Annotated in this window: 56 protein-coding genes, 1 tRNA gene and 1 pseudogene; 25 read left to right on the top strand and 33 right to left on the bottom strand. The window is 74.9% G+C overall.

The window, feature by feature from the left end; translation table 11 throughout:
- Positions 1 to 23 precede the first annotated feature (23 nt).
- From ACI795_RS10020 to ACI795_RS10010, 3 genes are all read left to right on the top strand, one after another.
- Entirely contained in the window at positions 24 to 1,775 is a 1,752-nt protein-coding gene (locus tag ACI795_RS10020) for a hypothetical protein (RefSeq protein ID WP_457075346.1), read from the top strand.
- Positions 1,776 to 1,865: 90 nt separating this feature from the next.
- Positions 1,866 to 2,729 (top strand): DUF4397 domain-containing protein, encoded by an 864-nt coding sequence (locus ACI795_RS10015; RefSeq protein WP_457075345.1) that lies wholly within the window; start codon positions 1,866 to 1,868, stop codon positions 2,727 to 2,729.
- A 55-nt stretch (positions 2,730 to 2,784) separates the two neighbouring features.
- Positions 2,785 to 3,369, top strand: coding sequence for a class F sortase (locus ACI795_RS10010; protein ID WP_457075344.1), 585 nt, complete (start codon positions 2,785 to 2,787; stop codon positions 3,367 to 3,369).
- Between the two features lie 28 nt (positions 3,370 to 3,397).
- Here ACI795_RS10010 and ACI795_RS10005 read toward each other — a convergent pair whose 3' ends face one another.
- The 5 genes from ACI795_RS10005 to nucS all read right to left on the bottom strand — a co-directional run bounded on the left by ACI795_RS10005 (position 3,398) and on the right by nucS (position 7,754).
- Positions 3,398 to 3,634: a hypothetical protein gene (locus ACI795_RS10005; RefSeq protein ID WP_457075343.1), complete on the bottom strand. Its 237-nt coding sequence runs from the start codon at positions 3,632 to 3,634 to the stop codon at positions 3,398 to 3,400.
- A 106-nt stretch (positions 3,635 to 3,740) separates the two neighbouring features.
- Positions 3,741 to 5,408, bottom strand: coding sequence for a 3-hydroxyacyl-CoA dehydrogenase family protein (locus tag ACI795_RS10000; RefSeq protein WP_457075342.1), 1,668 nt, complete (start codon positions 5,406 to 5,408; stop codon positions 3,741 to 3,743).
- Between the two features lie 134 nt (positions 5,409 to 5,542).
- The gene (locus ACI795_RS09995) at positions 5,543 to 6,106 is read right to left on the bottom strand and encodes an RNA polymerase sigma factor (protein WP_457075341.1); all 564 of its coding nucleotides are present in this window, start codon (positions 6,104 to 6,106) and stop codon (positions 5,543 to 5,545) included.
- Positions 6,103 to 6,951, bottom strand: coding sequence for a hypothetical protein (locus ACI795_RS09990; RefSeq protein WP_457075340.1), 849 nt, complete (start codon positions 6,949 to 6,951; stop codon positions 6,103 to 6,105). Before ACI795_RS09990 ends, ACI795_RS09995 begins: the two co-directional genes overlap by 4 nt.
- A gap of 131 nt (positions 6,952 to 7,082) precedes the next feature.
- Entirely contained in the window at positions 7,083 to 7,754 is a 672-nt protein-coding gene (gene nucS / locus ACI795_RS09985) for an endonuclease NucS (RefSeq protein ID WP_457075339.1), read from the bottom strand.
- A gap of 57 nt (positions 7,755 to 7,811) precedes the next feature.
- Here nucS and ACI795_RS09980 point away from each other — a divergent pair, with 57 nt between their 5' ends.
- The 3 genes from ACI795_RS09980 (at position 7,812) to ACI795_RS09970 (ending at position 10,263) form a co-directional block, all read left to right on the top strand.
- Entirely contained in the window at positions 7,812 to 8,711 is a 900-nt protein-coding gene (locus tag ACI795_RS09980) for a hypothetical protein (RefSeq protein ID WP_457075338.1), read from the top strand.
- 73 nt (positions 8,712 to 8,784) lie between these two features.
- On the top strand, positions 8,785 to 9,516 hold the full coding sequence (locus tag ACI795_RS09975) for a hypothetical protein (protein WP_457075337.1): 732 nt from the start codon (positions 8,785 to 8,787) through the stop codon (positions 9,514 to 9,516).
- Positions 9,517 to 9,531: 15 nt separating this feature from the next.
- A complete protein-coding gene (locus ACI795_RS09970) occupies positions 9,532 to 10,263 on the top strand; it encodes a YqjF family protein (protein WP_457075336.1) in 732 nt (243 codons plus the stop codon).
- A gap of 42 nt (positions 10,264 to 10,305) precedes the next feature.
- Here ACI795_RS09970 and ACI795_RS09965 read toward each other — a convergent pair whose 3' ends face one another.
- Positions 10,306 to 11,688: a dicarboxylate/amino acid:cation symporter gene (locus tag ACI795_RS09965; protein WP_457075335.1), complete on the bottom strand. Its 1,383-nt coding sequence runs from the start codon at positions 11,686 to 11,688 to the stop codon at positions 10,306 to 10,308.
- A 308-nt stretch (positions 11,689 to 11,996) separates the two neighbouring features.
- Between ACI795_RS09965 and ACI795_RS09960 the strand changes: the two genes are divergently transcribed.
- From ACI795_RS09960 to ACI795_RS09940, 5 genes are all read left to right on the top strand, one after another.
- Entirely contained in the window at positions 11,997 to 12,653 is a 657-nt protein-coding gene (locus ACI795_RS09960) for a DedA family protein (protein WP_457075334.1), read from the top strand.
- 81 nt (positions 12,654 to 12,734) lie between these two features.
- Positions 12,735 to 13,916 (top strand): sensor domain-containing phosphodiesterase, encoded by a 1,182-nt coding sequence (locus tag ACI795_RS09955; RefSeq protein WP_457075333.1) that lies wholly within the window; start codon positions 12,735 to 12,737, stop codon positions 13,914 to 13,916.
- 67 nt (positions 13,917 to 13,983) lie between these two features.
- Positions 13,984 to 15,015: a Gfo/Idh/MocA family protein gene (locus ACI795_RS09950; RefSeq protein WP_457075332.1), complete on the top strand. Its 1,032-nt coding sequence runs from the start codon at positions 13,984 to 13,986 to the stop codon at positions 15,013 to 15,015.
- 321 nt (positions 15,016 to 15,336) lie between these two features.
- Positions 15,337 to 15,690 carry a hypothetical protein gene (locus ACI795_RS09945; RefSeq protein ID WP_457075331.1) on the top strand — a complete coding sequence of 118 codons (354 nt, stop codon included), beginning with the start codon at positions 15,337 to 15,339 and terminating at the stop codon, positions 15,688 to 15,690.
- A 68-nt stretch (positions 15,691 to 15,758) separates the two neighbouring features.
- The gene (locus ACI795_RS09940) at positions 15,759 to 15,920 is read left to right on the top strand and encodes a hypothetical protein (protein WP_457075330.1); all 162 of its coding nucleotides are present in this window, start codon (positions 15,759 to 15,761) and stop codon (positions 15,918 to 15,920) included.
- 24 nt (positions 15,921 to 15,944) lie between these two features.
- Here the strand turns inward: ACI795_RS09940 and murA are convergent, their stop codons facing one another.
- Positions 15,945 to 17,240 (bottom strand): UDP-N-acetylglucosamine 1-carboxyvinyltransferase, encoded by a 1,296-nt coding sequence (gene murA / locus ACI795_RS09935; RefSeq protein WP_457075329.1) that lies wholly within the window; start codon positions 17,238 to 17,240, stop codon positions 15,945 to 15,947.
- A gap of 91 nt (positions 17,241 to 17,331) precedes the next feature.
- Here murA and ACI795_RS09930 point away from each other — a divergent pair, with 91 nt between their 5' ends.
- On the top strand, positions 17,332 to 17,940 hold the full coding sequence (locus tag ACI795_RS09930) for a cob(I)yrinic acid a,c-diamide adenosyltransferase (RefSeq protein ID WP_457075328.1): 609 nt from the start codon (positions 17,332 to 17,334) through the stop codon (positions 17,938 to 17,940).
- Positions 17,941 to 18,051: 111 nt separating this feature from the next.
- On the opposite strand, the gene ACI795_RS09925 is transcribed toward ACI795_RS09930, so the two are convergent.
- The 23 genes from ACI795_RS09925 to argS form a co-directional block, all read right to left on the bottom strand.
- Positions 18,052 to 18,456, bottom strand: a complete 405-nt coding sequence (locus ACI795_RS09925; protein WP_457075327.1) for a DUF2550 domain-containing protein — start codon at positions 18,454 to 18,456, stop codon at positions 18,052 to 18,054.
- A 40-nt stretch (positions 18,457 to 18,496) separates the two neighbouring features.
- Positions 18,497 to 18,886, bottom strand: coding sequence for a F0F1 ATP synthase subunit epsilon (locus ACI795_RS09920; RefSeq protein ID WP_457075326.1), 390 nt, complete (start codon positions 18,884 to 18,886; stop codon positions 18,497 to 18,499).
- A gap of 207 nt (positions 18,887 to 19,093) precedes the next feature.
- Complete coding sequence (locus ACI795_RS09915; RefSeq protein ID WP_457075325.1) at positions 19,094 to 19,327, bottom strand: hypothetical protein; 234 nt, start codon at positions 19,325 to 19,327, stop codon at positions 19,094 to 19,096.
- Positions 19,328 to 19,586: 259 nt separating this feature from the next.
- The gene (gene atpD, locus ACI795_RS09910) at positions 19,587 to 21,032 is read right to left on the bottom strand and encodes a F0F1 ATP synthase subunit beta (RefSeq protein WP_457075324.1); all 1,446 of its coding nucleotides are present in this window, start codon (positions 21,030 to 21,032) and stop codon (positions 19,587 to 19,589) included.
- Positions 21,033 to 21,151: 119 nt separating this feature from the next.
- Positions 21,152 to 22,114 carry a F0F1 ATP synthase subunit gamma gene (locus tag ACI795_RS09905; protein WP_457075323.1) on the bottom strand — a complete coding sequence of 321 codons (963 nt, stop codon included), beginning with the start codon at positions 22,112 to 22,114 and terminating at the stop codon, positions 21,152 to 21,154.
- Between the two features lies 1 nt (position 22,115).
- Positions 22,116 to 23,753 carry a F0F1 ATP synthase subunit alpha gene (gene atpA, locus ACI795_RS09900; protein ID WP_457075322.1) on the bottom strand — a complete coding sequence of 546 codons (1,638 nt, stop codon included), beginning with the start codon at positions 23,751 to 23,753 and terminating at the stop codon, positions 22,116 to 22,118.
- A 67-nt stretch (positions 23,754 to 23,820) separates the two neighbouring features.
- Positions 23,821 to 24,651 (bottom strand): F0F1 ATP synthase subunit delta, encoded by an 831-nt coding sequence (locus ACI795_RS09895; protein ID WP_457075321.1) that lies wholly within the window; start codon positions 24,649 to 24,651, stop codon positions 23,821 to 23,823.
- Complete coding sequence (locus tag ACI795_RS09890; protein WP_457075320.1) at positions 24,651 to 25,193, bottom strand: F0F1 ATP synthase subunit B; 543 nt, start codon at positions 25,191 to 25,193, stop codon at positions 24,651 to 24,653. The genes ACI795_RS09895 and ACI795_RS09890 overlap by 1 nt, the downstream gene beginning before the upstream one ends.
- Positions 25,194 to 25,242: 49 nt before the next feature.
- The gene (atpE, locus tag ACI795_RS09885; RefSeq protein WP_457075319.1) at positions 25,243 to 25,467 is read right to left on the bottom strand and encodes an ATP synthase F0 subunit C; all 225 of its coding nucleotides are present in this window, start codon (positions 25,465 to 25,467) and stop codon (positions 25,243 to 25,245) included.
- A 145-nt stretch (positions 25,468 to 25,612) separates the two neighbouring features.
- A complete protein-coding gene (atpB, locus tag ACI795_RS09880) occupies positions 25,613 to 26,440 on the bottom strand; it encodes a F0F1 ATP synthase subunit A (RefSeq protein ID WP_457075318.1) in 828 nt (275 codons plus the stop codon).
- The gene (locus ACI795_RS09875) at positions 26,437 to 26,760 is read right to left on the bottom strand and encodes an AtpZ/AtpI family protein (RefSeq protein ID WP_457075317.1); all 324 of its coding nucleotides are present in this window, start codon (positions 26,758 to 26,760) and stop codon (positions 26,437 to 26,439) included. Before ACI795_RS09875 ends, atpB begins: the two co-directional genes overlap by 4 nt.
- Positions 26,761 to 26,774: 14 nt before the next feature.
- Positions 26,775 to 27,260 carry a hypothetical protein gene (locus ACI795_RS09870; RefSeq protein WP_457075316.1) on the bottom strand — a complete coding sequence of 162 codons (486 nt, stop codon included), beginning with the start codon at positions 27,258 to 27,260 and terminating at the stop codon, positions 26,775 to 26,777.
- Positions 27,257 to 28,507: a glycosyltransferase family 4 protein gene (locus ACI795_RS09865; RefSeq protein WP_457075315.1), complete on the bottom strand. Its 1,251-nt coding sequence runs from the start codon at positions 28,505 to 28,507 to the stop codon at positions 27,257 to 27,259. Before ACI795_RS09865 ends, ACI795_RS09870 begins: the two co-directional genes overlap by 4 nt.
- Before the next feature lie 187 nt (positions 28,508 to 28,694).
- Positions 28,695 to 29,336 carry an L-threonylcarbamoyladenylate synthase gene (locus ACI795_RS09860; protein ID WP_457075314.1) on the bottom strand — a complete coding sequence of 214 codons (642 nt, stop codon included), beginning with the start codon at positions 29,334 to 29,336 and terminating at the stop codon, positions 28,695 to 28,697.
- A gap of 52 nt (positions 29,337 to 29,388) precedes the next feature.
- Complete coding sequence (prmC, locus tag ACI795_RS09855; RefSeq protein ID WP_457075416.1) at positions 29,389 to 30,237, bottom strand: peptide chain release factor N(5)-glutamine methyltransferase; 849 nt, start codon at positions 30,235 to 30,237, stop codon at positions 29,389 to 29,391.
- Positions 30,238 to 30,251: 14 nt separating this feature from the next.
- Positions 30,252 to 31,328 (bottom strand): peptide chain release factor 1, encoded by a 1,077-nt coding sequence (prfA, locus tag ACI795_RS09850; protein ID WP_457075313.1) that lies wholly within the window; start codon positions 31,326 to 31,328, stop codon positions 30,252 to 30,254.
- Positions 31,329 to 31,443: 115 nt separating this feature from the next.
- A complete protein-coding gene (gene rpmE, locus ACI795_RS09845; RefSeq protein WP_457075312.1) occupies positions 31,444 to 31,668 on the bottom strand; it encodes a 50S ribosomal protein L31 in 225 nt (74 codons plus the stop codon).
- A gap of 101 nt (positions 31,669 to 31,769) precedes the next feature.
- Positions 31,770 to 33,983, bottom strand: a complete 2,214-nt coding sequence (gene rho, locus ACI795_RS09840) for a transcription termination factor Rho (protein WP_457075311.1) — start codon at positions 33,981 to 33,983, stop codon at positions 31,770 to 31,772.
- Positions 33,984 to 34,251: 268 nt separating this feature from the next.
- Positions 34,252 to 35,160: a homoserine kinase gene (gene thrB / locus ACI795_RS09835; protein ID WP_457075310.1), complete on the bottom strand. Its 909-nt coding sequence runs from the start codon at positions 35,158 to 35,160 to the stop codon at positions 34,252 to 34,254.
- 3 nt (positions 35,161 to 35,163) lie between these two features.
- A complete protein-coding gene (gene thrC / locus ACI795_RS09830; protein WP_457075309.1) occupies positions 35,164 to 36,246 on the bottom strand; it encodes a threonine synthase in 1,083 nt (360 codons plus the stop codon).
- Positions 36,243 to 37,538: a homoserine dehydrogenase gene (locus tag ACI795_RS09825; protein WP_457075308.1), complete on the bottom strand. Its 1,296-nt coding sequence runs from the start codon at positions 37,536 to 37,538 to the stop codon at positions 36,243 to 36,245. Before ACI795_RS09825 ends, thrC begins: the two co-directional genes overlap by 4 nt.
- The gene (lysA, locus tag ACI795_RS09820) at positions 37,535 to 39,040 is read right to left on the bottom strand and encodes a diaminopimelate decarboxylase (RefSeq protein WP_457075307.1); all 1,506 of its coding nucleotides are present in this window, start codon (positions 39,038 to 39,040) and stop codon (positions 37,535 to 37,537) included. The genes ACI795_RS09825 and lysA overlap by 4 nt, the downstream gene beginning before the upstream one ends.
- Positions 39,037 to 40,698, bottom strand: coding sequence for an arginine--tRNA ligase (gene argS / locus ACI795_RS09815; protein ID WP_457075306.1), 1,662 nt, complete (start codon positions 40,696 to 40,698; stop codon positions 39,037 to 39,039). The genes lysA and argS overlap by 4 nt, the downstream gene beginning before the upstream one ends.
- 142 nt (positions 40,699 to 40,840) lie before the next feature.
- Here argS and ACI795_RS09810 point away from each other — a divergent pair, with 142 nt between their 5' ends.
- The 3 genes from ACI795_RS09810 to ACI795_RS09800 all read left to right on the top strand — a co-directional run bounded on the left by ACI795_RS09810 (position 40,841) and on the right by ACI795_RS09800 (position 42,485).
- Positions 40,841 to 41,653: a DUF3105 domain-containing protein gene (locus ACI795_RS09810; protein ID WP_457075305.1), complete on the top strand. Its 813-nt coding sequence runs from the start codon at positions 40,841 to 40,843 to the stop codon at positions 41,651 to 41,653.
- The gene (locus tag ACI795_RS09805) at positions 41,653 to 42,339 is read left to right on the top strand and encodes a DUF305 domain-containing protein (RefSeq protein WP_457075304.1); all 687 of its coding nucleotides are present in this window, start codon (positions 41,653 to 41,655) and stop codon (positions 42,337 to 42,339) included. The genes ACI795_RS09810 and ACI795_RS09805 overlap by 1 nt, the downstream gene beginning before the upstream one ends.
- 74 nt (positions 42,340 to 42,413) lie before the next feature.
- Positions 42,414 to 42,485, top strand: a tRNA-Arg gene (locus ACI795_RS09800).
- A gap of 83 nt (positions 42,486 to 42,568) precedes the next feature.
- Here the strand turns inward: ACI795_RS09800 and ACI795_RS09795 are convergent.
- Positions 42,569 to 44,206, bottom strand: a complete 1,638-nt coding sequence (locus ACI795_RS09795) for an ABC-F family ATP-binding cassette domain-containing protein (protein ID WP_457075303.1) — start codon at positions 44,204 to 44,206, stop codon at positions 42,569 to 42,571.
- A 50-nt stretch (positions 44,207 to 44,256) separates the two neighbouring features.
- A complete protein-coding gene (locus ACI795_RS09790) occupies positions 44,257 to 45,237 on the bottom strand; it encodes an adenylate/guanylate cyclase domain-containing protein (RefSeq protein WP_457075302.1) in 981 nt (326 codons plus the stop codon).
- A gap of 266 nt (positions 45,238 to 45,503) precedes the next feature.
- Here ACI795_RS09790 and ACI795_RS09785 point away from each other — a divergent pair, with 266 nt between their 5' ends.
- The 9 genes and pseudogenes from ACI795_RS09785 to ACI795_RS09745 all read left to right on the top strand — a co-directional run.
- The gene (locus ACI795_RS09785) at positions 45,504 to 46,514 is read left to right on the top strand and encodes an ABC transporter ATP-binding protein (RefSeq protein WP_457075301.1); all 1,011 of its coding nucleotides are present in this window, start codon (positions 45,504 to 45,506) and stop codon (positions 46,512 to 46,514) included.
- Positions 46,511 to 47,263: an ABC transporter permease gene (locus ACI795_RS09780; RefSeq protein WP_457075300.1), complete on the top strand. Its 753-nt coding sequence runs from the start codon at positions 46,511 to 46,513 to the stop codon at positions 47,261 to 47,263. Before ACI795_RS09785 ends, ACI795_RS09780 begins: the two co-directional genes overlap by 4 nt.
- Positions 47,264 to 47,560: 297 nt before the next feature.
- Positions 47,561 to 51,466, top strand: coding sequence for a multifunctional oxoglutarate decarboxylase/oxoglutarate dehydrogenase thiamine pyrophosphate-binding subunit/dihydrolipoyllysine-residue succinyltransferase subunit (locus ACI795_RS09775; protein WP_457075299.1), 3,906 nt, complete (start codon positions 47,561 to 47,563; stop codon positions 51,464 to 51,466).
- A 17-nt stretch (positions 51,467 to 51,483) separates the two neighbouring features.
- On the top strand, positions 51,484 to 51,669 hold the full coding sequence (locus ACI795_RS09770; RefSeq protein WP_457075298.1) for a DUF6104 family protein: 186 nt from the start codon (positions 51,484 to 51,486) through the stop codon (positions 51,667 to 51,669).
- Positions 51,670 to 51,918: 249 nt separating this feature from the next.
- Positions 51,919 to 52,623 carry a metal-dependent hydrolase gene (locus tag ACI795_RS09765; RefSeq protein WP_457075297.1) on the top strand — a complete coding sequence of 235 codons (705 nt, stop codon included), beginning with the start codon at positions 51,919 to 51,921 and terminating at the stop codon, positions 52,621 to 52,623.
- 72 nt (positions 52,624 to 52,695) lie between these two features.
- Positions 52,696 to 53,961: a sensor histidine kinase gene (locus tag ACI795_RS09760; protein WP_457075296.1), complete on the top strand. Its 1,266-nt coding sequence runs from the start codon at positions 52,696 to 52,698 to the stop codon at positions 53,959 to 53,961.
- Positions 53,958 to 54,653, top strand: coding sequence for a response regulator (locus ACI795_RS09755; protein ID WP_457075295.1), 696 nt, complete (start codon positions 53,958 to 53,960; stop codon positions 54,651 to 54,653). Before ACI795_RS09760 ends, ACI795_RS09755 begins: the two co-directional genes overlap by 4 nt.
- Before the next feature lie 62 nt (positions 54,654 to 54,715).
- Positions 54,716 to 55,564: an alpha/beta hydrolase gene (locus tag ACI795_RS09750; RefSeq protein WP_457075294.1), complete on the top strand. Its 849-nt coding sequence runs from the start codon at positions 54,716 to 54,718 to the stop codon at positions 55,562 to 55,564.
- Positions 55,561 to 56,556 (top strand): annotated as a pseudogene (locus ACI795_RS09745) (acyltransferase family protein); the annotation flags it as partial. The gene ACI795_RS09750 and the pseudogene ACI795_RS09745, both read left to right, overlap by 4 nt.
- Positions 56,557 to 56,580: 24 nt before the next feature.
- On the opposite strand, the gene ACI795_RS09740 reads toward ACI795_RS09745, so the two are convergent.
- Entirely contained in the window at positions 56,581 to 56,874 is a 294-nt protein-coding gene (locus tag ACI795_RS09740; protein WP_457075415.1) for a S26 family signal peptidase, read from the bottom strand.
- A gap of 143 nt (positions 56,875 to 57,017) precedes the next feature.
- Between ACI795_RS09740 and ACI795_RS09735 the strand changes: the two genes are divergently transcribed.
- Positions 57,018 to 57,198 (top strand): superoxide dismutase [Ni] (locus tag ACI795_RS09735; RefSeq protein ID WP_457075293.1); only part of this gene is annotated, 181 nt, incomplete at its 3' end.

The raw sequence follows: 57,198 nt of genomic DNA, 5'->3' as shown, positions 1-57,198 counted from the left end.
CCCCGGGGCGCCGGCGTGCCGGCGTGCTCTGGCCGCTGACCGCGCTGGCAGTCCTGGCCGCCGTCGCCGCCCGGCGCCTGTCCGGTCCCCGGCTCCCCGGCGACGACGCGCTGGCCGCACCGGCGGCGGTCCTGCTCCGCGGGGACGGCGACCTCGCCCTGCTGTCTCCCGACGGGGTGGGGGCGCTGCACACCGCGGTCTACGCCACCGTCACCCGCGCCTTCGCCCGGCACGACACCCTGCTGGCCGCCGAACGGGAGCTGCTCGCCGGCGCCCTGCTGGTCACCGGGGTGCTGCTGTGGCGCACCGGCCGGCGACTGGGGCTGGGCGACGCCGGGTCCGCCCTGGCCGTGCTGGCGCTCGCGGCGGTGCCGGCGCTCGCGCCGCTGTCGGCCGCTGCATCGCCGGCCTGGCTGGCCCTGCCCTGGCTGCTCCTCGCCGCGTGGCTGCTGCTGTCCGGGCGCCCGTCACCCGCGGCGAGCGTGACCGCCGCGGTGGCCACCCTGCTCGGCGTCCTGCTCGCCCCGGACGCGCTGCTGCTCCTCGTCGTCGGCGTCGTCGCAGGCACCGCTGCGCGGACGCCGTGGCACCGGCTGCCCGGGCCGGCCGGCAGCCGCTCGCGCACGGCCCTGGTGCTGGCCGTCGTCGGCTCCGCGCTCGCCGCCGTCGCCACCCGGCTGCTCGTCGGCGTCTGGTACCCGCGGCCCGGAGACCCGGCGCGGTGGGGCGCGGGCACCGCGGAACTCGTGGCGCTCGGCGTCGCGCTGGCCGCCATCGCGGTGGTCACCCTCGTCCGGCTGCCGCGACTGCGCGGGCCCGGTGCCGCGCTGCTGGCCGGGACGCTGCTCGGCGTCGTCCCGCCCGGGGACCGGCTCCCGGCCCTGCTGACCTGCCTGCCGGTGGCGGCGCTGCTGGCCGCCGTGCTGGCCACCGGCGCGACCGTGCCGCTGACCGACCGGCTCGCCGCCACCCGCCCCGCCCTGGCGAGGTGGGTCCGGCCGGCCGCTGCCGTCGCCCTGGCGCTGCTCCTCGCCGCGGCGCTCCCCGCCGCGCTCATCGCACCCCGGGACGACCTCGGGGCGCAGGCGCACGCGCAGCTGGTGTCCTGGGCGGGCGAGCAGCTCCCCGACGACGCGGTGCTCGCCGCCGGCCCCCGGCTGGCCGCCGAGCTGGTGCACGCCGGCCTCGCCGCGGACCGGCTGGTCCCGGCCGGCGACCCGGTTCCCGCCGCGGCCGGCGACCCACCGCTGCGACTGCAGGTGACCACCGGCGAGGACCCGGCCGGGGATGCCCTCGCCCGCTTCCCGGCCGGCACCGCGGGGGACGACGCCCTGACCGTGGCCGACCCCGATCCGGCCGAGCCGACGGCGGAGCAGCTGGCCGCCCGGCGCGAGCTCGGCACGGCGTTGCTGGCCAACCCGGCCACGACGGCGCCACCGGCCGCCGCCGAGCTGCTGCGCTCCGGAGCCGTCGACCCCCGGATGCTCACCCTGCTCGCCGGGCTGGCGGCCCGGTTCGGCGTCGGGCTGGCCGACCTGCCGCCGGTCCCCGGGGAGTTGCCCGGCGTCCCGGCCCGCCAGGCCCTGCTCGGTTCCGTGGGCGGCGAGCCGCTGCCCGGGGACCCCGCAGCGGTCGACCGCCTGCGCGCCTGGCTCTCGGCCCAGCGCGCCCCCTACCGGCCGGCCCGGGTGACCACGGTCGACGACGGGCTGCTGCTGAGCTGGCCGCTGGCCCGGGACCCCGACGCCCTGGTGGCCCCGGGCGGAGGAGGATGACCCAGCGCCACCTCGTGGGGACCCCGCGTGCAGAGAGCGGCGGGCGTGGGTAGGGGTGGCCGGACGTCCCGAACCGACAGGAGGAAGCCGATGTCCCGGCTGACCCGAGGCCCGCTGCTGCTCCTGCTGAGCGCGGGGCTGTGCGCGCTGGGGCTCGCCCCGGCTGCCGCGGCCCCCACCGAGGACACCGGGCTGGTGCGGATGATGCACCTGTCCCCGGACACCCCGTCGGTCGACGCCTACATCGACTCCGTCTCCGCGCCGGGCACCGGGGTGGTGCTCCCGGCGGTCACCTACGGCGACGTCTCGGACTACCGGTCGGTGCCCGCGGGCACGTACACCGTGAGCGCCCGTGCGGCCGGTGCCGACCCGGCCAGCCCGCCGGTGCTGGCCACCACCGTCACCGTCGAACCGGGCACCGCCACCACGATCGCCGGCGTCGGGTACTTCGCCGACCTCGGCTTCGCCGTCCTCCCGGACGACCTGACGCTGCCCCCGGCCGGCCAGGCCCGCGCCCGGGTGGTCAACGCGGCGGCCGGCGTCTCCCCCGTCGACCTCGCGCTGTCCGACGGGCCGCAGCTGGCCTCGGACCTGGAGTTCGCCCGCAACACCGAGTACCTCGACGTGCCCGGCGGCCCGGCCACGCTGACCGTGACGACGGCGGCCGGAGAGCCCACCGAGCTGCCGGTCGACCTCGCGGCCGGGTCGGTGTACACCGTGCTGCTCCTGGACCGCAGCGGTGGCGGGGTCACCGTGACCACCGTGCTGGACGCCGCCAGCCCCGGGGTCGTCCCGGTCGGCGGCGTGGAGGCCGGCGCGGGCGGCACCGCCGCCGGCGGGGGTGCGCCGGTCGGCCGCCTGGCGCTGGCCGCTCTCGCGGTCACCGCCCTGCTGCTCGCCGTCCGGGGCCGGGTCGCCCCCCGCGGCCGGGCGGCCCGGCACGCGGCGTCCTGATCCGGCGCGCGAGCACCAGGTGACCGAGGGCAGGCACCGGCGTCCGTCATCGCGGGTGACGCCACGGGTGCGGCTGGCGCTGGCCGCGGTCGGCGTCGTCGCCGGCGCGGCTGCGCTGCTCTCCCCCGCCCCGACCGCCCCGGCCCGCGCCGCGGCGCCCCCGGCGCCGGTCGTGGTCGCCGAGACGGCCACCACCACCGCTCCCGCGCCGGTGCGGGTGCGGATCCCGGCCATCGGCGTGGACAGCCCCCTGCCGGCCATCGGCGTCGACGACGCCGGCGCGCTGGTGCCCCCCGCCGACTTCACCCGAGCGGGCTGGTTCGCCGCCGGGCCGGCTCCCGGGCAGCCGGGCCCGGCCGTGCTCGCCGGCCACGTCGACGACCGCAGCGGGCCGGCGGTCTTCTTCCGCCTGGAGGAGCTGACCCCCGGCGACCAGGTGCTGGTCGACCGGGCCGACGGCAGCCAGGTCGCGTTCACCGTCACCCGGGTGGCCGCCTACCCCAAGACCGACTTCGCCACCGCGGAGGTCTACGGCCCGACCGGGGACCCGCAGCTGCGCCTGATCACCTGCGGTGGCGAGTTCGACCGCGACCGCCGGAGCTACACCGACAACGTGGTGGTCTACGCCACCGCAACATGAGGGAACGGCCCCGCCAGCGGGGCCTTCATCAGCGGCGGCGGAGCCGGCTGTCCCAGCAGACCCGGTGCCAGTGCCGGCGCAGGTCGGCGGCCGAGTCGGTGTCCCACGGGTCCAGGTCGGAGTCGCGGGCGTACGCCGGCCAGGTGACCACGTGCGGCGTCCCGGGGCGGATCTCCTGGTCGCAGCCCGGGCAGCGGTAGCTCTTCTCCCCCGCCGCGCCGGTGAGCGGTCGCACCGCCCAGTCGCCGTCGGGCGCCTCCTCCACCGGCGTGGACCGCGGGACGGGCCGCCGTGGGGTCGGCCGGGAACCGCGACCGGCCGGGGACGACCCGGCCCGGTCGCGGCGGGAGCCACCGCGGCGGGGCACCGCCCTACCGACTCGCGTGGTCGCGGAAGCCGCGACCGGTCGTGCGGCCCAGGTGGCCGGCGGTGACCAGGTGCCCCAGCAGCGGTGCCGGTGCCAGGCCGGGCTCGCGCGACTCCGCCCACAGCCGCTCCTGGGCCGCCAGAGCCACGTCCAGGCCGACGGCGTCCAGCAGGGCGATCGGGCCCACCGGGTAGCCGCAGCCCAGCGTCATCGCCGCGTCGACGTCGTCCGCGTCGGCGTAGCCGCTCTCCACCATGCGCACCGCGTCGTTGAAATGGGCGAACAGCAGCGCGTCGACCACGAACCCCGCCCGGTCCCGGCAGGAGACGGCGGGGACACCCGCCCGGTCGCAGACCGCGTGCCCGGTCGCGGCGGCGTCCGGGGCGGTGAGGACGGTGGCGACCACCTCGACCAGGCGCACCTCCGCCGGGGCCGGGCCAGGTACGTGCAGCCCGACGACGTCGGCGGGGCGGCCGCTGGCCTGCGCGCACTCGACGACCGGCAGGACCGACGTCGTGGTCGCCAGCACCGCGCCCGGCCGGGCGACCCGGCCGAGTTCGGCGAACAGGGCCCGGGTGGCCTCCCGGTCGCCACCGGCCGCCTCGACGACCAGGTCGGCGTCGGCCACCCCGGCCAGCTCCCCGGCGCCGGGGACGACCGTGACGGCGCAGCCGCCGGCGCCCAACCGCTCGGCGAGGGCCTCGGCCAGCGAACCGTCGCCGACCACGCCGACCGCGCGCACCGGCCGGGCGCCCTCGGCCGGACCGCCCGCGACGGGCGTCCGCGCATCGGCGACCACCTGCCCCGGGCCGAGGCCGGCGTAGGTGTGGAAGCCGCGGCCGGTCTTGCGGCCGAGCAGCCCGGCGGCCACCAGCTGCGTGAGCAGCGGGCTCGGCGCGTGCCGCCGGTCGCGCGTCTGCCGGAACACCGTCTCCAGCACCTCGAGCGCGACGTCGAGGCCGATCAGGTCCAGCAGCGCCAGCGGCCCCATCGGCAGGCCGCACGCCAGCCGCATCGCGGTGTCGAGGTCCTCCCGGCCGACGTGCCCGGCGTCGTACACGGCGACGGCCTGGTTGAGGTAGCCGAACAGCAGCGCGTTGGCGACGAAGCCGGCCCGGTCCCCGACCGTGACGGCGACCTTGCCCAGCCGGGCGCACAGCGCCTCGACGTCCGCGACGACCGACGGCTCGGTGACGACGGTGTGCACCACCTCGACCAGCCGCATCACCGGGGCCGGGTTGAAGAAGTGCATCCCGATCACGCGGCCGGGGCGCCCGGTGGCCACCGCCAGCTCGGTGACCGAGAGGCTGGAGGTGTTGGTCGCCAGCACCGTCTCCGGGCCGCACACCTCGTCCAGCGCGCGCAGCACCCGGGACTTGAGCTCCAGCCGCTCGGGCACCACCTCGACCACCAGCCCGGCGTCGGCGAGGCCGGCCATCGCGGTGGTGAACCGGATCCGGGAGAGGACGGCGTCCCGGTCGGCAGGGTCGAGCTTGCCCCGGGCGACGGCCTTGTCGGTGGAGGTCACGACGTGCTCGCGGCCCCGCTGCAGCGCCTCCTCGGTGACCTCGACGGCGGTCACCGACAGCCCGGCGCGGGCGAACACCTCGGCGATGCCGGCGCCCATCGTGCCCAGCCCCACGACGCCGACCTCGGTCAGTTCCCTGGCCACGCTGCCGTCCTCCCGTCCTCGGTTGACCGCCGGAGTCTCCCAGACCACGGGGCCGGCACGCCGCGAGGGCGGACCGGGTCGTCCCGCTCCCACCGGGGGTCTGACGTCCCGGGGCGGGACGTCAGACCCCCGGGTCACCGGGCCGGGGCGGAGCTGACGGCCGCCCCGACGACGGCACCGCGGACCGGGTCGCCGGAGTCGTCGTCGAGGAGCGCCCGGAGCGCCGGGTGGCGTCCGAGCCGGGCCCTCGCCCGGTGCAGCCGCACGCGGGCCGTGTTCGCGGTGATCCCGACGACCCGGGCCGCCTCGGACGGGCTCAGGCGTTCCCAGGTGGTGAGGGTGACCAGCTCCGGGTCCACGTCGCTGAGCGAGTCCAGCGCGCGGCGCACGGCCTCCTCGCGGCGGTCGCCCGCGGTGTCCGGCCCCGGCCCCGTGGCCTGCCCCGCTGCGTCCTCGACGTCCGACCGGGTCCACACCGACCGGTGGTGCTCGGCGAGCAGCCGGCGGGCGACGCCGAACAGCCAGAGCCGCCGCTCGTCCCCCGCCGGCAGGTCCGCCCGCCGGCGCCAGGCGACGAGGTAGACCTCGGCGAGCAGGTCCGGGGCGTCGTCGACCGGGGCCCGGCGGGACAGGTAGGCCAGCAGCGGGGCGCGGGTGTCCCGGAACAGCGCCTCGAACTGCGCCTGCTCGTCGCTCACCGGACACCGTGCAGCTCGTAGGCCGGGTCGGCGTCGATGACCGGGACGTACTCCCAGCCGCAGGTGCGGCTGTCGGCCACCGCGTCGAGGACCGCCTGTCGGTCGCCGGCCCGGGCCGCCTCGGCGAGCGGGCGCAGCCACCAGCGGTACGACCCGTTCTCCGGCGACTCCGCCGGAACCGGCTCCTGGTGGTCGGCGGCGAAGGTGAGGAAGGGCTCCCAGGTCAGCGCCGCGGTGAGCGTCTCCGCAGCGGCGGTCCGCGCCGCGACGTCCCCGGTGCCGTCGGCGGCCACCCAGGCGTCGGCCCAGGTGCACACGGCGTAGCCGGCGACCTCGGACCGCAGGCCGCTCTCGGTTCCGGTCGAGCCGGGATCGGGCCGGCTGAAGTACGCCAGGGCCCGGTCGCGCTGGGCCGCGTAGCCCGGCGCGAAGACGATGTCGGCCGTGGTCTCCTCGACCACTTGGGCCAGGTCGGTGCCCGCCCAGTCGAGGACCTCCCCCGACCCGCCGGCGCCGACCTCCCAGCCGGTCAGCTCCTCGCCGGTCCGGGTAGCGATGTACGCCGCGGCTGCCGCCGTGCCGCTGCCGGCCACGACGACGGCGAGCGTCACCGTCGCCAGCCGGGCCGTCCGCCGCCGGCGTCGCGCGGCCACCTCGCGGTCCCCGATCAGGCCCAGCCGGCGCCGCTGCAGGTCGTCACCGGGGCTCACCGGGTCGTCGTCCATGGCGGCCTGCACCCGCGACCACACGTCGGAGAGGACCTGCTCGTCCTCGGCCCCGGTCCGCTGGACCGTCCCCGCGCGCTGCAGCAGTGCGTCCAGCTCGTCGTCGTCCGGATCTCTCATGGGGGTCGCCCTTCGTGGAGGGGGCTGCGGTCCGCGGCCCGTCACCCACCACATGCGAGGCCATTACACGGCGGCAGCGAACCGTCACCGGCTGCCGTCCCGGCGGCCGGTCCGATCCGCCGCCGCAGTGCTCAGAAGAGCCGGGCGGAGGGGTCGTCGGTGCCCTTGAGGACGGCGTAGTCGACGGTGACGCAGTCGATGCCCCGGTCGGTGGCCAGCACCCGGGCCTGCGGCTTGATCTCCTGCGCGGCGAACACGCCCTTGACCGGGGCGAGCAGCGGGTCGCGGTTGAGCAGCTCCAGGTAGCGGGTGAGCTGCTCGACGCCGTCGATCTCCCCGCGCCGCTTGATCTCCACCGCCACCGTCGTGCCGTCGGCGTCCCGGCAGAGCAGGTCGACCGGGCCGATGGCGGTGGGGTACTCCCGGCGCACCAGCGACCAGCCCGCGCCGAAGGTCTCCACGTGCATCGCCAGCAGCCGCTGCAGGTCGGCCTCGACGCCGTCCTTCTGCAGGCCGGGGTCGACGCCGAGCTCGTGCCGGGAGTCGTGCTCCACCGACTCGATGGTGATGATGAGCTGCTCGCCGGCCTTGTTGGTGACCGTCCAGGTGCCGGTGCCGTCGGTCAGCTCCTCCTTGAGCGAGCACGGCGGGCTCATCCAGTTCAACGGCTTGTAGGCCCGGTCGTCGGCGTGGATGGACACCGACCCGTCGGCCTTCACCAGCAGCAGCCGCAGCGCGGGCGGCAGGTGGGCGGTGAGCCGCCCGAGGTAGTCGACGGAGCAGCGGGCAATGACCAGACGCACGGACGGCGACGCTACCGGGCCGCGGAACCGCACGCCCGCCCCCTTCGTCCTGGTGGTGTGCGCCTGATCACCACGCTCCGTGCGACCGCCCTCGCCGGCCTGCTGGCCGTGCTCGCCGCCTGCGCCGAGGGCGGGAGCACCGCGGCGCCGTCCAGCCCCGACCCCGCCCTGCCGTCCAGCCCCGGCCTCGAGCTGCCGGACGACGCCGACGCGCTGGTGCTCGCGGTGGAGCACACCGGCGGGTTCACCACGCCGGAGATGCTCGCCGCCCGGCTGCCGGTGGTGGCCGTGTACGCCGACGGCCGGGTGGTCACCGAGGGCCCGGTCGTGGCGATCTACCCGGGCCCCGCCTGGCCCAACGTGCAGGTGCAGCAGGTCGACCGGGACGCCGTGCGGGAACTGGCCCAGCGGGCGCTGGACGCCGGGCTCGCGGAGGACGGGGACCTCGGGTCACCGCCGCTGGCCGACGCCACCACCACCCGATTCACCCTGCAGACCGCCGAGGGCACCTACGTCCGGGAGGCGTACGCGCTGGACGAGGGGCGCGACTGGCCCGACAGCGGGCTGACCGAGGACCAGCAGGAGGCGCGGTCCCGGCTCGCCGACCTGCGCGACGCCCTCACCGACCTGACCGCCACCCTCGGCGAGGGCGTGGCGGGTGGCACCGAGCAGTACGAGCCCACCGCCGTCGCAGCGCTGGTCCGGCCCTGGACCGAGCCGGCCGACGGCCTGGCGTCCCCCGAGGTCGCCTGGCCCGGGCCGGCGCTGCCGGGTGAGCCGCTCGCGCCGGGGGTCACCTGCCTGGCCGTCGAGGGCGAGCAGGCCACCGCGGTGGCCGCCGCCGCCCGGGAGGCCACCACGCAGACGCCATGGGTGGGGTCCGACGGCACACGGTGGGCGGTCACGTTCCGCCCGCTGCTGCCGCACGAGCAGGGCTGCGCCGACCTGACCAGGTGACCTGCGCGGCACCGGCCGGGGGCGCCGGGCGTGTCGTGGGCCGGCCCCGCCCCGGGGCTGCCAGTGTCGCTCCGTGCGGCGACCGACGACCCTGCTGGCCGGGTCACCGCGCGAGCAGTGGGCGCTGGCCGGCCTCGTCGTCCTGCTGGTGGTCGCCGCCCCGCTGGCGGCGCTGCGCGGGGACGGGGTGCTGACCGCGCTGGTGACCGCCGCGCCGGCCGGCCTCGGCCTGCTGGTCGCCTACGCCGCGGTGCTCACCGCCGACCGCGCCCGGCACGACGACGGCGGGACCGCGCGCGCGGCGCTGGACGCGACGGCGCCGGTCGTCTCGGTCCGGGTGGCCGACGTGCTGGCCTCCCGCGGGGGCGGCGACGTCCGCTTCGAGGTGCTGCTGGAGGTGGAGAACCACGGCAGCACCCCGGTGGTCGTCGAGCCGGGGCGGGCCTCCCGCGGCCGGTTCCGCGAGGCCCGGCCGCTGGCCCTGGCGCCGCGCCGTGGCGGCGCGCACCCCGGCCCGCACGTGCGCTGCCTGACCCTGCAGCTGGTGGTGCCGGCCCCCGAGGTCGCCGCGGGGCTGGCCGCCTGCACCGGCCGGCGGTTCGGCTGGACCGGCGTCACGGTGGTGCTGCTGGTGCACAACCTGGGGCGGACGGTCACCGACGAGCTGCGGTTGGCCTTCGACCTGGAGCCCTTCACGCGCGGCTCCGACGGCGGGTGGGTGTGGACCGATGCCCCGCTCACCGACGACGGCGGCTGGGGCTGGCTGGCCGGCCGGTCCTACCGCGACCTCCCCCAGCCCGCCTGAGGGAAGCTGGCCGACGTGGCCGACCCCGAACCGTCGACGCCCACCAGCCCGCGCCCGGTGCTCCGTGGCATCTCCACCCAGGGCTGGCGGGACCTGGCGTTCCTGCACTGGGCGGTCGACCCGGCCGTGGTGGCGCCGCTGCTGCCGGCCGGGACGGTGCCCGACCTGCACGAAGGTGTCACCTACGTGGGCCTGGTGCCCTTCCGGATGGTCCGGATCGGCCTGTTCGGCAGCCCCGGCCTGCCCTACCTGGGCACGTTCGCCGAGACCAACGTGCGGCTGTACTCGGTGGACGCCGCCGGTCGCCGGGGCGTGGTCTTCCGGTCGCTGGACGCCGAGCGGCTGCTGCCGGTGCTCGCCGCCCGGTGGGTGGCCCGGCTGCCCTACCTGTGGTCACGGATGCGGGTGGAGCGCAGCGGCGACCGGGTGCGCTACACCTCCACCCGCCGCTGGCCGGGGCCCCAGCCGGCGGCGAGCCGGGTGGAGCTGCGGATCGGAGAGCCGCTGCCCGGTGAGGACCCGCTGGCCCGGTTCCTCACCGCCCGCTGGGGGCTGCACCGACCGGGGCGGCGCGGGCCGGTCTACTGGCCCAACGAGCACCCGGAGTGGCCGCTGTACGACGCGGAGCTGATCTCCCTGGAGGAGTCGCTGCTGGCCGCGGCGGGGCTGCCGGGGGTCACCGGCGCCCCGGACAGCGTGCTCTTCTCCCCCGGCGTCGACGTCCGGTTCGGCCCCCTGCTCCGCTGAGCCCGGTCCCGGCGGGCGTCCGCCGGGACCGGGCCCCACCGGTCAGACGGTCGTCGGCTGCGGCGTGCGCAGATCCCGGTCGACGCCGTCCTCGCCGGTCGCGGCGCGCAACGGGTCGGCGGTGCGGGTGGCGTTGAAGCGGGCGAGGTCCAGGATGCCCTCGCGCTTGGCGACGATGGTGGGCACCAGGGCCTGACCGGTGACGTTGGTGGCGGTGCGGCCCATGTCCAGGATCGGGTCGACCGCCAGCAGCAGCCCCACACCGGCCAGCGGCAGGCCCAGGGTGGACAGCGTCAGCGTGAGCATGACGACCGCGCCGGTGACGCCGGCGGTCGCGGCGGAGCCGACCACCGACACCAGCGCGATGAGCAGGTAGTCGGTCAGCGAGAGGTCGACGTCGAAGAACTGCGCCACGAAGATCGCCGCCAGCGCCGGGTAGATCGCGGCGCACCCGTCCATCTTGGTGGTCGCGCCCAGCGGCACGGCGAAGGACGCGTAGCTGCGCGGGACGCCGAGGTCGGCCTCGGTCACCCGCTGGGTCACCGGCAGCGTGCCGATCGAGCTGCGCGACACGAAGGCCAGCTGGATGGCCGGCCAGGCACCGGCGTAGAAGCGCAACGGTGAGAGGCCGTGCAGCTTGAGCAGCACCGGGTAGACGACCAGCAGCACGATCGCGAGCCCGGCGTAGACCGCGCCGACGAAGACGCCCAGCGAACCGAGCGAGGTCCAGCCGTAGCTGGCCACCGCCTTGCCGATCAGGCCGACGGTGCCGATCGGCGCCAGCAGGATGACCCACCAGAGCACCTTCTGCACGATCGCCAGCACCGAACGCGTCACCGACAGGAACGGCTCGGCCGCCTCGCCGACCTTGAGCGCGGCGATGCCGATCGCGACCGAGACGACGATCAGCTGCAGGATGTTGAAGCTGACGCCGCCGGAGCCGTTGCCCTCGAGGCCGAGGAAGTTCGCCGGCACCAGGCCGGTCAGGAAGTCCCACCACGACCCGGTGGTCGCCGGCTCGGCGGCCTGGCCGGCATCGACCGAGCTGTTGTCGCCGGGCCGGGTGAGCAGGCCGAGGGCGATGCCGATGGAGACGGCGATCAGCGAGGTGATCGCGAACCACAGCAGGGTCTGCCCGGCCAGCCGGGCGGCGTTGGACACCTGCTTGAGGTTGGCGATGCTCACCACGATCGCGGTGACGATCAGCGGGACGACGATCGCCCGCAGCAGCCCCACGAACGTGTTGCCGATCGTGGTGAGGGTGCTGGTCAGCCAGTTGGCGTCGGTACCGGGGACCAGCACCCCGTCGACGAAGGAGCCCTCGACCGGGCCCATCGCGCGGGCGACGAGCCCGAGGGCGATGCCGACGACGAGGCCGAGGAGGACCTGGACCGCGAAGGGGACGCGGCGCAGACGTGCGAGCACGGTGGTGTGCCTTTCGAAGGAGGGATGCGGGAACGGGCGCCGGACCGCGGTCAACGGTCGGCGGTCATCCGCCCGAAGTCGATGACGCGCCGCCGCGTCAGCCCCCAGAGATCACCCACGCGGGAGGGAAGGCAGCGCCGAGGAGCATCCATTCCCGGCGGTGAGCATGATCACCGCCGGACCGGCCCGTCGTCCGGGAGTCGCACCCCCGTGCTACTCCCGGTGGACACCGGTCGCTACCTCGGGTGGATGTGCGCGGCCCCCTCGGGCGAGCAGGCTCGGCGCATGCCGTCCCCGGGGAGCCGACCGTGACCGACGCCGTGCTGACCTGGGTGCACGACCTGATGGCCTCACCGTGGGTGCTCGTCGCCCTCTTCACGCTGGCCGCCGTCGACGGCTTCTTCCCGGTGGTGCCGGGTGAGAGCGTGGTCATCACCGCCGGGGTGTTCGCCGCCACCGGTCAGCCCGACCTGCCGGCGGTGATCGCCGCCGCGGCGGTCGGCGCGTTCGCCGGCGACCACGTCTCCTACCTGCTCGGCCACCTCGCCGGCCCGGGCCTGCGGTCCCGCGCGCGGCCCGGCAGCCGCCGCCGTGGTGCGCTCGACCGGGCCGAGCGGCTGCTCACCCGGCGCGGGGGCGTCCTGCTGGTGACCGCCCGCTACGTGCCCGGCCTGCGGACGGCGGTCACCCTGACCGCCGGTGCGGTCGGCTGGCCGCTGCGGAGGTTCACCCCGTTCGCCGCGCTCGCCGCGCTGACCTGGGCGGGCTGGTCCGCCGGGATCGGGTACGTCGGCGGCCTGGCCTTCGAGCGGGACCCGCTGCGGGGTCTGCTCCTGGGGCTGGGCCTGGCACTGGGCCTGGCCGCGCTCGGCGAGCTGGTCCGGGCCCTGCTGCACCGTCGGCGCCCCCGGGCCGACGAGCCCGCCGATCCTCCCCAGGCACCGGAGCCGGTGTCGGCCGGCTGAGCGGGCAGCGCCGCCACGACCCACCGGGACAACCGATACCAGGACGTTCCGCCACCGCCGGTCCTGCGGGACACTGCGAGGGTGATCGGGAGCACATCGTCGCCGTCTCCTCCGTCCGTCGCCCTGTCCCCTGCCTGGCTGCACCGGGTGCTCGACGCCGCGCGCACCCGGCTGGGCATGGAGGTGGCCTGGATGTCGACGTTCACCGAGAGCACCCAGCACATCCAGGCCGCCACCGGTGCGCTGGACGCCATGCACGTGCACGAGGGGATGGAGCCCCCGCTCGAGGGGTCGTTCTGCGTGCGGGTGCTCAGCGGGCAGCTCCCCCCGGTCGTCACCGGCGCCCGCCGCCACCCCGGGACGCGCGACCTGGCGGTCACCACCGACCTCGGCATCGGCTCCTACGTGGGTGCGCCGGTCCGGAACCCGGACGGCCGCCCGATCGGGATGCTGTGCTGCGTCAGCCAGGACGACGGCGCCCACCTGGACGGCGCGGCTGCGCGCACGCTGGAGCTGCTGGCCGACCTCATCGCCGACCGGCTGGCCGAGCCGCTGCCCGAGCCCCCGGCCGACCCCGCCGGGCGGGTGCGCGAGGTGCTCAGCGAGGGGGCGGTCGTCACCCACGTCCAGCCGATCGTCGACCTCGGGACCGGTACGACCGTGGCCTACGAGGCGCTGGCCCGGTTCCCCGAGGTCGAGGACGGTCCGGCACAGCTGTTCAGCGCCGCGGCCGCGGCGGGGCTGGGGGTCGAGCTGGAGGAGCTGGCCGCCCGCGCCGCGCTCGCCGTGGCCCCCCGCCTGCCGGCGGGCCGACCGCTGGGGGTGAACCTCTCCCCGCAGGCGCTGCAGTGCCGGTCGGTGACCGGTCTGCTGCTCGACCACCGGCACCTCGACCTCTCGGTCGAGGTCACCGAGCACAGCCCGATCGAGGACTACGACGCCCTGGACCGCGTCCTCCGCTGTCTGCGCGAGGCCGGCATCGGGCTGACCGTCGACGACGTCGGCGCCGGGTACGCCAGCCTCCGGCACGTGCTGCGGCTGCGCCCCGACGTCGTCAAGCTGGACATCGCGCTGGTCACCGGCCTGCACCTCGACCCGGCCAAGCAGGCGCTGGTCACCGCCATGGTCAGCTTCGCCGCCGCGACCGGCACACGGCTGGTGGCGGAGGGGGTCGAGGAGCTCGCCGAGGTCGAGTCGCTGCGCACCCTGGGCGTGTGCCAGGGCCAGGGCCACCTGTTCGGCCGCCCGGCGCCCCTGCTCTGAGCCGCCCGGAGCACCCGGGGGCCGGCAGGAGAGGATCGCTGCACGCGTCGTCGAGGTGAGGAGCAGCGTGGTGGAACCCGTTCGGTTCGGACTGGTGGGGTACGGCTTCGGTGGCCGGTACTTCCACGCCCCGCTGCTGGCGGCCGCGGCTGAGGTCGACCTGGTCGGCGTGGTCACCTCATCGGCGCAACGACGCGAGCTGGTGGCCCGCGAACACCCCGGGACGGCGACGTTCGGCTCGCTCGCCGAGCTGCGCGCGGCCGGGGCAGAGGCGGTGGCGATCTCCACCCCCGCCGACTCGCACAGCGCGCTGACCGACCAGGCGCTGGACCTCGGCCTGGCCGTCGTGTGCGACAAGCCGTTCGCGCTGGACGCCGCCGCCGCGCGGGCCAGCGTCGAGCGGGCCGAGCGGCTGGGCCTGGCGCTCTCGCCGTACCAGAACCGGCGGTGGGACTCCGACTTCCGCACCGTCCAGGCGCTGGCCGAGGCCGGCACGCTCGGCACGATCACCCGGTTCGAGTCCCGCTTCGAGCGGTTCACCCCCGAGCCCGGGCCCGCGCCCGCCGGCGGCGGCACGCTGCTGGACTTCGGCAGCCACCTGGTCGACCAGGCGCTGGTGCTGCTCGGCCCGGTGACGTCGGTCTACGCCGAGTGGCGGGTGCGTGCGAGCGGGCTGGACGACGACGTCTTCGTCGCCCTCACCCACGCGAACGGTGCCCGCTCGCACCTGGCCGGCAGCTGGAGCGAGGGTGCGCCGGGTGACCGCTTCCGGGTCACCGGCACCGCCGGCAGCTACGTCGTCGGTGGGCCGATGGACGGCCAGGAGGCGGCCCTGCTCGCCGGGGAGACCCCGGCGACCCTCGGCCGGGACTGGGGCGCCGAGCCGGAGGCGCGCTGGGGCCGGGTCTGCCGGGGCGACCACGCCGACCGGGTCCCGACGCTGCCCGGCGCCTGGGACACCTTCTACCCGACCTTCGCCGCCGCGGTGCGCGGCCTCGGCCTGGTGCCGGTGGAGCCCCGGGACGCCGTCGCCAGCCTCACCGTGCTCGACGCCGCCCGCCGCAGCGCCACCGAGGGCGTCGTCGTCCGGCTCGGGTAGCGGCCGGGGCGGTACCGGTGGGCGTCGCCCCGGAGCAGCAGGAACGCCGCCCCCGAGCCGGGCAGCGCCTGGGCCAGCGAATCAGCCACGCGTAGCCGAACTGCGGCAGCAGCCCTCGGCCCACCGCCCGGACGCTGCCGGCGCCGGCCGCCAGCAGGACCGCGAGACCGGTCGCCGTCCCGACCGGGGAGTCCCGCACCGGGTCACGCACGGAGACGGCGGCGCTGAAGGCAACGGCATGCCGCCGCAGTCCAGGCAGGCAACCGACCGGTGACGACGCCTCGCCCGCGCAGTGGGAGTGGCACACTCGGTCGCGGGTCGGTGACGGGCCGGCCCGCGGCCAGCCAGGAGGTCGACGTGCCGATCGACGCCGGGAGTCTGCACTACCTCGTCGGGCCGGTCATCGCGCTGGTCATGCTGGGCCTGATCGGGCTCTTCCTGCGCTGGGCGTTCGCCTCGGACTCCTCGACGAAGCCGCGCCGGCCCGAGGAGCTGCTCACCCCGGTGGCGACGATGACCCGCCGGGAGTCGGCGCTGGCCTTCCGCGCGGTGCTGTCCGACGCCGGGATCCGGTCGACGATCCGGCACCCGGCCGCCCACCGTTCCGACGTGCTGGTCTTCCCCGAGGACCTGGCGCGCGCCCGCGCGCTGGCGCTGTCCTTCCAGGGGCAGTGAGCCCGGACCGCCCTGGGCAGCCGGCGTCAATTGGCGCCACAGCCAGCGGACGGCGGTGCATCAGGGAGATGGAGCCACACCGCCAACGCGGAGGACGAACCCCGGAGAACCGGCTCGAGCAGCAGCGAGCAGCCCGGCAGGACCCCGACGGCGACCGGCTGACTGCCGAGCAGGAGCACTTCGGCGTGCTGCGCCCCGCACCGGGCGTCAGCGCCCGCGGCACCCAGTAGCCCCGCGCGCGCAGGGACCGGGGGTCAGCCCGGGCGCTCGGTCCGTTCGATCTGCACCCCGACGCCACGCAGCTGCTCCAGGAAGGCCGGGTAGCCGCGGTCGATGTGGTGCACGTCCTGCACCTCGGTGATGCCGTCGGTGAGCAGGCCGGCGAGCACCAGGCCGGCGCCGGCCCGGATGTCGGTGGCGAGCACCGGCGCGCTGGACAGCCGCTCCCGGCCGCGGACCACCGCGTGGTGGCCGTCGATCCGCACGTCCGCCCCGAGCCGGACCAGCTCGTTGACGAACATGAAGCGGCCCTCGAAGACGTTCTCGGTGATCAGCGCGGTGCCCGTGGACACCGCGGCCAGCGCGACCGCCATCGGCTGCAGGTCGGTCGGGAAGCCCGGGAAGGGCAGCGTGACGATGTCGACGCCGCGGGGCCGGTCCTCCATCGCGACCCGCACGCCGTCGGGGCGGGCCTCGACGGTGGCGCCTGCGGCGACCAGCTTCTCCAGGGGGACCGTGAGGTGGTCGGCGACCGCGCGCTCCACCAGGACGTCGCCGCGGGTCATCACCGCCCCGATCGCCCAGGTCCCGGCGACGATCCGGTCGGGCACGGTCGTGTACTCGACCGGGTGCAGCTCGCTGACCCCCTCCACGGTGATCGTGGAGGTCCCGGCGCCTTCGATCCGGGCGCCCATCGCGGTGAGCATCCGGCACAGGTCGACGATCTCCGGCTCGCGGGCCGCGTTGTCGACGACCGTGGTGCCCTGGGCCAGCGCGGCGGCCATCACCAGGTTCTCGGTGGCCCCCACCGACGGGAAGTCCAGCCAGATGGAGGTGCCGACCAGCGTCGGGGCGGTGGCGATCAGGAAGCCGTGCTCGTTGACCACCGTGGCGCCCAGCCGCTCGAGGCCGGCGACGTGCATGTCGAGGCCGCGGGAACCGATCGCGTCACCACCGGGCAGGGCGACCTTGGCGGTGCCCAGCCGGGCGACCAGCGGGCCGAGCACGCTGATCGAGGCCCGCATCCGGCGCACCAGGTCGTAGTCGGTCTCGCTGGAGGGCCGCTCCGGGACGTCGATGAGCACCCGGCCGCCGCCGCTGTGGCTCTCCCCCTCGCGCACCGGGTACCTCTCGTAGCTGACCCCGCACCCCAGCCGGCGCAGCACCTCGCTCATGATCTCGACGTCGAGGATGGCGGGGACCTCGTCGAGGGTGGTCCGCCCCGGGGCGAGCAACGCGGCGGCCATGAGCTTCAGGGCGCTGTTCTTCGCGCCGGTGACCCGCACCCGGCCGCGCAGCGACGTACCGCCGGTCACCTCGAAGCACTCCACCGGGACACCTTACGGCGGCCCTGCTGCGGGCCCCACCGCGAGCGGGCCAGCGGTGGCGGCACCGCTGGGACCTTCTCCTAGGCTCCTGGTCATGACCGTCCGGCTGACCCGCATCTACACCCGCACCGGTGACGCCGGCCAGACGCACCTGGGCGACATGTCCCGGGTGACGAAGACCGACCGGCGGCTGGTCGCCTACGCCGACGTCGACGAGACCAACAGCGTGCTGGGCGTCGCGCTCGCCCTGGGCGCACCCACCCCCGAGGTCGGTGCACTGCTCAGCTCGGTGCAGAACGACCTGTTCGACGTCGGCGCCGACCTGTCCACGCCGGTCGTCGCCGAGCCCGCACACCCGCCACTGCGGGTCACCGCCGCCTACACCGAGCGGCTGGAGGCGGCGTGCGACGAGCACAACGCGCAGCTGCCCGCGCTGACCTCGTTCGTGCTGCCCGGTGGGACACCGCTGGCGGCCCTGCTACACCAGGCCCGCACGGTGGCCCGCCGGGCCGAGCGCAGCGTGTGGGCGCTGCTGGAGGTCGACGCGGCGCACACCAACGCCGAGACCGCCCGCTACCTCAACCGGCTCTCGGACCTGCTGTTCATCCTGGCCCGCCGGGCCAACCCGGACGGCGACGTGCTGTGGGAACCCGGCGCGCACAGCGGCGTGCACGCCCAGCGGGAGACCCGCGACCGCAGCTGACCGGGGCCCCGTCAGGCCCCGTCCCGAGGCTCGTCCCGAGCGTGCGAGGGATGAGGAGGACGGGGTCCTTCATCCGGCCCGGGCGGGCGAGGGCTGGGGGGCGGCGGGCCTTCAGCGGTCGACCGGCGGGGCGGACTCGATCCAGGACAGGAACCCGGTCACCGTCGAGGGGTCCATCGCCAGCTCCTGCGGGCCGGCGCCGGTGCGGCAGGTCAGCACCACGCTCTCGGCGGGCAGGGCCAGATCTCCCTCGTCCGGCCGGCGTCGCGCGTCGACCCGGAACTCGCCGCGGCACAGCCGCTGGTTGGGCCGCACCGAGAGCGACAGCGCCCGGTACCAGAGCAGGGTGTCGCCGGAGTACCAGGCGACACCGAGCGCCCACCGGCCGCCGTCGGAGGGACGCAGCCACATCGTCACCGCGCCCAGCCCGGAGAGCAGGAACCGGCGACGCAGCAGGAAGGCGGCGACCAGCGCGACCACCAGCAGCCCGGCGACGACCAGGACGAGGGTGGTCACCGGGGCGGGGCTGGCGGGCGCAGGGGGACGGTCCGGGCGATCAGGCGTCCTGACCGGCGGCGCGCAGTCGGGACTGGGCGCGCCGCGCGGCCGCGACGGCCTCGGGGTCGTCCCCGGCCTGCTGGGCGCGGCGCAGCGCCTCACGCGCCCGCTCGACGTCGATCTCGTTCGCGAACTCGGCGGTCTCGGCCAGGATGGAGACCCCTTCGCCGGTCACGGAGAGGAAGCCACCGTGGGCGGCGACGACGAGCTCCTCGCCGGAGTCCTGCTGGATCCGGACGACGCCACCGGGAGCCAGCTCGCCGAGCAGCGGAGCGTGGCCGGCCAGCACTCCGAGCTCACCCTCGGTCGTCCGCGCGATCACCCGGGTGGCCTCACCGGACCAGATCATCCGCTCCACGGCCACGAGCTCGACCTGCAGGGTCGCCACGACACTCCTCGGGGGTCACCGGGCCGGCGAGCAGCCGGCGGTGCGGGCCGCCGGTCCGGCTGGACACGGCGACGGGTCATACCACTGTAACGGCACCGGCGACGGGCAACCCGTCCAGGGTTTCCCGTCCCCGCCGCAGCCACGGGCCCGTCCTCCGGCAGGGGCCGGCCGCGGGCGGAGCGAGTGGTGGGAGCCGGAGGGACCTCGTCAGGCGCTGCGGCGGTAGACGACGGTCCACCGGCCGAGACGCACCTGCGGATGCCACACGACCGAGGGGGGTGCCCACTCCTGGTCGGCGAAGGAGCGGCCCTCGACCGGCGCGTACGGGGGCCAGCTCCACTCCAGCGCATCGGCGGGCAACGACCCGTCGTCGGCCTCGCTGCTGGATCCCGTCGCGAGCCTGCGCGTGACGGGGGGCAGGAAGGTCCTTCTGCTGTGCACGAGCCGAACTCCCCGGTGCTGCGCCCGCCGACCGGGCGCCTTCCCGACCATCGTCGTCACCCCGGGCCCGTTCCTTGAGCCCCCGGGTGCGCCGACCACCCGATCGAGGGCACCGCGGCTGCGCGTCGTCACCCTCCGCGTGGGCAGAACGACGACGGCCGGGCCCCCGAAGGGAACCCGGCCGTCGCAACACGATGGAACGGCCCCGTCCAGGGGCTCACCCCGAGCGTGCGAGGGGTGAGGAGGACGGGGTCCTTCGTCAGCTCTTCTTGAGCTTGTCGAAGTTCCGCTCGAGGTCCTCGAGGCCACCGCACATGAAGAAGGCCTGCTCGGGGACGTGGTCGTACTCGCCGGCCGCGACCGCCTTGAACGCCTGCAGCGTCTCCGACAGCGGCACGTAGGAGCCCGGCTGACCGGTGAACGCCTCGGCGACGAACATGTTCTGCGACAGGAAGCGCTCGATGCGACGGGCCCGGTTGACGGTGACCTTGTCCTCCTCACCGAGCTCGTCGATGCCGAGGATCGCGATGATGTCCTGCAGCTCCTGGTACCGCTGCAGGATCCGCTGCACCTCGCGGGCGATGTCGTAGTGCTCCTGCCCGATGTACTGCGGGTCGAGGATCCGGCTGGTGGAGTCCAGCGGGTCGACGGCCGGGTAGATGCCCTTCTCGGAGATGGGCCGGGAGAGCACCGTGGTCGCGTCGAGGTGGGCGAACGTGGTGTGCGGCGCCGGGTCGGTGATGTCGTCGGCAGGCACGTAGATCGCCTGCATCGAGGTGATCGACCGGCCGCGGGTCGAGGTGATCCGCTCCTGCAGCGTGCCCATCTCGTCGGCCAGGGTCGGCTGGTAACCCACCGCGGAGGGCATCCGCCCGAGCAGCGTGGAGACCTCGGAACCGGCCTGGGTGAACCGGAAGATGTTGTCGATGAAGAGCAGCACGTCCTGGTCGGCCTCGTCGCGGAAGTACTCCGCCATGGTCAGCGCCGACAGCGCGACCCGCAGCCGGGTGCCCGGCGGCTCGTCCATCTGGCCGAAGACCAGCGCGGTCGAGTTGATGACGCCGGACTCGGTCATCTCGGTGATGAGGTCGTTGCCCTCGCGGGTCCGCTCCCCCACCCCGGCGAAGACCGAGACGCCACCGAACTCCTGGGCGACGCGGCGGATCATCTCCTGGATGAGCACCGTCTTGCCCACACCTGCACCGCCGAACAGGCCGATCTTCCCGCCGCGCACGTAGGGCGTCAGCAGGTCGATGACCTTGATGCCGGTCTCGAGGAGGTCGGTGCGGCCCTCGAGCTGGTCGAACTTCGGCGCGTGCCGGTGGATCGTCCAGTGCGGGGCGTCCTCGCCGTAGCCGGGGGTGTCCAGGCACTCGCCGAGCGCGTTGAACACGTGCCCGGTGACGGCCTCGCCGACGGGGACGGAGATCGCCGAGCCGGTGTCGGTGACCGGGGCCCCACGGACCAGGCCGTCGGTCGGGGCCATGGAGATGGTGCGGACCACGTTGTCACCCAGGTGCTGGGCGACCTCGAGGGTCAGCGTCTTGCGGAGGTCGGCCAGGGTGACGTCGACCTTCAGCGCGTTGAACAGGTCGGGCATCGCGTCGCGGGGGAACTCGACGTCGACGACCGGCCCGGTGACCCGGACGACGCGGCCGGAGCCGGTCGTCTCCCGGGTGGTCGGACGGTCCTCGGTGACGGTCATCTGTGCTGCTCTCCTGCCCTCGGGCTCGGTGGTCCTACGTCTTCAGTGTCCCCGGCGGCGGCGGTCTGCGCCGCCGCCGGGGACGGTGGAACGGGTGCGGGGCTCAGTCGTCCCTACCCTCAGTCGTCCTGGCCCGCGGAGACCAGCGCGTCGGCGCCGCCGACGATCTCGCTGATCTCCTGGGTGATCTCCGCCTGCCGGGCCTGGTTGGCCTGGCGGGACAGGTTCTTGGCCAGCTCCTCGGCGTTGTCCGAGGCGGACTTCATCGCCCGCCGCCGCGACGCCGACTCCGAGGCCGCGGCCTCCAGCATCGCCGCGTAGATGCGGGTGGTGACGTACTTGGGCAGCAGGGCGTCGAGCAGCTGCTCCGGGGAGGGCTCGAACTCGTAGGAGGCGACCGGCTCGGACCGGTCGGACCCGTTGCCGGACTGCCCCTCCTCGAGCTCGTCGACCTCCTCGACGACCAGCGGCGCCATCCGCTTGGCGACGGGCACCTGGGACAGCAGCGAGCGGAACTCGGTGTAGACGATGTGCAGCTCGTCCACGCCCAGCAGGCCGTCGGCCCCGGCGTCGCCGTCGGCGTCGTCCTCACCTGCGGTGAAGGCCTCGATGAGGGTGCGGCCGACCTCCTGGGCGTTCTCGTACCCGGGCTGCTCGGAGAAGCCGGTCCAGCTGTCCTCGATGGCGCGCTCGCGGAACCGGTAGTACGTCTCGCCCTTGCGGCCGACGACGTACAGCAGCGGCTCCTTGCCCTCGTCCCGCAGCAGACCGAGGAGCTCCTCGGTGCGCCGCAGGACGTTGACGTTGTAGGAGCCGGCGAATCCCCGGTCGGAGGTGATCACCAGGACCGCCACCCGGCGCGGGTTCTCCCGCTCGGTCAGCAGCGGGTGGTCCAGGCTGGCGGAGCCCGCCAGCGCCGAGAGCACCCGGGTGATCTCCCGGGAGTAGGGCTTGGAGGCCTCCACCCGGGCCTGGGCACGCACGATGCGGGCACCGGCGATCAGCTCCTGCGCCGAGAAGATCTTCTTCGTCGAGCGGGTGGAGCGGATCCGGCGCCGCAGCGCGCGCAGACTGCCGGCCACGTCAGGAGCTCCGCTTGACCCGGACGGTCTCCTGGCCGCGCTCGCTGGCGTCCATGGACTCGACCTCGGGCTCGTTGACCTGCAGCGACTCACCCTCACCGGTGGTGAACTGCCCGTAGAAGGCCTCCACCGCCCGCTCAAGGCTGCTCACCGTGTCGTCGCTGAGCACCTTGCTGTTGCGGATGTCGTCGAAGACGGTGTTGTCGCCCCGGGAGATGAAGTCCAGAAACTCCGACTCGAACCGCCGGACGTCGCTGACCGGGACCCGGTCCAGCTTGCCGGTGGTGCCCAGCCACAGCGAGACGACCTCGCGCTCCACCGGGTACGGGGAGTACTGCCCCTGCTTGAGCAGCTCGACCAGCCGCTGACCGCGGTCCAGGGTGGCCCGGCTGGAGGCGTCCAGGTCCGAGGAGAAGGAGGAGAACGCCTCCAGCTCACGGAACTGGGCCAGGTCCAGGCGGAGCCGGCCGGCGACGGACTTCATCGCCTTGATCTGCGCCGAACCACCGACCCGGGACACCGAGATGCCCACGTTGATCGCCGGGCGGACACCGGAGTTGAACAGACCGGTCTCGAGGAAGATCTGCCCGTCGGTGATCGAGATGACGTTGGTCGGGATGTACGCCGAGACGTCGTTGCCCTTGGTCTCGATGAGCGGCAGCCCGGTCATCGACCCAGCACCCAGCTCGTCGGAGAGCTTCGCGCAGCGCTCCAGCAGGCGGGAGTGCAAGTAGAAGACGTCGCCGGGGTAGGCCTCGCGGCCCGGCGGGCGGCGCAGCAGCAGCGACACCGCGCGGTAGGCCTCCGCCTGCTTGGACAGGTCGTCGAAGACGATCAGGACGTGCTTGCCCTCGTACATCCAGTGCTGGCCGATGGCCGAGCCGGTGTAGGGGGCGATGTACTTGAAGCCGGCGGCCTCGGAGGCCGGGGCGGCGACGATGGTCGTGTACTCCATCGCGCCGGCGTCCTCGAGCGCGGCGCGGGTGGCCGCGATCGTGGAGCCCTTCTGGCCGACCGCGACGTAGATGCAGCGGACCTGCTGCTTCGGGTCGCCGGTCGCCCAGGCCTGCTTCTGGTTGATGATCGTGTCCAGCGCAATGGCGGACTTGCCGGTCTGCCGGTCACCGATGATCAGCTGGCGCTGGCCCCGGCCGATCGGCGTCATGGCGTCGATGGCCTTGATGCCGGTCTGCATCGGCTCGTGCACCGACTGGCGCTGGACCACCGTGGGCGCCTGCAGCTCGAGGGCGCGGCGGGAGGTGGTCTCGATCGGGCCGGCGCCGTCGATGGCGTTGCCCAGCGGGTCGACGACCCGGCCGAGGTAGCCGTCACCGACGGGCACGGAGAGGACCTCACCGGTCCGGCGGACCGTCTGGCCCTCCTCGATGCCGGCGAAGTCACCGAGGATGACGACACCGACCTCGCGCACGTCGAGGTTCAGGGCCAGGCCACGCACGCCGCCCTCGAACTCGAGCAGCTCGTTGGTCATGACCGAGGGCAGGCCCTCGACCCGGGCGATGCCATCGCCGGACTCGGTGACGACCCCGACCTCTTCCCGGGAGACGTCCGGGGTGTAGTCGGAGACGTAGTTCTGGATGGCACTGCGGATCTCGTCCGCGGAGATCGTCAGCTCGGCCATGGCTCTCGCGTCCTCTTCTGCTGGTGTCTGTGGGTGGTGGGCGGGCCGGGTGGGCGGCGGTCGGCGGTCAGCCGGCCAGCCGCCGGCCGGCGGCCTCGAGTCGATGGGCGATGCTGCCGTCGATGACCTCGTCGTCGACGCGGATCACCAGCCCACCGAGCACCGCCGGGTCGATCTGGACCTGCAACCCCATGGTGCGCCCGTAGACCCGCTCGAGGGCGGTGATCAGCCGCCGCTGCTGCGCCTCGGTGAGCGGCACGGCGCTGATCACCGAGGCGACCGACCGGCCCCGCCGGTGGGCAGCGACGGTGGACAGCCGCTCGATCTCGTTCTCCGCGTTGAAGACGTGCGAGCTGGTCAGCGAGTTCCGCAGCAGCCGCTCCGTCACCGGGCTGACCTTCCCGGCCAGCAGCCGGTCCAGCAGCTCCAGCTTCCCCGCGCGGGGTGCCGAGCGGTCACCGAGGATCCGGGCGAGCTGCGGGTCCGCGGCCACGATGCGGCCGAACCGGAACAGGTCGTCCTCGACCCCGTCGAGCTCCCCGCGTGCGTCGGCCGCGTCGAGCGCGGCCTCCGTCGCCAGGGTCTCGGTCGCCTCGACCAGGTCCAGCGGCCGGGACCACCGCTGCCGGGCCACCGCCTCGACGACGTCGAGGGCCGTGGCACCGATCTGGGCGCCCAGCAGCCGACGAGCCAGGCCGGCCCGGTCGTCCGGGCGGACGGCCGGGTCGGACAGGGCACGCCGCAGCGTGACCTGGCCATCGAGCAGGTGCGCCACGGCGAACAGCTCGTCGGCGAGCGACAGCAGGGACTCACCGCGGGTGCGGCTGCGCGCCCCCGCGGTGTGCTGCTCCAGCTGTGCCCGGGAGGCCTGCAGGGCGGCCCGACTCGCGGCGTGCATCAGCGAGCGCCCCCGGAGCGGGCGGTCATGCCGTCCAGGTCGTCGAGGAACCGGTCGACCGTGCCGCTGCGGCGCGCGTCGTCGGCGAGGGACTCCCCGACGACCCGGCCGGCCAGGTCGACGGCGAGCGTGCCGATCTGGCCGCGCAGCTCGGTGACCACCTGCTGGCGAGAGGCAGCGAGCTGCTCCTCGCCGCGGGCGACGATCCGCGCGGACTCCTCCTGGGCCTGGGCCCGGAGCTCCTCGATGATGCGCTGCCCCTCGGCGCGCGCGGCATCGCGGATCTGCGCCGCCTCGGTGCGGGCCTCGGCCAGCTGGGCGCGGTACTGCTCCAGCGCCGCCTTGGCCTCGGCCTGCATCGCCTCGGCCCGCTCGATCCCGCCCTCGATCGCCTCGCGGCGGGCCTGGAAGACCTGCTCGAAGCGGGGGGCGACGAACTTGAACATCACGAACAGGAGGATCAGGAAGGCGATCGTCCCGATGATGATCTCGCCCAACGGCGGGATGAGCGGGTTGCTGCTCTCGGCAGCCAGGATGCTCATGCTCACAACGTCCCTGTCTGGAGTGGGTACCTGGACTGACCCGAACGGATCAGTTGTAGACGAGGGGGGCGACGAAGCCGATCAGGGCCAGCGCCTCGGCGAGCGCGAAGCCGAGGAAGGCGTAGGTACGGGTCAGGCCGGCGGACTCGGGCTGCCGGGCGGTGGCCTGGATGTAGGCGGCCCAGACCAGACCGACACCGATGCCGGGGCCGATCGTGGCGATGCCGTAGCCGACCGAGCCGATGTTGCCGTCGATCTCAGCGAGCAGGTCCATCATCGCGGGGTGTTCCTCCTGTGTCGTCGCCCGGCGGAGGTCCGTCGGGCGGCTGGCGGGGTCGTGCGGGTGGTGCGGTCTGGCAGATCGTCGCAGGTCGGCCCGCCGTCGGGACGGGGACCCCGGCGATCAGGGGGTGCCGAGGTCAGTGCGCGGCCTCGACCGAGCCGTTGAGGTAGGTGCCCATCAGCATCGTGAAGACGTAGGCCTGAAGGAAGATCACCAGCAGCTCGAAGAAGGTCATCACGATCGCCATCAGCGCCGAGATGGGACCGAAGACGAAGGTCCAGTTGCCCACCGTGAACAGGTAGGTGGCGCCCAGGGCGAAGGTCACCAGCAGCAGGTGGCCGGCGAAGAGGTTGGCGAAGAGCCGGACCGCCAACGTGAACGGCCGCACGATGAAGTTCTGCAGCAGCTCGAGCGGGGTGATCAGGATGTAGGCCACCTTCGGCACGCCCGGCAGGAAGGCGATGTCCCGGAAGTAGGGCCCGATGCCCTGGTTCTTGATGCCGACCACGATGTAGACGACCCAGCAGATCAGCGCCAGCACCAGCGGGAAGGCGAACCGCGACATCGGCGAGATCTGCGCCAACGGGATGATCGCCATCATGTTGTTCGCCAGGATGAAGAAGAACAGCGAGGCGAGGAACGGCGCGAACGGCAGCCCCTTGGGGCCGACCACGTCGCGGGCGATGCCGTCGCGGACGAACGAGTAGCCGCTCTCCCCGATCCACTGGAGCTTCCCCGGCACGATCTGCGGGTTGCGCACCGCCGCCACCAGGAGGGCGATGATCGCCGCGGTCGCGATCCAGAGGATCAGCGTGATGCGGGTGATCTCGAACTCGACGCCGAGGATCGAGAACTGGAAGAGCGCCTCGGGGGTGAACTCACCGAGGCCGGGGGGCGTGAAGCCGCCACCGGGGTCGCTCTCCACAGCGAGCACGTCGCCGAGCGCGTGGGCGCTGGAGGTCACCGTCGTCCCTTCTGCGTCCTGGGCTGGCTCCGTCGTCCGCCCGAGGTGGTACCGGTGCGCTGCCCGGGGACCGGGTCGAGCGCGCCGTACTTCTTGACCACAACGTAGATGGCCGCACTCACACCGAGGACCACGCCCACCGGCAGGAGGAAGACAGTCCCCAGCCACCGGTCGAGCAGCCACCCGACCCCGCCCCACACGATCATCCCGGAGATCAGCGTCCCGGTGACCGACCAGCCGATGTCAGCCCCGCTGGGCTGACGAGGCTGGCTCGTGGGTCGCGGTCGGGCTTCCCCGCGAACGGGCAGGTCCTCGGCCATCGCGACGGACACTATCAGCCGCGTGTCGTGGCCTGTCCGGGTCCGCCGCCCGCCCCACCTGCGGCCCCACCCGGAGGTGGGGGCGGCGGCACGTAGAACAGCTGCCGGGTCCACACCCACCGCAGCTGCACGACGCTCCACAGCAGGGCCCCGGCGATCACCGTCCAGGCCATCACCCGGCGGTCCGGCCAGCCGTCCTCCGGCAGCCCCGTCAGCAAGGGGAAGAGCAGGACGGCCTTGAGGCCGAAGGTGCCCAGCGCGGCCGGCAGCGTCCAGGTGTCGTCTACCCGCCCGGCCCACCCGACCACGGCCCCGGAGACGCAGAAGAAGAAGCTGACCACCGCGCTGCCGAGCAGCACGGCCAGGGCATCGGCCCAGCTCAGCGCGATGCCGACGACCAGGGCGGCCACCGCGGCGAGCGCGGTGGTGGCCAGCACGCCGACCCTCAGGAAGGACAGGTCCCACGGCACGGCCGCCCGGTCCGGAGACGAGCCGGTCACCGCCGGACCCCTGCCGGGTGCGGCGCCTCGGGCTGCGCCGGGACGACGTCGGCCGCTCCTCTCACCCGCGCTGCGCGGGCCGCGGGGTGGGCCGTCCGGCTGCGCTCGCGCATCGCGGCGAGCTCGGCCTGGCGGGCGGCGATCGCGGCCCGCCGGGCGCGCGGGCTCAGGACGACGACGACCCCCACGACGAGCAGCGCGCCGATCACCACGAGCACCTCGACGGTGCCGCCGGTGATGGACAGCGCCACGGCGCCGAAGCTGAGCAGCGCGGCCCAGAAGTACATGATCAGCACCGCCCGGCGGTGGGAGTGCCCGATCGACAGCAGCCGGTGGTGCAGGTGCATCTTGTCCGGCGCGAACGGTGACCGGCCGCGCATGCTGCGCCGCACGACCGCCATGACCAGGTCCATGAACGGGATGAACAGCACCGCGACCGGCACCAGCAGCGGGAGGGTCAGCGGCAGCAGGTTCGCCGCCGAGCCCAGGGTCTGCGAGTCGGTCTGCCCGGTGGCCGAGACGGCGGCCGCGGAGAGCATCAGCCCGACCAGCATCGAGCCGGAGTCGCCCATGAAGATCCGCGCCGGGCTGAAGTTGTGCGGCAGGAAGCCCAGGCACGCGCCGGCCAGCACGGCGGTGATCAGCGCCGGAGCACTGGAGACGTCGTCGTAGCCGATGTAGCCCAGGTGGTAGCTGTAGGCGAAGAAGGCCAGCGCCGCGATCGCCGAGACACCCGCGGCCAGGCCGTCGAGGCCGTCGATGAAGTTCAGCGCGTTGACCGTGAGCACCGTCAGCAGGACGGTGGCCGGCACCCCGACGTCCGGACCGAGCGACAGGGTGCCGATGTCGGCGACCGGCAGGAACACGTAGGCCAGCTGCACCCCCAGGAGCACCATCACCCCGGCCGCGGCGATCTGGCCGGTGAGCTTGGTGAGCGCGTCGAGCCCGAACCGGTCGTCGAGCACCCCGAGCAGGCAGATCAACCCACCGGCGACCAGCACGGCCACCGTCTGGGAGCTGAACTCGAAGCTGCGCTGCAACGAGGGCAGCTGCGAGGCGACCAGCACGCCGGCGGCCACTCCCAGGTACATCGCCACTCCCCCGCCCCGGGGCGTGGGGATGACGTGCACGTCGCGGTCACGGACCGCCGCCATCACCCGGAAGCGGACCGCCGCCACCCGCACCACCGGGGTGGCCAGGTACGTGACCAGCCCGGCGACGAGCAGGACGACGGCGTACTCGCGCATGCGGTCAGTGCGCCGTCGAGCGCGTACCGGACGGACGGGTCATCGCGAGGCACTCCAGAACGGGGGGACGGTGTCACGTCGGCACCCGCGGCTCAGGGTGCGACGCTCCACGGTATCCCGCGCTCGCTGCCCCGCCCTGGCAGATGGCTGTGAACTGCGCGCCTCAGGCCCCGGCCGCCGTCCCCCATCAGTCGGTGAGCTCCGGCACGACCTCCCGCAGCCGCGCGACGTCGATGGCGCCGTGGCGCAGCACCCGCGGGGTCGGGGCGGTGCAGTCGACGATCGTGCTCGCCGCGCTCCCGTTCCGCGGCCCGGCGTCGAGCACGACCGCGGCGTGCTCACCCAGCTGGGCGATCGCCTCCTCCGCCGTGGTCGCCGCGGGCCGGCCGGACCGGTTGGCGCTGGAGACCGCCAGCGGGCCGGTGCGCCGCAGCAGGTCGCGGGCCACGTCGTCGTCGGGCAGGCGGACCGCCACCGTGCCCTCCGCATCGCCGAGGTCCCACGCCAACGAGGGCGCATGCTCGACCACCAGGGTCAGCCCGCCCGGCCAGAAGGCCTCCGCCAGGGCGTGCGCCACCGGCGGGACGGTCATGACGAGGCCGGCCAGCGTGGACGCCTCCCCGATCAGCACCGGTGTGGGCATGCTGCGGCCGCGGTTCTTGGCGGCGAGCAACCGGGTGACGGCTGCGGGGGTGAAGGCGTCGGCGGCGACGCCGTACACCGTGTCGGTGGGCACGAGGACGAGGTCGCCGCGCGAGACGGCGACCGCCGCGGCGGTCAGGCCCTGCTCTCGCCGGTCGGGGTCACTGCAGTCGAAGACGTCGGGCACGAGTGCGCAGTCTGCTCCACGCCGTCCCGCGTGCCGAGCACAGGTGTCCCGGTCAGCCCGTCGTCGCCCGCCGAGCCGTGGTGTACCGGGGGCGGCCGGCGAGGTCGGGGTGGTCGGCCACGTCCGTCCAGGCGCCGTGCGCACGGACCAGCGCCGGCAGTGCGGCCCCCTGCTGGTCGGCGTGCTCGATGCCCAGCCACCCGCCCGGCCGCAGCAGCCGGGCGGCGGTGTCCAGCAGGCCACGGACGACGTCCAGGCCGTCCGGTCCGCCCCACAGCGCCAGCGGCGGGTCGTGGTCGGCGACCTCCCGGGGCAGCCCGGCACCGTCGGGGACGTAGGGCGGGTTGGAGACGACCACGTCGACCGTGCCGTCGAGCTCGGCGAGCAGCTGCGGGTCGGTCATGTCGCCGGCGCGCACGTCGACCGGGGTGTCGCCGGCGGCAGCCCGGGCGCGGGCGTTGTGCCGGGTCCACTCGATGGCCCCGGCGTCCCGCTCGACGGCGACCACCCGGGCACCGGGGTGCTCGTGCGCGACCGACAGCGCGATCGCCCCGGAACCCGTGCCCAGGTCCACGACGAGCGGTGCGTGCTGCCCGGCGAGGCGGTCGAGCACCCAGCCGGCGATGAGCTCGGTCTCCGGGCGGGGCACGAAGACCCCGGGCCCGACGGCCAGCTCGACGTGCCGGAAGGGCGCGGTGCCGGTGAGGTGCTGCAGCGGCACCCGGTCGGCGCGCAGCTCCACCCACCCGGTGAACCGCTCGGCGTCCGCCGCGGGCACGTCGCCGGTGGTGAGCAGGCCGGCGCGGGACGTGCCCAGGACGGCGGCGAGCAGCAGCTCGGCGTCCACCCGGGGCGACTCCACCCCGGCCTCGGCGAGCCGGCGCGCGGCGTCGGCGAGCAGGGTGCGGGCGGCGGTCAGGAGCCGGCCGCCAGCAGCTCGGCGGTGTGCGCCGCGGTCAACGCGTCGATCACCGGGTCCAGCTCGCCGTCCAGCACCTGGTCGAGGTTGTGCGCCTTGAAGCCCACCCGGTGGTCGGAGATCCGGTTCTCCGGGAAGTTGTAGGTGCGCACCCGCTCGCTGCGGTCGACGGTGCGCACCTGGCTCCGGCGGGCGTCGCTGGCTACCGCGGCGGCCTCCTCGCGGGCGGCGGCGAGCAACCGGGAGCGCAGCACGCGCAGCGCGGACTCCCGGTTCTGCAGCTGGCTCTTCTCGTTCTGCGAGCTGACCACGATGCCGCTGGGCAGGTGGGTGATCCGCACCGCGGAGTCGGTGGTGTTCACGCTCTGCCCGCCGGGGCCGGAGGACCGGAAGACGTCGATCCGCAGGTCGCCCGGGTCGACGCTGACGTCGACCTCCTCGGCCTCGGGCAGCACGAGCACACCGACCGCGGAGGTGTGGATCCGCCCCTGGGACTCGGTCACCGGCACCCGCTGGACCCGGTGCACGCCGCCCTCGAACTTCAACCGCGACCACACCGCCTCCGGGCCCCGGGCCTTGATCGCCACCGCGACGTCCTTGTAGCCGCCCAGCTCGGCGTCCACCGCGTCGAGCACCTCGGTGGCCCAGCCCCGTCGCTCGGCGTAGCGGAGGTACATCCGCAGCAGGTCCCCGGCGAACAACGCCGACTCCGCGCCGCCCTCCCCCGCCTTGATCTCGAGGATGACGTCCTTGTCGTCGTCGGGGTCCTTGGGCAGCAGCTGCTCGGTGAGCTGCTGGGTCAGCTCGGCGATGCGGGTCTGCAGGCTCTCGGCCTCGGCGGCGAAGGACGCGTCCTCGGCGGCCAGCTCCCGGGCGGCGGACAGGTCGTCGCGGGCGGCGTCCAGCGCGCGGGCGGTCTCGACCACCGGGGCCAGCTGGGCGTACCGGCGACCCAGCCGCCGGGCCCGTGCGGTGTCGGCGTGCACCGCCGGGTCGGCGAGCTCCAGCTCGAGCTCGGCGTGCTCGCTGAGCAGCCCGGCCAGCCGGTCGCTGCCGGTGTCACTGCTGCTCACGCGCACGCTCCTGCGAGGAGGGCAGAAATGGCCATTCCTGCCCGGGCTTGGTCCGGACATGACGACGGCGCCCGCCCCGCCCCGGTGGAGGGCGGCGCGGGCGCCGTCGGTGGTGCTACTTCTCGGCGCCGGTGGTGCGCTTGCCGAACCGCTTCTCGAAGCGGGCGACGCGGCCACCGGTGTCCAGGATGCGCTGCTTGCCCGTGTAGAAGGGGTGGCAGGCGGAGCAGGTCTCGACGGTCAGCTGACCGCCGGGCACCGTGCTGCGGGTGGTGAACGTGTTGCCACAGCCGCACGTCACGGTGGTGACGTCGTACTGCGGGTGGATGTCGGCCTTCATGCCGTGCACCCTCTCTCTGGTCTCGGGATCCGGTGGTTCGTTCGCTGCCCGGGCCGGGCGGAGCCCCGGCAGCGCAGGCTCGACTGGCCAGTGTACGGGGGCTATTCCTTGTCGCCGACGCCGAGCGTCGTCTTCTGCACCTGCATGAGGAACTCGACGTTGTTGCGGGTCTTCCGCATCCGGTCGAGCAGCAGCTCCAGCGCCTGCTGGGGCTCCAGCGCCGACAGCACGCGGCGCAGCTTGATGACGATCGCCAGCTCGTCGGGCGAGAGGAGGATCTCCTCCTTGCGCGTGCCCGAGGCGTTGACGTCGACGGCCGGGAAGACCCGCTTGTCCGCCAGCCGGCGGTCGAGCTTGATCTCCGCGTTCCCGGTGCCCTTGAACTCCTCGAAGATGACCGTGTCCATCGTGGAGCCGGTCTCGACCAGCGCCGAGGCGATGATCGTCAGCGAGCCGCCGTTCTCGATGTTGCGGGCGGCGCCGAGGAAGCGCTTGGGCGGGTACAGCGCCGTGGAGTCGACGCCACCGGAGAGGATGCGCCCGCTGGCGGGGGCCGCCAGGTTGTAGGCGCGGCCCAGCCGGGTGATCGAGTCCAGCAGGACGACGACGTCGTGGCCCATCTCGACCAGGCGCTTGGCCCGCTCGATGGAGAGCTCTGCGACGGTGGTGTGGTCCGCCGGCGGCCGGTCGAAGGTCGAGGCGATGACCTCACCCTTCACCGACCGCTGCATGTCGGTGACCTCCTCGGGCCGCTCGTCGACCAGGACGACCATGAGGTGGCACTCGGGGTTGTTGGTGGTGATCGCGTTGGCGATCGACTGCAGCACCATCGTCTTGCCGGCCTTCGGCGGGCTGACGATCAGCGCCCGCTGCCCCTTGCCGATCGGCATGACCAGGTCCATCACGCGGGTGGTCATCAGGTGCGGCTCGGTCTCCAGCCGCAGGCGGTCCTGCGGGTAGAGCGGGGTGAGCTTGGTGAAGTCCGGCCGGTTGCGGGCCTGCTCGGGGTCCATGCCGTTGACCGAGTCGAGCCGGACCAGCGCGTTGTACTTGTCCTTGCGCTCGCCCTCGCGCGGCTGGCGGACGGCGCCGGTGATCGCGTCACCGCGGCGCAGGCCGTACCGGCGCACCTGGGACAGCGACACGTAGACGTCGTTCGGACCGGTCAGGTAGCCCGACGTGCGGACGAACGCGTAGTTGTCCAGCACGTCCAGGATGCCGGCGACCGGGAGCAGGACGTCGTCCTCGCTGACGGTGGGCTCCCCCTGGTCGAACCGGTCGCGCCCGCCGGCCTGGCCGCCACGGCGGTTGCGGTCGCGGTAGCGCCGGCCGCGGCGACGGCCGCTGCCCTCGAAGTCGTCGTCGTCCTCGTCGTTCCGGACGTCGTTGCGCGGGTCGTTGCGGTCGGTGCGCTCGTTGCCCCGGCCGCCGTCCCGCTGCTCGGCGCGGTCGTTGCGGTTGCGGCCGTTGCGGTTGCCCCGCTCGTCGCGGCCGCTCCCGTCGCGGTCGTTCTCGCGGTCGTTGCGGTTGCGGCCGCCACGCTCGCTGCGGTCCTCGCCGTCGCGGCCCCCCTCGGTACGGGCGGCGCGGTCCTCACGGGGACCACGGTCACCGCGCTCCTCCCGGGGCGCCCGCTCCTCGCGGTTGCCGCGGTCCTCGCGGGGCGCCTCGGTGTCCCGGTCACCACGGTTGCGGTCGCGGTTGCGGCTGGGGCGGTCCCGCTGCGGGCGCTCACCCTCGGTGCGCACCTCGGCCGGCGCGGTCTCCGCAGCCGGGGCGCTCTCCGCAGCCGGGGCGTCGGTGGAACGGGCGTCGACTGCCGGGGCGTCAGCGGTGCCCGCCTCCGGGGCGTCGGTGGTGCCGGCGGCCGGCGCACCGGCCGGTCGGCTCGCCGCGCGGCGACGACGGCCGCTCGGGGTCGTCTCGGCCGGGTCGGCGTCGGCGGTGGTGACCGGGCCGCCGTTGGCGCCGCCGCTCACGGGCGCCTCGAGCGGCGCCGCCGAGGTGGCGGCCCCACCGTCGGCGCGAGGCGCCGGCACGGCCGGGGACTCGGTGGGCTCGCTCTGCGCCGCGGACGACGACCCCGGCGCACTCACCTGGCGCTCGGAGATGGCGGCGACCAGGTCGCTCTTGCGCATCTTCGCGGTGCCGGGAATGCCCAGCTCGCCGGCCAGGCGCTGCAGCTCGGGGAGCAGCATGCCGGACAGCCCGCTGCCGCGGCGGCGGGAACGGGGAGCCGTTCCGGAACCGGCGGCTGCCTCGTCGGACGGGGCGGCGTCGCGCGCGCCGTCGATGAGGTCGGTGGTCTCACTCACGTACAGGTCCTTCCCTGCGGTGGCCTGCGCCTACCAGCGCAGGAGGTGACCCGGTCCCGGGGACGGCTGGAGCCCGGGGGCTCGTGGCGACCTCGCGGAGGCGCCGGGTCTGTGGATGCGGGCCGAGGATCGAGGAGACGATCACCGTGAGAGGGTCGTCCGTCTGCAACGTCCCGCGTGAGGCTCGCCCTGGGGCGGCTACGTCGTCAGCCTAGATGCTGGCTGACATGCGCCACAACACCCGCTGTCACCAGTGTGTTCCTGGGCATCACAACCGTACCGCACGCCCCATCCGGCTGACGACGGCGCCGTCACCGTCCACCGAGAGGGGCAGGCAGCGCCACCCGTTCGGGGCGTACCCGGCCAGCGCGCCGCCCGCCTCGGGACCCGGCGCGAGCACCAGCACGCACGGGCCGGCACCGGAGACGACGGCGGCGTGCCCGTCGGCGCGCAGCCGGGTGAGCAGCGCGGCGCTGTCGGGCATCGCCGGGGCACGCTGCGACTGGTGCAGGCGGTCCTCGGTGGCCTCGAGCAGGAACTCGGGCGCGGCGGTGAGCGCGTGCACGAGCAGCGCGGCCCGGCCGGCGTTGGCGGCGGCGTCGGCGTGCGGCACCTGCGCGGGCAGCAGCCCGCGGGCCACGTGCGTCGAGAGGGTCGCCCCGGGGACGAAGAGCACCGGCGTGACCTGGGGCCGGACCGCCAGCCGCACCGCACGGGCGCCGGCCGCGGTGGTCCAGGACAGCGTCGCGCCGCCCAGCAGGCAGGGGGCCACGTTGTCGGGGTGCCCCTCCAGCGCCGAGCACAGCCGCAGCACCGCCGCCTGGTCGACCTCGTCGACGTCGGGGCACAGCGCCCAGGCGGCGAGCACCCCCGCGGTCACCGCCGCGGCCGAGGAGCCCATGCCCCGGCCCTGGGGGATGCCGTTGGTCGCCGCCAGCCGCAGGCCGGCGGGCGACCAGCCGAGCTCCGCGCACGCGGCCCGGAATGCCTGCACGACCAGGTGCGACTCGTCGGTGGGCAGGTCGGCGGCGCCCTCCCCCGCCACGGAGACCGCCAGGCCACCGTCGGCGACCGCGACCTCGAGCTCGTCCCAGCAGGTCAGCGCCAGACCCGCGGAGTCGAACGCCGGCCCGAGGTTGGCGCTGGTCGCCGGGACCCGGATGCGGACGCCGTCCACCGGCTACAGGCCCAGCTGGGCGGCGGCCGCGGCGGCGTCGACCGGCACGGTGACCGGGGCGGGCGCGCCGGAGATCGCCCACTCGGGGTCCTTGAGCCCGTTGCCGGTGACCGTGCAGACGACCCGCTGGCCGGGCTCCAGCCCGCCCGCCTCGGCGACCTGCAGCAGCCCGGCGACCGAGGCCGCGGACGCCGGCTCGACGAAGACCGCCTCGGAGCGGGCCAGCAGCCGGTAGGCAGCGAGGATCGCCCGGTCGGTGACCGCGTCGATCCGGCCGCCGGAATCGTCGCGGGCGGCCAGCGCCTTGGTCCAGGACGCCGGGTTGCCGATCCGGATGGCGGTGGCGATGGTGCTGGGCTGCTCGACGACCCTGCCGGTGACGATCGGCGCCGCGCCGGCCGCCTGGAAGCCCCACATCCGCGGGGTGCGGGTGGCCGGGCCGTCGGCGGCGTACTCGCGGTAGCCCTGCCAGTAGGCGGTGATGTTGCCGGCGTTGCCGACCGGCAGGCAGTGGACGTCGGGGGCGTCGCCGAGGACGTCGACGATCTCGAAGGCGGCGGTCTTCTGCCCCTCGATGCGGTACTGGTTGACGCTGTTGACCAGGCTCACCGGGTAGTCGATGGCGAGCTTGCTGGCCAGCGCCAGGCAGTCGTCGAAGTTCCCCTCGACCTGCAGCAGCTTGGCCCCGTGCACCAGCGCCTGGGCGAGCTTGCCGGTGGCGATCTTGCCCTGCGGCACGAGGACGGCGCAGACCAGCCCGGCGCGCGCGGCGTAGGCGGCCGCGCTCGCGCTGGTGTTGCCGGTGGAGGCGCAGATGACCGCCTGCGCGCCCTCCTCCAGCGCCTTGGTGATCGCCATGGTCATCCCGCGGTCCTTGAACGACCCGGTCGGATTGGCGCCCTCGACCTTCAGGAACACCTCGCAGCCGGTGCGGCGGGAGAGCTCCACGGCAGGGACCAGCGGGGTGGCGCCCTCCTGCAGCGTCACCACCGGGGTGCTCTCGCTCACCGGAAGCCGGTGCCGGTAGGCCTCGATCAGCCCCGGCCAGTACGGGGAGACCGCTCCCCGGAGTCCCGCAGTGGTCATGAGAGGCCCTCCACGCGCAGCACGCTCGTCACGCCGCGGACGGCGTCCATCTCCCGCAGCCGGGTCACCGTCGCCGCCAGGGCGGCGTCCGGCGCCCGGTGGGTCACGATCACCAGGGTCGCGGCGTCCCCGTGGCCGTCCTGCCGGACGGTGGCGATGCTGACCCCGTGCGCGGCGAACTCCTGGGCGACCGTCGCCAGCACGCCCGGGACGTCGGCCACGTCGAGGCTCACGTGGTAGCGGGTGGGGGTCTCGGCCATCGGCCGGACGCCCAGCCCGGCGTAGCCGGTGGTACCCGGGCCGGCGGCGCCGGTCAGCCGGTTGCGGGCCACCGCCACCAGGTCGCCGAGGACCGCGCTGGCGGTCGGCTCCCCGCCGGCGCCCTGGCCGTAGAACATCAGCTCCCCCGCCGCGTCGGCCTCGACGAAGACGGCGTTGAAGGCGCCGCCGACCCCGGCCAGCGGGTGGGTGGTCGGGATCATCGCCGGGTGCACCCGGACCGCGATCGAGTCCTCCCCGTCCTGCCCGGGGACGCGCTCGCAGATCGCCAGCAGCTTCACCGTGCAGCCGATCTCCGCGGCCCGGGCGACGTCGCTGGCCGAGACCGCGGCGATCCCCTCCCGGTACACGTCGGAGGAGCGCACCGGGGAGTGGAAGGCCAGCGAGGCGAGGATGGCGGCCTTCGCGGCGGCGTCGAACCCGTCGACGTCGGCGGTCGGGTCGGCCTCGGCGTAGCCGGCCTCGGTGGCCTCGGCCAGCGCCTCGCCGAACCCGGCACCGGTCTCGGCCATCCGGGACAGGATGTAGTTCGTCGTGCCGTTGACGATGCCGACGACGCGGCGCAGCTGGTCACCGGCGAGCGATTCGCGCAGCGGGCGCAGCAGCGGGATCGCGCCGGCCACCGCCGCCTCGTAGTAGAGGTCGACGCCGGCCTCGGCGGCCGCGGCGTGCAGCGCCACGCCGTCCTCGGCGAGCAGCGCCTTGTTCGCGCTGACCACCGACTTGCCGGCACCGATGGCGGCCAGCAGGAGGGTGCGGGCCGGCTCGATGCCGCCGATCACCTCGACCACCAGGTCGACGTCGTCCCGGGTGACCAGGGCCTCGGCGTCGGTGGTGAGCAGCTCGGCGGGGACTCCCGCGTGCCGGTCGGGGCGGCGGACGGCGACGCCGGCCACCTCCACCCGGCGGCCGACGCGGGCGGCGAGGTCGTCGGCCTGCTCGGACAGCAGCCGCAGCACCGCGCTGCCGACGGTGCCGCACCCCAGCAGGGCGACCTTCAGGGAGTCACTCACGGGCGGGCTCCAGCGGGGTGCTCGGGGGCCGGCTGGTCGATCGCCGGCGAGGGGGCGGGGACGTCGGCGAGGACCGCGTCGAGGGCGAACACGTCGGACAGTGTCTGCCGCCGGACGATCTCGGTGGCGGCGCCGTCCCGGACGGCGACGACCGGCGGCTTGAGCAGGTAGTTGTAGTTGCTCGCCATCGACCAGCAGTAGGCACCGGTGGCGGCGACGGCGAGCAGGTCACCGGGCTGCACGTCCGAGGGCAGCCACAGGTCGCGGACCAGGACGTCACCGCTCTCGCAGTGCTTGCCGACGACGCGGCACAGCGCCGGCGGGGCGTCGGAGGTGCGGTTGGCCAGCACGCAGGTGTAGCTGGCGTCGTAGAGGGCGGTGCGGATGTTGTCGCTCATCCCGCCGTCGACGGAGACGTAGTTGCGCACCAGCGGGGCACCGGGGGTGCCGCTGGAGCCCAGCCGGACCGGCTTGATGGTGCCGATCTCGTAGAGCGTCACGGTGCCCGGCCCGGCGATGGCCCGACCGGGCTCCACGGCCAGCCGGGGCACCGGCAGCCCCAGTTGGGCGCACTCGGCGGCGACAACCTGGCGCAGCTTGACCGCGACGTCACCGGGGGTGACCGGGTCGTCCTCGGGCAGGTAGGCGATGCCGAACCCGCCGCCGAGGTTGAGCTCGCCCAGCACCTCCCCGGTGGCCTGGTGCACCTGGCCGAGCAGGCCCACCACCCGGTGCGCGGCGGCCTCGAAGCCGGCGGTGTCGAAGATCTGCGAGCCGATGTGGCTGTGCAGCCCGGCCAGGTGCAGCGCCGGCTCGCGGATCACCCGGACCGCGGCGGTGAGCGCGTCCCCGGTGGCCAGCGAGAAGCCGAACTTCTGGTCCTCGTGGGCGGTGGCGATGAACTCGTGGGTGTGCGCCTCGATGCCCACAGTGGCGCGGATGAGCACCGGCACCGGCGTGCCGCCGCCGGCGACCCGCGCCTCGGCCAGCGGTACCAGCCGCTCGATCTCGTCGAAGGAGTCGAGCACCACGTGCCCGATCCCGGCGTCGACGGCGAGCTGCAGCTCGACCAGGGACTTGTTGTTCCCGTGCAGCGCGATCCGCTCGGCCGGGAAGCCGGCGGCCAGCGCGACGGCGAGCTCGTTGCCGCTGCAGGCGTCCAGGTACAGCCCGTCCTCGGCGATCCAGCGGGCCACCTGCCCGCAGAGGAACGCCTTGGACGCGTAGTGCACGTCGGCGGGCAGCTGCGGGTCGGCGAAGGCGGTGGCGAAGTCCGCGGCCCGGCCGCGGAAGTCGCCCTCGTCCAGGACGAACAGCGGCGTGCCGTGGTCCCGGGCCAGCTCGGTGACCGGCCGGCCGCCGAGGTGCAGCTCGCCGCCGACCCGGGTCGCCGAGCGCGGCCAGACATGCGGGTCGAGCGCGCCGAGGTCCGTGGGCGGGGCGCCGGCTGCGGGGGGCGGGGTCAGCGTGCCGTGCAGCGGCCCGGCCGGGTGCGCCCTCACATCCGCTCCGGCGCGGAGACCCCGAGCACACCCAGGCCGTTGCGCAGCACCGTGGCGGTGGCGGCGCACAGCCAGAGCCGGGCGGTGGTCACCGGGGTCGCCTCCTCGTCGCCGCGGGGCAGCACCCGGCAGGAGTCGTAGAAGCGGTGGTAGGTGCCGGCCAGCTCCTCCAGGTACCGGGCCACCCGGTGCGGCGCGCGCAGCTCGGCGGCCGAGGCGACCACCCGCGGGAAGTCGCCGAGCGCGCGCAGCAGGTCGCCCTCCCGGGGGTGCGCCAGCGCGGCCGGGTCGACGTCGCCGGCCTCGCCCAGCGCCAGCCCCAGGTCCGCCGCCCCGCGCAGCACCGAGGAGATCCGGGCGTGCGCGTACTGGACGTAGAAGACCGGGTTGTCGTTTGTCTTCCGGGTCCACAGGTCGATGTCGATGTCGATCTGCTGGTCGACCGAGGCCCGGGCCAGCGCGTAGCGCGCGGCGTCCACCCCGACGGCCTCCACCAGGTCCTCGAGGAGGACCACGGTGCCGGCCCGCTTGCTCATCCGCACCGGCTCGCCGTTGCGCAGCAGGTTCACCAGCTGGCCGATGAGGATCTCCAGGTTGGTGTCCGGGTCGTCGCCGGTGGCCGCGACCAGCGCCTTGTACCGGCCGACGTAGCCCGAGTGGTCGGCGCCGAGCATGATCACGACCTTGTCGAAACCGCGCTCGCGCTTGTCCAGGTAGTAGGCGCAGTCGGAGGCGAAGTAGGTCGTCTCCCCGTCGGCCTTGACCAGCACCCGGTCCTTGTCGTCGCCGAACGTCGTCGTCCGCAGCCAGACCGCACCGTCGGCCTCGTAGACGTGCCCCTGGTCGCGCAGCCGCTGCACCGCCTTCTCCACGGCACCGGAGGAGTACAGGCTCAGCTCGGAGAAGAACACGTCGTACTCGACCCCGAGCGCGGCCAGCGAGCTGCGGATCTCGGCCACCATCAGCTCGACTCCGCGCGCCCGGAAGACCGGGACCTGCTCGGCCTCGGGCCGCTCCAGCAGCCCCGGCTCGGCGGCCAGCACCTGGCCGGCGATCTCGCCGATGTACTCCCCCGCGTAGCCGTCCTCCGGCACCGGCCGGTCCAGCGCCGCGGCCTGGAGACTTCGGGCGAACCGGTCGATCTGGGCGCCGGCGTCGTTGAGGTAGTACTCGCGGGTCACATCGGCGCCGGAGGCCTCCAGCAGCCGGCCCAGCGCGTCCCCGACCGCCGCCCAGCGGGTGCCGCCGATGTGCACCGGGCCGGTGGGGTTGGCCGAGACGAACTCCAGGTTCAGCCGCTGCCCGGCCAACACCCCGGTGCGCCCGTATGCCTCCCCCGCGGTCACCACCCGGACCGCGATCTGCCCGAGGGCGTCCTTGGCGAGGGTGACGTTCAGGAAGCCGGGGCCGGCGACGTCGACCGACGTGATCCCCTCGTGTTCCCGCAGCTGGGCGGCGAGCAGCTCGGCCACCTCACGCGGCGGCCGTCCGGCCGGCTTGGCCAGCCGCAGCGCCACGTTGGTCGCGTAGTCGCCGTGCTCGGGGTTCTTCGGGCGCTCGATGACGACGTCCTCGGGGACGGCGACGGCGAGGACGCCGCGCTCCACCGCCGCCGCGACAGCGGACCGGACGACGTCACTGAGCTGCTCGGGTGTCACCCGGCGAGCGTACTGAGCGGCTCGGCGGCCCGGGCCGCACAGGTCAGCGACCTACACTCGCCCCCGCCCGGGGCCAGGCCCCGGCAGCGACGTGCGGGGGCACCAGGCACCCGCGGAGCGGCACCGCAGCGAGGAGAGGCAGTTGGCCAAGGACCCCAAGCCCGGAACCGGTCGTCCCTCGGGCGGCGCCTCCCGCGGGGGGTCGGGGGCGCAGCGGTCCGGCGGCCGGGGGCGCACCCGCCCGCCGGCCAACGTGGTGACCCCGCAGCGGCCGTGGGGGCTGATCGCCGCGGCGATCGCCGTCGCCGTCTTCGCCGCCGCGATCCTCACCTACGCCGTGGTCACCGTGAACCGGTCCAACGCCAACCGGATCACCTCCGCCGACCAGCTCGAAGGGCTGCAGACCTACGAGTACGCCGGCGCCGAGCACGTCGTCACCGGGGTCGACTACACCGAGACCCCGCCGGTGGGCGGCCCGCACGACAACGAGTGGGCCGACTGCACCGGCACCGTCTACGACGTGCAGATCCGCCCGGAGAACGCGGTGCACAGCCTCGAGCACGGCTCGACGTGGATCACCTACGACCCCGACCTGGTCAGCGACGACGACCTCGCGACGCTGGAGGAGCTGGTCGACGGCCGCGCGGGCCTGATGCTCTCCCCGTGGCCGGGCCAGGGGGCGCCGATCAGCCTGCAGTCCTGGAACCACCAGCTGACCGTCGACTCCGCCACCGACGAGCGGGTCGAGCAGTACGTCGACTTCTTCACCCTCAACGCCGACTTCCACCCCGAGCCGGGGGCGAGCTGCGAGAACCCGGCGTTCCTCAGCGAGCCGCTGGTGGTCGGCGACGCCAGCCGCTACGCCGGCAGTGGCGACCAGTCGATGACCGACGTGCCCAGCGACGCCCCGGTGAGCTCCACCCCGGCCGAGGCCAGCGACACCACGGCGCCCTGATGGCGGCACCGACGACCGAGCACCCCGCCCCGGGACGACCGCGCTGGCTGTCCGCCCTGCTGGTCAGCGTGATCGCCGTCGGCATGCTGGTGGCCGGCGGCGGACTGGCCGTCGCGCTGGGCATCGGCGCCGAGGAGACCCCGGCCGCGGACTCGGTGGACGCCGGGTTCGCCCGGGACATGTCCCGCCACCACCTGCAGGCGGTGCAGATGGCCAACCTCGCGCTCGACCGCAGCGAGGACCCGGCGGTGCAGCAGCTCGCCTTCGACATCTCGGCGACCCAGACCAACCAGGTCGGCCGGATGCAGGGCTGGCTGTCGCTGTGGGGCCTGCCGCTGACCAGCGGCGAGGTCATGGGCTGGATGGACGACGGCGAGATGGCCGGGATGGACCACGCCGGCCACGGTGGCGACGAGGACGGGCCGCTCATGCCCGGCATGGCGACGGACGCCGAGATGGCGCAGCTGCGCGCCGCGACCGGGACCGAGTTCGACGTGCAGTTCCTGCAGCTGATGACCCGGCACCACCAGGGCGGCCTGGAGATGGCCGAGTACGGCGAGGAGCACGCCCGGCTGCCCGCCGTCCAGCGGCTGGCGGAGTCGATCGCGCAGAGCCAGACGGCGGAGACCGCGACGATGGCCGCGATGCTCCGCGAGCGCGGTGCGGCGCCGCTCCCCTTCCCCTGACCCCACCGGCTCGGCCGGCCACCGGGACTGGTAGCTTCTTCCCCGGCGCCGAGCGATCGGGCGCCGCGGTACGAGCCCCCGTAGCTCAGGGGATAGAGCACTGCCCTCCGGAGGCAGGGGCGCAGGTTCGAATCCTGCCGGGGGCACCCACAGCCCCGCGGCTCACCGCAGCACCGACACCGCCCGCCCGGCCACTGGCCGGGCGGGCGTCGTCGTTCCCGGAGCCCGGTCAGGCGTCCCGGACGGCACCGTCGCTGACCACCAGCCGGCGCGTCGTGTGCACCGCCTCGAGCATCCGCCGGTCGTGGGTGACCAGCAGCAGCGTGCCCGGGTAGTCGGCCAGCGCCTGCTCCAGCTGCTCGATCGCCGGCAGGTCCAGGTGGTTGGTCGGCTCGTCGAGCACCAGCACGTTCACCCCACGCGCCTGCAGCAGCGCCAGCGCCGCCCGGGTCCGCTCCCCCGGGGAGAGCGTCGCGGCGGGGCGCAGCACGTGGTCGGCGCGCAGGCCGAACTTCGCCAGCAGGGTGCGCACCTCGGCGTCGGGCGAGTCGGGCACCTGCCGGCCGAACGCCGCGGCCAGCGGCTCGTCGCCGAGGAACAGCCCGCGGGCCTGGTCGACCTCCCCCAGCCGCACCCCCGGGCCGAGGGCGGCGGCGCCGGCGTCCAGCGGCAGCCGGCCCAGCAGCGCGGCGAGCAGCGTGCTCTTCCCCGAGCCGTTGGCCCCGGTGATCGCCAGCCGGTCGCCCCAGTCGACCTGCAGGTCCACCGGTCCCAGCTGGAAGCCGCCGCGGCGGACCACCGCACCGCGCAGCGTGGCGACGACGTCACCGGCCCGGGGGGCGGCGGCGATCGACATCCGCAGCTCCCACTCCTTCCGGGGCTCCTCGACCACCTCCAGCCGCTCGATCCGCCGCTCGGTCTGCTTGGCCTTGGCCGCCTGCTTCTCCGAGGAGGCCCGGTTGTGCGCCTTGATGTGCTTGTCGCCGTCCTTGGACTTCTTGATCGAGTCCCGGACGCCCTTGGCCATCCAGTTGCGCTGCATCCGGGCCCGCGACTCCAGCGACGCCTTCGTGTCGGCGAACTCCTCGTACTCCTCGCGGGCGTGCCGGCGGGCCACCTCGCGCTCGGCCAGGTACGCCTCGTAGCCGCCGTCGTGCACCCGCACCAGCTGCTGGGCGAGGTCGAGCTCGACCACCCGGGTGACCGTGCGGGCCAGGAACTCGCGGTCGTGGCTGACCAGCACCACCCCGGCGCGCAACCCGCCGACGAACCGCTCCAGCTGGTCCAGCCCGGCCAGGTCCAGGTCGTTGGTCGGCTCGTCGAGCAGCAGCACGTCGTAGCGGGACAGCAGCAGGGACGCCAGCCCGACCCGGGCGGCCTGACCACCGGACAGCCCGGTCATCGCGGCGTCCAGGGCCACGCCGGGGGCGACGGTGGCCACCACCTCCTCGGCCCGCTCCGCGAGGTCGGCCCCGCCGAGGGCCAGCCACCGCTCCAGCGCGTCGCCGTAGGCGTCGTCGGCGCCGGCCTCCCCGGCGGTCAGCGCGTCGGTCGCGGCGTCCAGCGCCTGCTGCGCGGCGGCGACGCCGGTCCGGCGGGCGAGGGCGTCGAGCACCGTCTCACCGGGGCGCCGCTCGTGCTCCTGCGGGAGGTAGCCCACGGTCGCCGACGGCGGGGACAGCGCGACGTCCCCGGACTCGGCGGGCAGCTGCCCGGCCAGGGTCTGCAGCAGGGTGGACTTGCCGGCGCCGTTGACCCCCACCAGGCCGACGACGTCGCCGGGGGCCACGACGAGGTCGAGGCCGGTGAACAGGACACGGGCGCCGTGGCCGGCGGCGAGGCCGCGGGCCAGCAGGGTGGCGGACACCCGCACATCGTGCCCACCGCCCCGGGCGGCGGTCGACCGGGTTCGCCCGGTCAGGCCCCGCGAGCCGGCGGCTCGTCCGGACCGCGGCCCAGCACGTCGCGGGCGATCTCGTCGAGCAGCTCCTCCAGGGCGGCCACGCCGGGCGGGTCGCCGTCCTGGCGGCGGCGGACCAGCCAGGGCTGCAGCTGGTCGTAGCCGCGCACCGCCACCTGCCGCAGCGGGCGGACCCGGTAGGCGGGCGAGCCCAGCAGCCGGCGGGCCAGCTCGCGGTCGACCAGCACCGTCGAGGGCCGCGCGATCGAGGTCAGCCGGCTGGCCAGGTTGACCACCGGGGAGTAGACGTCGCCCAGCCGGGTCAGCACGGGGCCGTAGGCCGCCCCCACGCGCAACGGCGGCCGGTCCTCGGCGGACCACTCCACCGGCAGCCGCAGCGCGATCTCGACCGCGTCGACGGCGTCGGCGCAGGTGAACAGCACCCCGTCCCCCACCGTCTTCACCACCCGCCCGCGGTGGCGGGCGATGACGTCGGCGGCGAGGCCCTCGAAGTCCTCGACCATGGCGCCGAGCTCACGGCCGCCCATGCCGCGGCTGCGCGAGGTGTACCCGACCAGGTCGGCGAAGCCCACCGCCAGCTCCCCGCGGTCGGCGCCGGGCGCGGCGAGCAGCCGCCCGGCGTTCGCGGCCAGGTGCCGCCGCCACACGTAGTCCTGCAGCTCGCTCATCAGCGGCAGCAGCGACTCGGTGGAGCGCAGCACGTCGGCCTCGGCCTCCGCGCCGGCCTCGGCGAGGCGGGCGGCGAGCAGATCGGTCTGCCAGTCGGCCAGCCGGGACAGCGCCTGGCCCATCGCCCGGGCGATGGACGCCTCGGTCTGCGGGTCGACGAAGCCGGAGTCGATGAGCGCCGACAGCCGCGCCAGCGCGGTCACGTCGGCGTCGGTGAAGGCCGGGTCGTCCTCGGCCACGTCGGCGAAGCCCAGCGCCCGCCACAACCGCTGGGTGCGCGCCGCGGGCATCCCGGCCAGCTCGGCCACCTCCCGCCGGGTGTAGCGGCGGGGGCCGGCGAGCAGCAGCCGCTCGAGCTCCTCCCGGGCGGCCGCCTGCCGCCGGGTCGGTTCCCCGGGCCCGTTCTCCGTCAGCGGTCGGCCCGCGGGCTCCGCGGCCGCCCGTCGGCGGTGCGGGAGGCGTTCACAGGGGCGGAACCTACCAACCCGGCGTCCGGACTGTGCCCGGGGTCACGCACCGACGCCGCCACGCGGGGCGCTCGGGAGCTCGCCCCGCGCCACCCGGTTGCGCTTGGATGACCGCGGAGTGCGCGCCCCGCCGACCCCAGGAGCCCGAGATCGCCAGCCCGAGCAGCGTCCGGCCCGACCCCGTGCGGGTCGAGGTCCGCGGCCTCACCAAGTCCTTCGGCGCCGTCCGCGCCGTCGACAGCCTGAGCTTCACCGTCGAGCCCGGCCAGGTGACCGGCTTCCTGGGCCCCAACGGCGCCGGCAAGACCACCACGCTGCGGATGGCGCTGGGCCTGATCACCCCCGACGGCGGGACGACGACCTTCAACGGCACGCCCTACGCCCAGCTCTCCGAGCCGCTGCGCCGGGTCGGTGCGGTGCTGGAGACGGCGTTCCACCCCGCCCGCAGCGGCCGCGACCACCTGCGCGTCTACGCCGCCGCCGCGGGGCTGCCCGCCAGCCGCGCCGACGAGGTGCTGGCCCGGGTCGGGTTGGGGCCGGCCGGGAAGCGGCGCGCCGGCGGCTACTCGCTGGGCATGCGCCAGCGCCTGGGCCTGGCCACCGCACTGCTGGGCGACCCGCAGGTGCTGGTGCTCGACGAGCCGGCCAACGGGCTGGACCCCGAGGGCATCCAGTGGCTGCGCGGCTTCCTGCGCCACCTGGCCCACGAGGAGGGCCGCACGGTCCTGGTCTCCAGCCACCTGCTCGCCGAGGTGGAGCAGACCGCCGACCGGGTGGTCATCGTCGGCGCCGGCAGGCTGGTGCGCGAGGGCTCGCTGGCCGACCTGCGCGGCGGCTCCGGCGGCGGCACGGTGCTGGCCCGCAGTCCCCAGGTGGTCCAGCTGGCCGAGCTGCTGAGCGCCGCCGGCGCCACCGTGACGCCCGCCGGGCCCGACGGCGTCACGGTGGGCGGGATGGCGACCGACGAGGTGGGGCACCGGGCCTTCGCCGGTGGCGTGGAGCTGCACGAGCTGCGCGCGCAGACCAGCGGCCTCGAGGAGGTCTACTTCCGGCTCACCGCCGGGCAGGAGCAGTACGCCGCGGGTTCCCCCGCGCAGACCGAGGGGACGGCCCGATGACCCGGCTGGTGCGCGCGGAGTGGCTCAAGCTGCTGACCACCCGCGTCTGGATCGGGCTGCTCGTCGGTGCCTGCGTGCTGGTCGGCGGCTTCGCCGCGCTCTTCACCGGCCTGGCCGGGCAGCAGGGCGGCCCGGCGCCCATCGGCACCCCGATGTACGAGCAGCTGGCCCTGGGGGCGGCCGGCCAGGCCGCCATCCTCTCGCTGGTGCTGGGCATCATCGGGATGACCCAGGAGTACCGGCACCGCACCGCCACCCCCACGTTCCTGGCCACCCCGCACCGCGGCCAGGTCGTGATCGCCAAGCTGATCGCCTACCTGACGGCCGCGATCCCCTTCGCGCTGGCCGCCTGCGCCACGACCGTGGTCGTGGTGGTCGCCTACGCCGGGGCACGGGGTGCCGCACCGTCGCTGACCGGCGACAACCTCGAGGTGCTGGCCGGCGCGACCATCTCGATCGTCCTCTACGCGGTGATCGGGGTCGGGGTCGGGGCGCTGTTCCGCAACCAGGTGGGCGCGATCGTCGGCTCGCTGGTCTACCTGTTCGTGATCGAGAGCATCGTCGGCGGCATCGCGGCCATCTCCGGCGTCTACAAGTGGCTGCCCGGCGGGGCGGCGGCCGCGCTCACCGCCGTGAACGAGGGCCCCGACCTGCTCAACCAGTGGCAGGGCGGCCTGCTGCTGCTCGGCTACGGTCTGGTCGCCGCGGTGCTGGGCACCCTGCTCGCCGTCCGCCGCGACGTGGTCTGAGCCGGCCCACCCGGCGCGGCACCCAGCCCGGCCGGGCCGACGTCGTGACCGAGCTGGTCGGCGGCGCGCTGCTGCACAGCGCCGTCGCCGGGGTGGTCGACGAGGTGCTGGAACTGCCGCCCGCGGCTGGAACCGGCGGGTGACCCGTCCGCTGCCCACGGGGTCCCTGGGACCGGTGAGCCGAACCACGTGCGGCACCTCACGTCGGACGGCCACCGCCGGAGGGGTCGGGCGTAGAGTCGGCCCCCGGTCCAACGACGTCCACCGACGAAGAAGGCACTCCGCCCCGTGTCAAGCGTGAGCTCATCCCAGCCGTCCGCCTCCAACAGCAACCCGGTGGCGGGCTTCGGCACCAACGAGTGGCTGGTCGAGGAGATGTACCAGCAGTACCTCGCCGATCCACGCAGCGTGGACCAGGCCTGGCACGACTTCTTCGCCGACTACCGGCCGGGCAGCCCGGTCGCCGACGGGCAGGACCGCACGTCCGAGGCGGCTGCCCCGGCCAGGCCGTCGGCACCGACGCCCGACGCCGCCCCCGCTGCGACCAGCTACGCGTCCCCCGCGCCCGAGCGCGAGGTCGCCGGCCGCACCGCCGCGGCACCCGCCGCACCGCAGGCGGCACAGGCCCCCGCGGCGCCGTCGTCCGACGACGCCGCCCCCGCGGACCGGCCCAGCGCCCCTGCCCCCGGCACCGAGGAGCAGGTCTCCCGGGCCCCCATCGCCGACCCCCGCTCGGAGGGAACCGTGGTCAACCGCGCCGCCGAGCGGGCCTCGCAGCAGCAGCCCGCCACACCGGCCAAGCCGTCCGCCAAGCCCGGCGCCGGGAAGCCGGCCGCCGACTCCGGCGAGGGCCCGACGCGCACCCCGCTGCGCGGCGCCGCCGCCAGCGTGGTCAAGAACATGAACGCCTCGCTGACCGTCCCGACGGCCACCAGCGTGCGCGCAGTGCCGGCGAAGCTGCTGGTCGACAACCGGATCGTCATCAACAACCACCTGGCCCGCGCCCGCGGCGGGAAGGTCTCCTTCACGCACCTGATCGGCTACGCGCTGGTCCGGGCGCTGGACGCCTTCCCGAACATGAACAACTCGTTCGCCGAGGTCGACGGCAAGCCGGTCCTGGTGCGCCCCGAGCACGTCAACTTCGGGCTGGCCATCGACCTGCCCAAGCCCGACGGCTCGCGTTCCCTCGTCGTCGCCTCCATCAAGGCCGCCGAGACGATGGACTTCGCGGAGTTCTGGGGCGCCTACGAGGACATCATCCGGCGGGCCCGGGCCAACAAGCTGACGATGGACGACTTCACCGGCACCACGGTCAGCCTCACCAACCCGGGCACGATCGGCACCAACCACTCGGTGCCGCGGCTGACCACCGGCCAGGGCACGATCGTCGGCGTCGGGGCGATGGACTACCCGGCCGAGTTCCAGGGGATGAGCCCCGAGGCGCTCGCCGAGATGGCCGTCTCCAAGATCATCACGCTCACCTCGACCTACGACCACCGGGTCATCCAGGGCGCGGAGTCCGGTGACTTCCTGCGCCGGATGCACCAGCTGCTGCTGGGCGAGGACGGCTTCTACGACGACGTCTTCCGCTCCCTGCGGGTGCCCTACGAGCCGGTCCGCTGGGTACCCGACATGCGGGTCAGCCACGAGGGCCAGATCGACAAGAACGCCCGGGTCATCGAGGTCATCGAGGCCTACCGGCGCAACGGCCACCTGATGGCCGACACCGACCCGCTGGAGTTCAAGGTCCGCACCCACCCCGATCTGGACATCGTCCAGCACGGGCTGACGCTGTGGGACCTGGACCGGCAGTTCCCGGTCGGTGGCTTCGCCGGCGAGCGGACCATGCTGCTGCGCGACATCCTCGGGGTGCTGCGCCAGTCGTACTGCCGCACCGTCGGCATCGAGTACATGCACATCACCGACCCCGAGGAGCGCAAGTGGCTCCAGGAGCGGATCGAGGTCAAGCACGACCAGCCCACCCGGGACAAGCAGAAGCGGGTGCTCGGCCGGCTGAACGCGGCTGAGGCGTTCGAGACCTTCCTGCAGACCAAGTACGTCGGGCAGAAGCGCTTCAGCCTCGAGGGCGGCGAGTCGGTCATCCCGCTGCTGGACGAGGTGCTCACCTCCTCCACCGAGCACGGCCTCGAGGAGGTCGCGATCGGCATGGCGCACCGCGGCCGGCTCAACGTGCTGGCCAACGTGCTGGGCAAGAGCTACTCGAAGATCTTCGGCGAGTTCGAGGGCAACATCGACCCGGGCACCGTGCAGGGCTCCGGCGACGTGAAGTACCACCTGGGCGCCGAGGGCACCTTCGAGCACGAGGGCCGTCAGCTCGCCGTCTCGCTGGCCAGCAACCCCAGCCACCTGGAGACGGTCAACCCCGTCCTCGAGGGCATCGTCCGGGCCAAGCAGGACATGATCGACAAGGGCGAGGGCGGCTTCACCGTGCTCCCCGTGCTGCTGCACGGCGACGCGGCCTTCGCCGGTCAGGGCGTGGTCCAGGAGACCCTGAACCTCTCCCAGCTGCGCGGCTACCGCACCGGCGGCACCGTGCACGTGGTCATCAACAACCAGGTCGGGTTCACCACCAGCCCGGCCCAGTCCCGCTCGACGCTCTACTCCACCGACGTCGCCCGGATGATCGGCGCCCCGGTCTTCCACGTGAACGGCGACGACCCCGAGGCCTGCGTGCGGGTGGCCCGGCTGGCGGTCGACTACCGGCAGGCGTTCAACAAGGACGTCGTCATCGACCTGGTCTGCTACCGCCGCCGCGGCCACAACGAGGGCGACGACCCCTCGATGACCCAGCCGCTGATGTACGACATCATCGACCGCAAGCGCTCGGTCCGGAAGCTGTACACCGAGGCTCTGGTCGGCCGGGGCGACATCACCCTGGCCGAGGCCGAGGAGGCGCTGAAGGACTACCGCGACCAGCTGGAGCGGGCCTTCGCCGAGACCCACGACGCCCGCGACTCCTCGACGCCGGAGCCGGTGATGGACCCGCGGTCGCCGCAGGAGATGACGGTCGACACGGCGATCACCCGCGAGGTGCTCAAGACCATCGGCGATGCGCACGTCTCGCTGCCGACGGACTTCACCGTGCACCCCAAGCTGCAGCGGATGCTGGAGCGCCGGGCGGCGATGGCCAGCGAGGGCGGCATCGACTGGGCGATGGGTGAGCTGCTGGCGTTCGGGTCGCTGCTGATGCAGGGCGTCCCGGTGCGGCTGGCGGGGCAGGACTCCCGCCGAGGCACCTTCGTCCAGCGACACTCGGTGCTCATCGACCGGGAGACCGCCGCGGAGCACACCCCGCTGGCGCACCTGACCGAGGACCAGGCGAAGTTCTTCGTCTACGACTCGTTGCTGTCGGAGTACGCCGCGCTCGGCTTCGAGTACGGCTACTCGGTGGCCAACCCCAAGGCCCTGGTGCTCTGGGAGGCCCAGTTCGGCGACTTCGTCGACGGCGCGCAGATGGTCATCGACGAGTTCATCAGCTCCGGCGAGGCGAAGTGGGGTCAGCGCTCCGGCGTCGTCCTGCTGCTGCCGCACGGCCTGGAGGGCCAGGGCCCGGACCACTCCAGCGGGCGGATCGAGCGCTTCCTGCAGCTGTCGGCCGAGAACAACATGACGGTCGCCAACTGCTCCACGCCGGCGAACTACTTCCACCTGCTCCGCCGCCAGGCGCTGTCGGAGGTGCACCGCCCGCTGGTCGTGTTCACGCCCAAGTCGCTGCTGCGCGCCAAGGCCGCGGTCAGCTCGGTCGAGGACTTCACCGAGCAGCGGTTCCGCCCGGTCCTGCCCGACCCGGGGGTCGGCGGCGCGCCGCTGGACCCCGCCGGGGTGCGCCGGGTGCTGCTGTGCAGCGGCAAGGTCAGCTACGAGCTGCTGTCCCAGCGGGAGTCCGAGGGCCGCACCGACACCGCGGTCCTGCGGGTCGAGCAGCTCTACCCGCTGCCGGCCGAGGAGATCACCGAGGCGCTGGCGCAGTACCCGAACGCGACCGACGTCGTCTGGACGCAGGAGGAGCCGGCGAACATGGGCGCCTGGCAGTTCATGGCCTGCAACCTGCCCGAGCACCTGACCGGGGGCCGGACGCTGCGCCGGGTCTCCCGCAAGGCCTCGGCGAGCCCGGCCGTCGGTTCGGCGAAGGTGCACGAGGTCGAGCAGCGTCAGCTGGTCGCCCAGGCCTTCGCCGACTGAGCCCGGGGAGCACGGCGTTGTACTTCACCGATCGAGGCATCGAGGAGCTGGCGAGCCGGCGGGGCGAGGAGGAGGTCAGCCTCGCCTGGCTGGCCGACCAGCTGCAGGCCTTCGTCGACCAGCACCCGGACTTCGAGGTGCCGGTCGAGCGGCTGGCCACCTGGCTGGCCCGCGGCGGCACCGACGACGTGGACGACGAGTGACCGGCGAACCCCTCGGTACCCGCGCCAGCTGACACCCGGGGCAGTCGGCCACCCAGCTGACCCCGACCGCGGTGGCCCTGTGCGCTTGCGATGGCCGACGCCGCCCGGATGGCCGGGACGGCGTCGGCCCTGGTGGGGGTATCCCCGTTCGCCCTGGCCGGGGTCGGTGGTGCTGGCCGGGTTCGCCGCCCGGGCGGCCTGACCGCGCGCCTCCCCCGCCACACCGCCCACCGGCGGCACGCTCCGTGCGTGCTCGGTCACTCCCATGCGCTCTCCGGCCTGGCCGCCGGCGCCGCGACGCTGCCCTGGGCCCCGGTGGAGGGCACGGTGGCCCAGGTGGCCTGGGTGGCCGCCGCGGGCGGGTTCGCCATGCTGCCCGACCTCGACCAGCGGGGGTCCACCATCTCCCGGATGTGGGGGCCGCTCACCGACGTGCCCTCCGGGCTGGTCAACACCATCGCCCGCGGCCACCGGTGGGGCACCCACGACGCCGTGCTCGGGCCGGTGGTCTTCGGGCTGCTCGCCTCCGTGGCCGCCTGGCAGCACTGGTCGAGCCTGCTGCTGCTGGCCCTGGCCATCGGCCTGGCGCTGCGGGCACTGCACTTCGTCATCCCCGGCCGGGCCGAGAACACCGTCCTGGGCAACCTGGTCATCTCCTGGGGTGGCGCCTGGCTGCTGCTCGCGCACAGCCCGAGCCCGGCGTGGCTGCCGTGGGCCGTCGTCGTCGGGGTGCTCACGCACATCGCCGGCGACGGGCTCACCAAGGAGGGCGTCCCGGTCCCGGTGTTCTGGCTGCTGCGCCGGACCCGGCTCAACCCCGTGCACCTGCGCACCGGCGCGACGATCGAGAAGGCCGTGCTCGTCCCGCTGTTCGGGGCGGCGACGCTGGTCTTCCTCTACCTCAACACGGATGCCCGCGACCTGGTCGACCCGCTGCTGGACCGGTTGGGCTGACCCCTCCCCGGGGTGGAGGGGGACGACCGTGGGGTCCGGACGGCGGAGCGGGCCCCTACGGTGACCGGCGTGGTGCCCGCCCTGCCCCCCGCCGACCGGCTGCGCGACGCCCTGCGCGCGTCCGGCCGGGCGGTCGCCGGGGTGTCGCCGTCCGGGCCGCTGCCGTGGTCCAGCCGGTCCCCGCGGGCGCGGCGGCTGCTGACCGCGGCGGTCGCGTTCTACGGCCTGGTCGTCCTGCTGGCCGCCAACGGCGTGCAACTCGACGCCGGCCAGGCGCCCGCCGGCCTGGCCTTCCTGTGGTGCCTGCCGATGGTGGCCGCGCTGGTCCTCACGCTGCGCCGGCCGCTGGACGGCTGGCGTCTGATGACGCTCTGGCTGCTGCTGACACCGTTCGTGCTGCAGCCGCCGGCGGGGCCGACGTCCCTGCTCGCGCCCTGGGAGTGGTGCCTCTGGGTGCCGGTCCTGCTGGCGGTGGGGTGGGCGCTCCCCCGCGGGACGGCGGTCGTGGTCGGCGTGCTCTCCGGGTTGGTGCTCCTCTTCCGGCGCTTCGGCACCACCTGGGAGGTCGGCGCCGGGTACCTGCAGGTCTCGCTGCTCGCCGTCGCCGCCGTGCTGATCGTCGGCATGAGCATGGGCGCCCGGTGGGACGCCCGCCGTGCGCTGGCCGACGAGCAGCAGCGCACCGAGGCGGCCCTGGCGCAGCGCGGTGCGCTCGCCGAGCGGGCGCGGATCGCCCGCGAGATGCACGACGTGGTGGCGCACGAGCTGTCCGCGATCGCCGTCCGCGCGGAGACCGCGCCCTACCGGCTGCCCGACCTGCCGGCCACGGCGCGGACGGAGCTGGCTGCCGTGGCCGGCACGGCCCGGGAGGCGCTCGCCGAGCTGCAGCAGCTGCTGGGGGTGCTGCGCGCCGAGGACCAGCCGGCCGACCGGGCACCCCAACCGGGGCTCGCCGCGCTGGCCGATCTGGTCGCCGCCCGGCAGGCCGAGGGCGTGCCGCTCACCGCAGAGATCGAGCACCCGGACGTGCCGGCGCAGCTGGGCCTCAGCGCGTACCGAATCGTCCAGCAGGCACTGGCCAACGCCGTCCAGCACGCGCCCGGCGCCCCCGTGCATCTCCGCGTCGCCGCCGCGGGCGACCAGCTGACGATCACGGTCGGCAACGGGCCCGGCGACCACCCGGGGGTCAGGGGCGCCGGAGTGGGGCTGCTGGGCATGCGTGAGCGGGCGGAGCTGCACGGCGGCACGCTGGACGCCGCGCCGACGGACGACGGCGGCTTCACCGTGCGGGCCGTGCTCCCCCTGCAGGTGACGCCGACCGACGGGAGGCGATCGTGATCCGGGTGCTGCTGGTCGACGACCAGGAGATGGTCCGCGAGGGCTTCGCTGCGCTGCTGGGGGCCCAGCCGGACGTCGAGGTGGTCGGCACCGCGGGCGACGGGGCCGCCGCGCTGCGCCTGCACGCCGAGCTGGCCCGCGCCGGGAGGGCACCGGACGTCGTCCTGATGGACGTGCGGATGCCGGTGATGGACGGGCTGACGGCGACCCGGTCGCTCCTGGGCGCACGGGCCGGCGACGGCCCGGTCCCCCGCGTGCTCGTGCTGACCACCTTCGACCTCGACGACCACGTGTACGACGCGCTGCGGGCCGGCGCGAGCGGCTTCCTGCTCAAGCACGCCCCGGCCGCCGACCTGCTGCACGCCGTCCGGGTGGTCGCGGCGGGTGACGCCCTCCTCGCCCCGGCCGTGACCCGCCGGCTGATCGCCGACTTCGTCGCGGCCCGCCCAGCCGCGCCGCCCCAGCCCGAGCGGCTGGCCGTGCTCACCGAGCGGGAGACCGAGGTGCTGGGGCTGGTCGCCCGCGGTATGTCCAACTCCGAGATCGCCGACCACCTGGTGCTCGCCGAGCAGACGGTGAAGACCCACGTCAGCCGGGTGCTCACCAAGCTGGGGCTGCGGGACCGGGCCCAGGCGGTGGTACTGGCGTACGAGACCGGGCTCGCGGTCCCCGGTGGCGGAGCACCCCGGTAGCACTCCAGGTCGGCTCCGCAGCGTGACGACCACGGGCTCGCCCGTGTCCAGGATCAGTCGTCGTGACGATCCTCCCGCGACCGATGACCTCGGTGCTGGGCGTGCTGGCGGTGGTGGCAGCGGCGCTGCTGCCGCCCGCCGCGGCCGCACCCGTCCCCGGGCCGGTGGGCCTGGACCCCGCCTGCGCCACGGAGCTCACCCGGCAGCTCGGCTCCGTCGGCGTGCTGGGCTGCGACCCGCGCGGGCGGGGGCTCGCCGTCGTCGCGGTCGGCGACCCGGCGACCGCCGACCACGTCGCCGTCCTGGTGCCCGGGGCGGACATCGACCTCGCCGCGCTGCACGACCCCGCCCGACCGCAGCGGCGCCCACTCGGCTGGGCCCGCAGCCTCGCCGAGGCCGGCGGACCCGACCTCGCCGTCGTGCTGTGGGTCGGCTACCCCACCCCGCAGGGGGCCGGCGTGGACGCCGCCACCGGGCGGCTCGCCCGGGCCGGAGCGGCCGCGCTCGTGCCGTTCGTCCAGGAACTCCGGGACGGCGGGGCGCACGTCACCGTCGTGGGGCACAGCTACGGCGCGGTGGTCGCCGCGCTGGCCGCGCCGGAGCTCGCCGCCGACGACCTGGTGCTGCTGGGCAGCCCGGGGGCGCGCGCGTCCTCGGTGGCCGACCTGGGCACCCGGGCCCGGGTGTGGGCGGCCCGGACGACGGGTGACTGGATCGGGCGGGTGCCGTCGGTACGGCTCGGGGACCTCGGCCACGGCGCCGACCCGGCCGGCCCGGCGTTCGGCGCCCGGACGCTGCCGGTGGGCGGCACCTCCGGCCACGACGGCTACTTCCGGCCCGGCTCTGCTGCGCTGGCGGGCGTCGCCGCGGTCTGCCTCGGCCGGGTGCCGTCGGCGGAGGTGGCCCGGTGATCCGCCGCGACCCGGGCCTGGACGCGCTGCGGCTGCTGGCCACCGCCGGGGTGGTCCTGGGGCACTGGCTGGTGACGGCCCCGGCCCTCTCCGCCGACGGGGCCGTCGCGCTGGACAGCCCGCTGCGCACCATGCCGGGGCTGGCCCCGGCGAGCTGGCTGTTCCAGACGCTCGGCCTGTTCTTCCTCGTCGCCGGCGCCGCCGCGGCCGGCAGCCGTTCGACAGCGGGCACCGGCGCGCCGGCCTGGTGGTGGCGACGGGTGCGCGCCGTCCTCCCCCCGGTCGCCGTGCTGGCGGCCGCCGTGGCGGTGGTCGCGCTGGCGCTGACGCTGCACGGGACGAGCCAGGGCGTGGTGCGGACCGTCGTCGTGCTGTCGCTGAGCCCACTGTGGTTCCTCGCGGTCCACCTCACGCTGCTGGCCGCCACCCCGCTGATGCTCCGGCTGGACGACCGGCTGGGCGCCGCGGCAGCTGCCGTCCCGGTGGCACTGACCGTCGCCGCGCCGCTCGGCGGACCGCTGCTGGCGCAGACGGCGGTGCTCACCGGCTGGTGGGTGCCCTGGCAGCTGGGGGTGGCGCTGGCCCGGCGCCCGCTCACCCGGCCGGTGGCGGTGCTGCTGATCGTCGGCGGGGTGGCCGGGGTGCTGCTGCTGGTGACCGTGGGCGAGCTGCCGGTGAGCGCCGTCGGCGTGCGCGGGCAGGACGGGTCCAACCTGGACCCTCCGTCGGCGGCCACCGTGTGCCTGTGCCTCGCCCAGGCCGCAATGGCGGCGCTGCTGCTCCCCCGGCTGCGCGCGGTCGGCCGGACCCGGGCGGTGCGCACGGCCACCCGGCTGGCGCTGCCGGTCTTCCTGCTGCACCTGCCGATGCTGGTCACGGTGTGGCTGGTGACCCTGCCGCTGGCCCCGCTGCCCGGCCTGCACGGGGTGCCCGACGGCCCGGGCTGGCTGCTGGCCCGCTGCGCCTGGCTGGCCGGGATCGCCTCCCTGGCCGCGGCGGTGGTCCTGGGCCGGCGGTCAGTCCAGCGGCGGTGGGGCCGGCGGGAGCAACCCCGGCCGGGGCCGCAGCCGCGCCACCACGCGGCCGACCACGCGCGCCGGCCCGAACGCGCGGCTGTCGTCGGCGACGAACGGGTTGTCGCCCTCCACCCACCAGTGGCCGTCCTCGAGCGGCCGCCGGGCGCGCTTGACCACCAGCAGCTCCGGCCGGGCGGGGAACCGGGCGAGGACGACGTCCCCGGCGCGGACGGCGGCCGGCCGGCGCAGCCGGCGCACGAGCAGCCGGTCGCCCGACCGCAGCGTGGGGGACATCGACGGTCCGCTGACCCGGGCCAGCACCCACGGGGTGGGCAGCCCGGGGAGCTCCTCGGGGCCGCGACCGCTGGACGTGTTCACGCTGATCACCGCGGGTAGGGTCGCAGAAGATCCATCCCCACGAACCCGGAGGCACCCCCATGCGTCTGTTCCGCATGTTCTCCGCCGTGGAGGCCACCGCACACTGCGACCTCCCCTGCGGCGTCTACGACCCGGCCCAGGCCCGCATCGAGGCCGAGTCGGTCAAGGCCATCCAGGAGAAGTACCAGAGCAACGAGGACCCGGTCTACCGGACCCGGGCGATCATGATCAAGGAGCAGC

The sequence above is a fragment of the Modestobacter sp. SYSU DS0290 genome (genome assembly GCF_054050955.1).
This window is presented reverse-complemented; position numbering and strand designations above follow the sequence as displayed.

Excerpts from the sequence above, each read along its gene's own strand:
- ACI795_RS10015 (WP_457075345.1), top strand. The coding sequence starts at position 1,866 with ATGTCCCGGCTGACCCGAGGCCCGCTGCTGCTCCTGCTGAGCGCGGGG.
- ACI795_RS09990 (WP_457075340.1), bottom strand. The coding sequence starts at position 6,951 with ATGAGAGATCCGGACGACGACGAGCTGGACGCACTGCTGCAGCGCGCG.
- ACI795_RS09940 (WP_457075330.1), top strand. The coding sequence starts at position 15,759 with ATGGAGCCACACCGCCAACGCGGAGGACGAACCCCGGAGAACCGGCTC.
- ACI795_RS09930 (WP_457075328.1), top strand. The coding sequence starts at position 17,332 with ATGACCGTCCGGCTGACCCGCATCTACACCCGCACCGGTGACGCCGGC.
- atpD (WP_457075324.1), bottom strand. The coding sequence starts at position 21,032 with ATGACCGTCACCGAGGACCGTCCGACCACCCGGGAGACGACCGGCTCC.
- atpA (WP_457075322.1), bottom strand. The coding sequence starts at position 23,753 with ATGGCCGAGCTGACGATCTCCGCGGACGAGATCCGCAGTGCCATCCAG.
- ACI795_RS09895 (WP_457075321.1), bottom strand. The coding sequence starts at position 24,651 with ATGCACGCCGCGAGTCGGGCCGCCCTGCAGGCCTCCCGGGCACAGCTG.
- ACI795_RS09890 (WP_457075320.1), bottom strand. The coding sequence starts at position 25,193 with ATGAGCATCCTGGCTGCCGAGAGCAGCAACCCGCTCATCCCGCCGTTG.
- atpE (WP_457075319.1), bottom strand. The coding sequence starts at position 25,467 with ATGGACCTGCTCGCTGAGATCGACGGCAACATCGGCTCGGTCGGCTAC.
- ACI795_RS09875 (WP_457075317.1), bottom strand. The coding sequence starts at position 26,760 with ATGGCCGAGGACCTGCCCGTTCGCGGGGAAGCCCGACCGCGACCCACG.
- ACI795_RS09865 (WP_457075315.1), bottom strand. The coding sequence starts at position 28,507 with ATGCGCGAGTACGCCGTCGTCCTGCTCGTCGCCGGGCTGGTCACGTAC.
- rpmE (WP_457075312.1), bottom strand. The coding sequence starts at position 31,668 with ATGAAGGCCGACATCCACCCGCAGTACGACGTCACCACCGTGACGTGC.
- thrC (WP_457075309.1), bottom strand. The coding sequence starts at position 36,246 with ATGACCACTGCGGGACTCCGGGGAGCGGTCTCCCCGTACTGGCCGGGG.
- ACI795_RS09805 (WP_457075304.1), top strand. The coding sequence starts at position 41,653 with ATGGCGGCACCGACGACCGAGCACCCCGCCCCGGGACGACCGCGCTGG.
- ACI795_RS09785 (WP_457075301.1), top strand. The coding sequence starts at position 45,504 with ATGACCGCGGAGTGCGCGCCCCGCCGACCCCAGGAGCCCGAGATCGCC.
- ACI795_RS09780 (WP_457075300.1), top strand. The coding sequence starts at position 46,511 with ATGACCCGGCTGGTGCGCGCGGAGTGGCTCAAGCTGCTGACCACCCGC.
- ACI795_RS09740 (WP_457075415.1), bottom strand. The coding sequence starts at position 56,874 with ATGTCCCCCACGCTGCGGTCGGGCGACCGGCTGCTCGTGCGCCGGCTG.